This is a genomic window from Beggiatoa leptomitoformis (assembly GCF_001305575.3).
Classification (GTDB): Bacteria; Pseudomonadota; Gammaproteobacteria; order Beggiatoales; family Beggiatoaceae; genus Beggiatoa; species Beggiatoa leptomitoformis.
In genome coordinates this window covers 3,806,320-3,863,990 of record NZ_CP012373.2, presented here as the reverse complement: position 1 = coordinate 3,863,990, position 57,671 = coordinate 3,806,320, and the positions used below count along the sequence as shown (strand labels likewise).

The following is a 57,671-nucleotide window of genomic DNA, read 5'->3' as shown; positions in this document are numbered from 1 at the left end:
TCTATCCTCACATCGTGCAATAACCAGATAACAAACGAGGGGATTAACCACATGAACATGGAAAAATTAACGACCCGCTTTCAACAAGCCTTATCACAAGCCCAAAGCCTCGCACTTGGACGCAACCACCGCTTTATTGAACCTGCACATGTTTTACTCGCCTTATTAGACCAAAGCGATAGCAGCGTCAGCTATTTATTAATGCGGGTTGGTGCGAATATCAATCAGCTACGTTCTGGATTAACAGAAATCCTCGACCGCTTGTCCACCGTTAGCGGACATGAGGGCGAAATTCATATTTCTAATGACACTAATCGCTTATTAAACTTAACGGACAAACTTGCGCAAAAACGACGTGACCAATTTATTTCTAGCGAACTATTTTTACTCGCCGCGCTTGATGAACAAGGCACAATCGGGGAATTATTAAGGAAAACAGGGGTTGATAAAACCCTACTAGAAAAAGCCATTGAACAAATGCGTGGTGGAGAGCAGGTTAATGACCCTAATGCAGAAGAACAACGCCAAGCCTTAGAAAAATATACAATAGATTTAACCCAACGCGCTATTCAAGGAAAACTAGACCCTGTTATCGGACGTGATGATGAAATCCGTCGTACTATCCAAGTATTACAACGACGGACTAAAAATAATCCTGTTTTAATTGGTGAGCCGGGTGTCGGGAAAACGGCGATTGTTGAAGGCTTAGCACAACGGATTATTAATGGTGAAGTCCCTGAAGGGTTAAAAGGTAAACGGGTTTTATCGTTAGACATGGGTGCATTAATCGCGGGAGCAAAATTTCGCGGCGAATTTGAAGAACGTTTAAAAGCCGTTTTAAGCGATTTAGCCAAGCAAGAAGGACAAGTTATTCTCTTTATAGATGAATTACATACAATGGTTGGCGCAGGCAAAGCCGAAGGCTCTATGGATGCAGGCAATATGTTAAAACCTGCTTTAGCACGGGGCGAATTGCATTGTGTGGGTGCGACAACTTTAGACGAGTATCGCAAATATATCGAGAAAGATGCGGCGTTAGAACGGCGTTTCCAAAAAGTCTTAGTTGATGAACCCAATGTTGAGGACACCATCGCCATTTTGCGGGGTTTAAAAGAACGTTACGAAGTGCATCACGGCGTTGATATTACCGACCCCGCCATTGTCGCGGCAGCAACCTTATCACATCGTTACATTACTGACCGTCAATTACCTGATAAAGCGATTGATTTAATTGATGAAGCGGCAAGTCGAATTCGCATGGAAATTGATTCCAAGCCCGAGCGAATGGATAAATTAGATAGACGACTGATTCAGTTAAAAATTGAGCGCGAAGCGATGAAAAAAGAGAGTGATGAGGCTTCGAAAAAACGCTTAGAAAAACTCAACGAAGATATTCAACGGGCTGAACGTGAATTGTCTGATTTAAATGAAGTGTGGAACAGTGAAAAAGCCGCTGTTCAAGGCTCACAACACATTAAAGAAGAGTTAGAACAAACGAAACTTGCCCTTGAAACCGCTCGCCGCGCGGGAGATTTAGCCCGCATGTCAGAACTGCAATATGGACGCATTCCTGAGCTGGAAAAACGCTTATCTGATGCAGGCAAGGTTGAAACACAGGAAATGCAGTTGCTACGCAACAAAGTGACCGATGAAGAAATTGCCGAAGTGGTGTCTAAATGGACGGGGATTCCTGTCAACAAAATGCTGGAAGGGGAACGCGATAAACTGTTACGTATGGAAGACGCTTTACACAAGCGCGTTGTCGGACAAACTGAAGCCGTAAAACTGGTTTCTAATGCGATTCGTCGTTCTCGTGCAGGACTTGCAGACCCTAATCGCCCTAACGGTTCATTTTTATTCTTAGGGCCAACAGGCGTTGGGAAAACTGAGCTTTGCAAAGCCTTAGCAGGGTTTTTGTTTGATACCGAAGAGGCCATGATTCGTATTGATATGTCTGAATTTATGGAAAAACATACCGTTGCTCGCTTAATTGGCGCACCGCCCGGCTATGTTGGTTATGAAGAAGGGGGCTATTTAACGGAAGCCGTTAGACGCAAACCGTATTCCGTGATTTTATTGGATGAAGTGGAAAAGGCACACCCTGAAGTGTTTAACGTTTTACTGCAAGTTTTAGATGATGGACGCTTGACCGATGGACAAGGTCGCACGGTGGATTTTCGTAATACGGTTATTGTGATGACTTCTAATTTAGGCTCACAAATTATTCAGGAAATGGCGGGTGAGGATAATTATGAAGCCATGAAAGCCGCTGTTATGGAAATTGTTAGTCAACAATTCCGCCCTGAATTTATTAATCGTATCGATGATGTGGTGGTATTCCATCCGCTGGGAAGAACGCAAATCCGCTCTATTGCAGGCATTCAAATTGGCTTACTGCGTAAACGCTTAAATGCAATGGATATTGATTTAGACATCAGCGATGCCGCATTAGATTTACTCGGCGAAGTGGGTTTTGACCCTGTATATGGTGCAAGACCTTTAAAACGGGCGATTCAAAACGCGCTTGAAAATCCGTTAGCCCAAGCAATTTTACAAGGTAAATTTGTGGCGGATGATACAGTGATGGTGGCGGTGGTTGATAACGTGTTGCAATTTACTCGTGCATCACGGTTGGTTGCATAACCGCGCTCAAACGGCTATCTGCAATCAATTAAGTTTGTGACCACAGGATAAAAACGGATAACATCGTTTGCGGTGGTATCCGTTGCCTTTACAAGTGGTTTGCTATATTGCCTTAAAATCTGTCTTGCTAGCATTACAAAGTGGACAAAACCAATCTGTTGGCACGTCTTCCCAAAGTGTTCCCGCAGGAATCCCCGCATCAGGTAACCCTTTCTGTTCTGCATAGAGAAAACCACACATTTTGCAACGATAGGTTTTATAATTACTTTCTGTCATCGGTGCGGGTGCTGCAACCGGTTGGCAATATTGCTGCGTTGTTGATGCTTCTACCGCGACACCCCATTGTAATTCCTCATCTTGGTTATACCGTTTACCCAATTGCCACGCAATCTGTGCGCGCGCGGTTTCTACCCCCAGATAAAAAGCATGTGAGCCATCTGTTGTTACATTCAACTGCGGAAATAAATCAAATGGGTTTTGAGCGGTATGCAGTCCGTCGCGGTTATAAATATGAATTCCTTGTTCACTGATTTGAATGCGAAAACTGGGGTCACGCACTGCTTGGGCTAATTGGGTGATTTCTTCCAAACTATCAGGGAAAGGTTTTTTTTCATGTAGGCTTACCAGCCCACGATGAACCCCTTTAGGAAGGCTTTGATGTGTTTTTGCGAAATACATTAAACGTCGTGCAAAATCGGCTTCACGAATCGCACGGCGGGCGTGTTGGCTCACTTCGGTTGCTAAGACCGCATTGATGTTCAATTCATTGATAATTCCCATTAATAAGGCATTCATTCCTGCTGTGTCTGCATCGGTTAATTCGGTAATATTGCCTATACCCATCATGATGGGAACATCGGGTAACTTGCGCCGTAGGCTGTGATAACGGACTAAAGAATCGGTAAATCCAAAAGGAATAGGGTCTAAAATGGGGTCAACAAAAAAAGCCCGTTGTCGTTGTTGCATACTGGCAATAGCACGATACAGCGAGTCCATATCGTCGGGTTGTTCGGGAATTAGAACGGGTGTTGCCGCGACTTCATCGGCAATCCATAGGGTGCTTTCTTTCAAACTCAGGAGATAATCCGCGCCCGCCTTACCTGCACGAAGTAATTCCTCTGTCTGCATAGAGTCGACGCTGACTTTAAAGCCTTGAGCATGTAATGCTTCAATGCAGTCTGTTAAATGGGGAAATGGTGTATCGGGTAAACAGCCTAAATCAATGACATTTGCCCCCATTTGTCGGTAATAATCTGCCCGTTTTAGCACCGCATCAATACTGCGTTGTGAGGCATCAACAATTTCGGCAAAAATCAAAACATCATATTGACTTAAATCAGGTTTAACCCGTCCTTTACCAAAAAACTCGGGCAAGTCTTTTAAATCATCTGTTCCCCGTTCTATGGGAATACCTAAATCTTGACTTAATAGGCTTAAATCACCCCGACAGCGACCGGGAACAATAATACGGGTTGCCTGTTTGGTATCCGTTAAGCGGCGTTTTATCATTTCAGCGGTCATTAAACCCGCAACGCTAATACCTAGTTGATGTACTTCGTAAGTAAACGGGAGAGGTTCTATTGCGGTTAATACTCGACGCAAGTTTGCTTCAGCAAGTTTCCCTGTTAAAAATAAAATATGTTCTGCCATCCTGTTATGTTGGGTAACGATTCCCCGCTCCTTTGATAAGTTTTTTTATTAGACTGCTTACAAAAGCATTTATTATAGCGTGTGTTAGCGTTACATATAGTAACCGTATTTTAAAAAGGGAATAAGAAATGACCTATTCAACAGATTTCCGTAAAAAAGTATTGCTCGTTACCAAGTTTCACTTGGTAATGCCTATTCGCCAAGCTCTGCTTGGCGGGTACTTGCTTGAACGCTCCACGCTTAAGTCCGCTTGTACTCGGCAAGCGGAGCTTGGTAACGAGCAAATTGTTCTATTGATAAGCTCTTTTTACGGATATTCTATTTAATCTTTTTATAGTACTGTCGCTATAATGCACCCTACACGGATAACGCTTTTAGTCTTATTATTTTTGATTCTCATCATTATATAGACAAAAAAACCCAGCCAGTTTTTAAAACTGGCTGGGTCTTAATGAACGGGATAAGGACTTAAATTAAAATAAATCGTTATATCGTTTTAAACGGCAACGCTTAAAGGTTTTCTAATAGAAGGTGCATCAATGCCTATTTCAGCGAGTAAATCTTTAACTTCTGCATTGATAACTTCAAACCCTAATTTTTTACAGAAACGAATTTCTTTATCATTTGCATCAGGAATGACTGCCCAGCCCGCAGGTTTAGCCGCGTCGTAAATGATGTCGGATAAAATCATCCGTTCCGTATCACGATTTAATGGTAAACCAAGCAATAGATATTGTTTGTTACGGCGATATTGTTTCAAATAGGCAGGCATTCCAAAGCCTCCCATTAATTCAGTAATATAATCAACGTAATCTGCATCTGAGGCGATGAAGTTCGCGGCGGGGCGAGGTGTTCCTAGGGGTTTGAAGAGAACGGGTAAGCTGGTATCTACCGCTTCTAATGTTGTTTCTTTATAGCTAGAACCTTCAGCACCATCAAAATGATAGAGGTGAAAACGGTAGTCTGTGCCACCAAGCCGCGCAGTACCAACGACAAGAGTATGGGGACGACTGGCATAGGCATCTTGTAAATGTGTATCACGGTTCGTATCAATCAAATAGGGCAGGTTTAAACTAGCTAACCATGTGTGTAATGGAGCAGGTGTCCATTGGGTTTCGCCATAAAGTTTGGTTAAGAATTTGTTGACGTAAGAGCGTCCTTTTTTTAATTCTTGGTTCATGGCAGCACGTGGGAATTCATACATTAACTTGGGTGCCATCGGTTGCCCGTTATTCATTGCCAAAATTAAGCTATTGCTATCAGCGGGGATGGGTTCGCCTGTTAATTTGTTGGTAGAACCAACTAGGGCGTGCGCCCCTAAATAAGGGATAACGCTACCGTTTTGTAAGCCTGTAATAATATCTTTAAACATGGAAACACTCCTAAAAATTTACAATGGCTGACTGGTGTGAGTAAGCAATACACGGTCAGGCGGGTTATTCTTCGCTACCAAAACATTTTTGATAATCGGCACAGACTTCACAGGAGGGGGCGCGACAAATATAAATCCCTTCTTGCAGACAAAGCTGTTTGTAGAAAAATTTTTTCCATTTCATATCGCGGTCGTTCTTTGCCGCTAAGCTTGGAAAATTATGTTTCATGAGGGTGGTTAAATCTTTGCGCGACCATAACCCCAAATCTTGCCATAGATGGTCACTCCCCATACAGCCTGTAATTAGGATGTCGGCTAGGCATTGTTTATCATGGGTGATTGTGTCGCAGTGGGAAAAAAATAGGGTACGTAATTCGTCACATTCGGGTAAACGTAATACATCTATCGTGTCAGATGGTAATAGACGTTGCGGAAAAATATAATGAGGGAAATGGTTGTTAAGTAAGTTATTCCATGATGTTTCACTGAGACCAAAACGGGTAGGCATATTGCCTTGTCCTACTAACCAACTGGCAATCATGCAAGCAAGAAGATGATTATTCGGCGTATTGTGCGCGTGTGCCATTAGGGTTGCATAATGAACATCACGGGAAGCTGTTTGAGTAATCGATGCGTGTACCACTTCTGTGTGCATGATGTTATCCTCTTAATTCTATATCAATTCTCGTTTCTGTATGGTTTACCAATGCAGAAACGAGATACAACTGGCTTAGTACTCGACTAAAATATCTTCATCCCGCACAATAAATTGGCAAGCTAAACGCCATTGTGGGGGGATATCAGAGACTCCCGCTTTTTCTATATCTTCAGCGGTTAATTTACCAACTTGTTTTAATACCAGCTTTTCTTTGTCAGTTAAGAAACTGCTCATGCGTCCTTTTTCATCAAGGCTTGTTACCTTGATAACGCAAGTACCACATTCACCATCACCACAGTTAAATTCTATTGGAACTTTGTATTCACGGGCAATGGATAAAATGGTTTCTGTGTGGCTACCTGCGACGGCATAAACGGTTTTATCCCGATAGCTGGGGTTGCTAAATGTAATATTAGCCATAATTCTTCACTCCTAACTTTAAAATCAACACTATTAAGCGGGTTTAACGGTGACAGAACCACCTAGAACTTGTGCTTGGCACGCTAAACGACTGTGTCTGCCTACGTTATGTTCACGCAGAATACGTTCTTCTAATACCGTTGGTTGAGATAAATTATCCCAGCCATCTACTACCACCATAATACAGGTACCACAATCACCTTCACGGCAACCGTAAACCAAGCCTGCACCAATCTTTTCAGATACTTCAATGACACGTGTACCTGCTGCAACTGTGACAGTTTTGCCGATATCCGCAAAGGTGAGTTCTGCTTTTGCCATAAAATCCTCTTTTTACAAGTGTTGTTAATAAAAATCCAACTAATGCCGACCTAATCCAGTCCATTCATTAAGTTGGTGCTACTGTGACATCGCCGAGAATTTGTGCTTGGCAAGCCAAACGAAAATTCTTACCAGCCATGTTTTCCTTCAAAATCTTATCTTCGAGCATAGATGGTGCAGATAAGTTTTCCATACCTTTGATTACGTGCATTAAACAAGTGCCACAATCACCTTCACGACAGCCATACATAATGCCTGAACCAACGCGTTCAGAAATGTCAATCACCCGCACGCCCGCAGGGACGTTGACGGTAATACCAATATCTTCAAATGTTAATTTTGCCTTCATAGTGCATACCCGTTACAGTAAATCTGCCATATCAATTTCTTTTGGCTGGTATTTGCCGACCATCACTTCTGCTATTTGTTGTCCTAGTTGAAAACAGTCTTCCAACTCTTCCGTCGTAGGGCGTAATTTAACGCGTAGTCCTTTGATAGGAACACGGAATTTTAGCCCTCTAATCCGGTCTTCTAACATGGTGACAGCCTCGCCAGACCAGCCATAAGAGCCAAACACTGCGCCTACTTTGCCCTGTAGGTTGATGACGGTTAGCGAGGAAAGCAAATCCCACATGGGTTTAGTGGCATCTCCGTTGATGGTGGGTGAGCCGAGAATAACACCATCAGCTTCTTCAATTAAATCAACGAATGGCTCAACTTCTCCCCCTTCTAAATCAAAAATGGAAACACGCACTCCTTCAACCGCGCTTGCCCCGCTATACACAGCCTCTGCCATTTTAGCGGTATTACCATAAGAACTGATATAAAAAACCAGCAGGGTTTTGTCTTTTGTATCTTTTTGTAAGCGCGGGTTAGCTAATTCACGAAACCGTTTAACATAATTTTGGGGGTTATCCCGCAAAACGGGGCCATGTGTGGGGGCAAGAATTTTAAGCGGTAGGGGTTCTATCAGGGCTAGCGCGTTGAGAACATGCGTTTTAAACGGACGCATGATATGCGCATAGTAATACTCAAATGAAAAGCGGAAATCTCCAACTAAATCATTAAATAATCTTGGGTCACAGAAATGGCAACCAAATGCATCGCCTGAAAAAAGAATTTGTTCTTCTTCTAGGTAAGTGCATTGTGTATCTGGCCAATGTAAATAAGGAGTATGCAAAAAACGGAGGGTTAAATCGCCTAAACTAACGGTGTGATTCGTATTAACAGGCGTGAAACACAGTTCCCCATCCCCTTTTAATACGGCCTTCAACATGGTTTGTGCTTTATAAGAGATGTACAAACGGGCTTGAGGGGCACGTTTGAGTAACTCAGGCAATGCACCACTGTGGTCTGGCTCTAAGTGATTTAAAACAATAACGGTAATTTCATCATAACGGGCAACCGATTCTAAACGCGCAAAAAACTCATCAGCATAATTTTCTTTAACTGTATCGATAACCGCGACCCCTTCGCTCCCTCGGACTAAATAGGCGTTATAGGTCGTACCATTTGCAGTTTTTAAAATAATATCAAACGTTCTTAAGGTAGGGTCTAATGCCCCTATCCAAAAAACACGCTCCGATAGTGGATAAGCTGTACGGGTTTGCGCGACATTGACGCTACTATTTGGCAAAGTAGTTGCTAACACATTCATAATCTAAACTCGTGTCGAGCGCGACTGGGTGCGACACTGTCGCACCCAAGAAAGTAGGCAATTTAACAGACTTATTAATAGGTGGATAAGCGTTTACCCACCTGATTTAAGGTTCTGCACAGGGATTATGCGTGTGTTGGCGTGGACAGGATTCTAGGTCTGTTCCAGTTTCCACAGGCGTTAATCCAATCCATTGGGCTACCATTTCGGGGTCAAAGCCTATACGGCGGTCATCGCCTACTTGCATTAAAGGACGACGCAATAACAACGGTTCAGCAAGAATTAGTTGTAAAGCCTCTTCTGCCGTGACTGCCTCAGGGTTGACTTCACCAGATTTAACACGAGGAGCAGCGCGATTAAACCAGTCTGTAACAGGATAAGGCTTTAAAAAAGCAAGCAGTTTTTCAATTGTCCATGTTTCAGTGAGTAGGTTTTTCGCAAGCACATGATGCCCTGCCTCAGCCAACAAATTCTTTTGCTTGGTGTTATTGCCACACCCCGGTTTTTCGTAAAAAACGATTTCCGCCATAATCTTAGTGCGCCCGTAACTCAGCCATTGCCGCTTGCATTTTTTCAGGCGGAATACCTGTCAATGAACCGGGGGGATTACAGGGAATGCCTGCACTGGTTAGAATTGCACCTTCGATAGGACAGATACTGGCACATTGCGGGTCGCTAAAATCGCCATCGCATTCGGTGCATTTTTTCGTGTCGATTAAAAAATGGGGCTTTGCTTCAAAAATAGCTTTGCTAGGACAGACAGGTTCACACGCCCAGCAGTTTACGCATGAATCAATGATTTTAAGTGCCATGATTAGCGTTCCTTATCAATAATGTATCTTAGTCAATAGCGGGTTTATCAACGTCTTTAATAGGCGAGTGAGGATTCTTGTCCTAACTTACCTGTCATTAACATAGTTTGATAAACCGACCGTAAAGCGTCTTCAACGCGCTCTAATGGATGTTTGTTATTTGCTTGAATTTTTGCACTTTCTAATGCAACGCGGGCTTTATGACCAATAGCAGTACATAAAACAACTTCGCATCCCTCTAGTGCATTGATAACTTCGTCAACCGCTTGTTCTTCATTTGTACAATTTTCGCAGGACTTGACACAACACCGCCCAACGAATTTGACTTCATGACAAGTTGTTTCATAAATTAAAAAGGCTTGGCTTTGTTCAAATTGCTGATTAATCAGCTCGCCATGGCTTGCAACCGCCATTAAAACAGAACGATAGGGCTGTTTATTCCGCAAACAATAAAGGGGAATAAACTGTTCTCGTTTCGCCTCGCTTAATGTTTGATAGCAAGGTTTACAAGTTTCAGTTGCAAATGAACGGTCACAACTTTTAACTTTTGGCATGTTCATCAGCGTAACTCCATTATCTCTATTGTAAGGGACTGTCAGCACAGCCCCTAAACCCATATCTAGGCAATCGCTTGACGATTTACCGTTTCTGCAACGTCGTCTAATTTGCCGTTTTCAATCATTTCTTGATAAACCGCCATCAAGGCTTCTTCAATGGCTTCCATCGCATGTTCGCCATTGGGTTGAATCCCCGCCGTTTCTAACATAGACCAAGGTTCATAACCAATTTTTGAACATAGTACGACTTCACAACCATCTAAGGCACGAATCGTTTTTTGTAACGTGGTTTCGGCTTCGCCACAAGTATCATCGCCACTGCAATATAAATCGGTTTTGGCGTGTCCTACCATTTTTGCGCCACTTTCGGTTACTTCATAGCGTAAAAATTCCTTAGCGTGTCCAAAGTGTTGGTTAATCAAACCACCGCCTTGTGTTGCAACAGCCATAAGGACAGGACGATAAGTTTTGCGGGGTTTGCCACCTAAACCTTCTAATTGAATCAATTGTGGTTTGTTTTGCTTGGCTTTTTTCTCGGCTAACTCAGCTTCAATTTTGGCATGAACCTCAGCACGCATAATCATTGCTTCGGGATAATTGATTTCCATTTCTTCAATTTTATCAACAGAAAACTCAGAGCCTCTGTCTTCACCCAATAAGCCTACAGCATCTGCACGACATTGACGGCAATGGCGCATCATGTTCATGTCGCCTTCGCATTGGTCTTGTAATTCTTTTAATTCTGAAGGTTCAGGGCCACGTTGTCCCATCACACCGTAGAATGTGCCGTGTTCAGCTTCGGCAATGAGGGGCATCACATTATGTAAAAACGCGCCTTTGGCTTTCACTACCTTGCTAACTTCGGCTAAATGTTTGTCATTAACACCGGGAATCATCACAGAATTAACTTTGACCAAAATGCCCCGTGCGGTGAGCATTTCTAAGCCTTTCTGTTGTTGTTCAATCAGAATTTCCGCGCCTTTGATACCTTTAATACGGCGATTTTTCCAGAAAATCCAAGGATAAATTTTCGCCCCAATTTCAGGGTCAACACAGTTAATGGTGATTGTGACATGGTCAATATTGTGTTTTGCCAACTCATCAACTGATTCGGGTAAAGCTAAACCGTTGGTGGACACACACAGCTTAATATCAGGGGCTTGCTCTGATAAAGCGCGGAAAGTTGCAAAGGTCTTTTCAGGATTTGCCAATGGGTCACCGGGTCCTGCAATGCCTAATACGGTCATTTGAGGAATGGTTGCCGCAACGGCTAGTGTCTTTTTAATCGCTTGGTCTGGCGTTAGTAATTCGGAAACAACGCCAGGACGAGATTCGTTAGCGCAATCATATTTACGATTGCAGTAATGGCATTGAATATTACAGGCAGGCGCGACGGCAACGTGCATACGTGCGTAGTAGTGATGCGCTTCTTCTGAATAGCAGGGGTGATTGTGAACTTTTTCGCGGATATTTTCTGGCAGATGACCTAATTGGTCATCGGTACTCCCACAGGAGCTTGAAGAACATCCGCCTTTTGCCACAGGCTCCTGCCCTAACACGGTTAATTCCATCATCGCACTATCCTCTTTAACAGTTTTAGGCATTGTGTCTGGTTTCGTAAACTGGGTTAAGGCAAACACCATGCCTAAAATCTATCATAATGATTTTATTAACTATAAACTTGCGCTAAATGGCTATTTGTAGTAAATGCGACAGCCATTACAGTATGGTTTGTGATTAAGGCTACATGGTGAAAAACATTAGTTATTTTGTGGGAATAGTAGGATATTGTCCAGCATTCATTTGTTTCACTACGTGCTTATATACATAAGTTTTAATTTACTTTTAATCACCTAGTGATTTAAGTAATTTGCTAATGTCAGCTAAGATTACACACTATATTTTCAACTCTTCATTTAACACCTTGAATCATGAATCAAACTTATAATCCTATCACATCACCTTTAGAATTACCCGTTCAAACACTGAAAATTCAATGTGTTGCTCAACAACCTTTGCGATGGGTACATCAGGAGGGAAGTACGCCTAGCACAACTTTGGCAGGCGGTTTTGGGCGGGCAGTATGGCAATTGTGTGCGTTAGGTGAGTCTGCTTGTGAAATAAACGCAAAAGGTGAGCCTGTTTGTCAACAGCCTGAGCCGTGTTTAGTTCATTGTTTATACAAACCTTACTCTATGGTACATCGTCGTGATTTTGCGCGACCTGTGTTTTTATTTTCGCCTACTTTTGAACAGCAAGATAAAGATGGTGCTTGTAGACTGTCGGGGTTGCAGCCTTACGCGCCAATGCAGGCGATTGAAACTTGAACTGCGCGCTACTTGCGTACATTTCACTCAAAATAAAAACCCCGCATAATGCGGGTTATTAAAAAACAAAATAAACTATTCTTTATAATCGTTTTATTTGCACATCTGTCTCTTCTATCCTAACCACGTCTTTACTAGCAGAAAAAGCTGTCGCCACGATGGTTTTAATTTTCCCCTCAACATATTCACCGCAAGAATTATTCAAGTCAACCGTCCGATTTATCGCCTTTAATACGGCTTCAGATGTATCTCGGTTTATGGCTTGTTGCGCACTTGCGTTTTGATGATTGCCCCCTTTATCCTTCATTAGATAAGCAAACTTAACGCTAACTGAACAAGTTACTGTCTTCGCGTAAACAGTCGTTTGATAAAACGCTTCTGCCGCTACTAATTTTTCTGCTTGTGCTGTAGGTAATAAAACAATAAGTATTAGTCCCACGAAAATAAGTTTTTTCATACGTATATACCTCAATTCCAGTCTTTACTTGTTTAGTGCTACTGTAATAACAAATTATTTATAATTAATACTGTATTATGCTGTCAAAAAGACTTTAATTTTCAAAAATATTAAGGTCTTTTTGTTTTATACGCTTCTGTAGAATAGGTATTTAAACGGCAAATATATATCATCTTGTTTGGTTTTTTGACTTGCTAAAATGGATAAGCAGAATTCCACCACTAATCAGGATGTTTTCGCCATTTATCTATTGAATAGGTGACAGCGAGCTTGATTTTTATTACATATATCATTGAAGACTTTAAAAAGAATTGGGAAAGTTGGTTGTAGAAGATGATAATTAGCAGCGCAGCCATTAATCAGGGAAACTTCGCCCTTCATCATAGCGTCATCTCCCATTCACTTTTATGTATGTTAAAGGTTTATACATTATGAAAACACAAACTGGTTTTACACTGATTGAGTTGATGGTCGCCGTTACGGTTTTGGGCGTGCTGATTGTTGTCGCTGTGCCTGAAATGCGTTATACCATCATGAATAATCGTGTAACAACAAAAACGAATGAGTTTGTTAATACGGTTTCTTATGCACGCAATTCTTATGTTGCCTATGGTGCAACTTGTACTGCAACAAGTGGCGTTTGTGTGCAAATACAGGCGTTGAACAATGACTGGACACAAGGTTGGAAAATTTGGACGGATACAAATGCAGACAAAACAGAAAATGAGGCATCAGGTGATATTGTCCGTACCGTTAGTTACACCGATGGCTCTATTATTATTACCCCAAGTAAGACACTAAATTTAATCACATTTAGTGGGCGTGGTGTGGTTAATGATGCACCTGTAACCTTTAATGTTTGCATTAAAAATCATAAAACCAATGACCCTCCCGGTCGTCAGTTAAGACTCGATGCGTTTGGTCGTTTGACCCTAATTAATCGAGAGTTGAAATGTGTCACAAACGGCAATGGTAGTTAAGACTATGAACATGCAACAACATAAATCAGCGGGTTTTACTTTAATAGAAATGATGATTGCACTCCTTGTGCTTTCCATTGGTTTATTAGGGGTCGCCGCACTGCAAACCACAGGGCAACAGTTTAACTATCGTGCCTATATTCGAACCCAAGCTACTTTTTTAGCATACGACTTAATGGATAGGATTCGGACTAATCCGCTTGAGGCCTCTCAGGGTAATTATGGTGTTGGTTCTAATATTGTGGAATCAACTACCGATTGTGCGAAAAATGCGTGTACAACGACTCAGTTAAAAAACTACGATATTTCTGAGTGGGGAAAATCTGTAGGGGTGATAACAGTGACAGGACAATTATCGATTTTACCCTCACCAGAAGCCAACATTGCGTACGACGCGGCAACTAGCACCTATACCGTTACATTACGTTGGCAAGAAGAGCGTAATAGCACCACAAAAGTCGAACAACAATGGATAATGGTACTATGAACATGAAACGCAAACAAAAAGGCTTCAGCTTAATAGAAATTATGGTTGCCTTAGTTATCAGTCTGGTGTTGATGGCAGGTGTATTAACCATTTTTGTTAGCAGCAAAAGAACCTATTCCTTACAAGCCGAGCTTGCAACGCTACAAGATAATGCCCGTTTCGTCATGGATGATATGACTTATGGATTACGTATGGCGGGATATTATGGTTGTTCTACGGCACTCCCTGCAAATGCGGCTGCAATCAATTTAGATAAGCCACGTATCGAAGTGCAAAACAATGTGTTGATTAAAAATGCCAATGATGGTGTTTTAGGTAAAAATAGCACGAGTAGCGTTGCTAAATCGGATATTTTAACCATTCGTTATTATGCTAATCGTTTGATTTTAAACCCAGCACCAACCGACTTATTACAGGCAGAGAGTGTAGCTGAACTGACGACACTCAGAGCAGATTTATTAGCCGAACAATTGGCCATTAATGCCGTATTTGATGACCCAAACGACAATGTGTTTCCGTTAGATGTAAACAGTATTAAGCCCGCAGTCAATAGCAATATTACCATCAGCGATTGCGGTGGAAGTGTTGCTTATAAGGTAACGAAAGTAGATGGCAATGACATTTCTGTAGCAAGGATTATTGCTGGTAGCACTGGTGTTATAGCTAAGTTTGGTAGAACTTATGCGTGGCCTGTAGAAGTGTTTGCAAATGTTACGGAAACAAAATATGAAGTAAAGGGCATTGATACCAATAATGATGGTGTTTTTAATAGTGCCATAGACGGTTACGCACTCTATAAAACTGACCCAAACTGCACAGCGACAACTAACTGTAACATGATCCCTTTTATTGAAGGCGTAGAAAACATGCAAATACGTCTAGGCGTAGATACAGATAGTGATGGCGCGCCTAATCAATATCTTGAACTGCCCGCTACTGCTAACAGTGTCATTGTTGCCATAAAAATTACCTTACTCATGCGGACAAACAATAAGCGTAATGACTTAATTGATGCTACGGCAACGGAGTTCGCATTAGACCCAGCGGTAACAACGTACAACCCTAGTAAGATAGCAAACTTTGACTACGAAGTGGGTTATCGTCATCGTCTGTTTACAACTGTTATCCGCATCAGAAATAACTAAGGATGAGTCATCATGAAAACCGCAACTTTACACAGACAACCTGCGTTATTTTTGCGTTGTAAAGTGTCAAAGAAACAAGAACAAGGTGCTGTTTTGATTGTTGCACTTTTATTATTAGTTGTTTTAACCATGCTAGGGATTAGTGCATTAGACGCAACCAAACTACAAACCCGTATGGCCGCAAACACAGCAGAATTTAATCGGGCTTTTCAAATTTCAGAATTAGGTCTTTCCTTACCTGCTAGAGAATATGGTGATGTGACCAATGCGGCAGGTTTAGCAATCATGGATCGTATTTCTGCACCGTTTGATGCCGCCGCAGAAGTAACTGACTTTCCTGACAGTGTTTGTAGTGATAAAAAACCCGGTCCTTGCTGGAGAGCAAGGGATGATTTACAACGCAATACCACTGACAAGTATTCTTTAGAGTTTGTTACGGTTCGCGCACCCAGTACCTTTCCTAACCTAAAGGGCGGAAGTGGTACAGACAATTTTAGAGTGGCTTATTTTCTTAATGTGAGTAGAGGCGCGAGCAAGAGTCAGACAGGCTCGACTAAACCAGACATAACCGCACCACGTGTGAATTTAAAAGGAGGAATGACACGACTAGTCCCTGCTAGTAAAGGTTCTTTACCCTTTGGTGATAATCCAAGCTAAGGAAAATAATGTCACGCTTTAATGTTGTGTAAACAATGCGTCTTTAATAAAAAATTAAAGACCTATTTTAAGTAAGATGGGAAAAATTTTTGTTTATCTATAGGAAGACAGATATGAAATGCTTTAAGTCTGTTATAACGGCGGTTCTTATCAGTCTGTGTGCTGGGTTTGTTAGCTCCAGCTATGCGGATGATACGGAACTCTACTTAAAACAGGTATCTACTGGGTCATCTTCAACTTTCCCCAATATCCTACTGGTGTTGGATAAGTCGGGTAGTATGAACTACTACGACTATAATGCAGATGGTTCACTGGTAGATAACCCTGTTGGTTCGGGCGTTGCGATTAAACGTATCGACATGTTAAAAGAGGCACTTTATCAATTATTGGATGAAGTCACCAACGTTAATATTGGATTAATGTCCTTTACTTCTGGCAGCGGTGCAATTCCCGTGGTTTTCCCTATCGCTGATGTTAATCAACCAATTAGCGAAATACCCGGAGAAAATTCAGGTGTCGCAACGGCACTGACTTATGTTACCAGTGCAAACGATGATGCTGAGGAACGCTTAGGAACTGCAAGCGATACAAATGCAGGAGCAGTCTCATTAAACGATGGAATCTTAGACATTACCCGTTTTGCAAACGGTTCATCTACTGATGTTCCCCCAAGAACATACGTTGGGTGTTTTGTTGAGCAAGCCAATATTACTGTAACAAATCGTGATTTATCTGCCAGCACATTAATCACGGATGCCAGTACATTAACCTTAGATTCTTGTTCATTAAGCTGCCAAAACCAAGGCTATCGTTTTATGGGCTTGGAAAATGGTAAATACTGCTCGTGCGGTGATACTTATGGTTCGTTATTAACCAGTGCTACATGCACAAGCTCCTCTGTCACATGTAGTGGCGATTCTACCCAACAATGTGGTGCGAGTGCTGCCAATGCCATTTGGGATTTGAGACCCGTTGTAGTTAGTCCACACAATATTAAGTACAACAATAGTACCACAGGGACTGCAACAGGTATTTCAGGTGATACCACAAAAACAGATAATGTATCTGGTATTACTTATGTTGGTACATCAGGTGTTGCGACCGACCCTGTTTATGGAACGGGTAAGGTAAACACACAAGCCTTGTCTTTTGATGGCTTAGGCGCGCATGTCAGAATTAATGATGCTTATAGCCTTTTACCTGTGACTGAAGCCCCCGTATTAGATACGCCCATGTTAAACCAAGGGTCTATTGCTTTTTGGTTTAAGCCTACTGTCGTAACAAGTGGTGCAGGGCTTATCCACAAAGGTGATAAAAAAGATGTCAGTGACGAGGTAGTTTCCATTAATATCACTGGAACTAACTTATATGCCAAAGTGGGCGGTAACAATGTCACAACATCAGGTATTACAATCACCGCAGGTAATTGGTATCACGTTGTTGTTACATGGAATAAGACAGGGACAACAACATCTGCACCCACTATTGGTACAAGTGCTAGTGCTATATCTGCTAGTGCGGCGACTCAAGGGTTACGTTTTTATATTAATGGTGTGTTACGCGGAACCAGCACATCGTCCACCAGTTTTACTGATAATCAAGCGGGTTGGAATATTGGAGCAAAATATGACGAATTAGCAGATACAACTAACTTAAACCGTCCTTTTAACGGGTTAATGGATGAAATTGTGTTTAGCCCCATTAACTGGACACCTTCCAAAGTTGCGTCCGTTTATAATAGTGGTTCTGGCTTAAAACTGCCTGTTCCTGCAACAACAACGACAACCACGACAACGACAACTGCTGCTGTTGGGTATGACCAAAAAATTGGTGTTCGTTTTCAAAACGTGCGTGTTCCCCAAGGCGCAATTATTAAGAGTGCAAAAATCATCTTTACAACAGATGAAAACTCTTTCACGCCAAACAGTCAAGTCAGTGTTAAGGTTGAAGATGTAGATAACTCAGCCGAATTTACGACCGCTAAAAACAATATTTCTAGCCGTAGTTTATGGTCAACACAGGTTCTCTGGACATTAAGCGCGTGGACACTTCCCACCGTTGACCCAGATAATCCAGACCTGCCACTAGTTTCTTCTTATGACACGGGCAGCATTACCAACCTCGTACAACAAGTTGTCAGTCGCTCAGGCTGGTGCGGTGGTAACGCGATGACATTTGTCCTTAGCGCGCCTACAGGATATAACCCCCTGCGTCGTGCTTTGTCTTATGACGATTCACCCAGCTATGCACCACAATTAGAAATCACATTTGATGCGTTTAATTATAATTCTGGCGCAAATAAATGCGTACAACAAACGGTTTCTAGCCGTATTACCAACAGTGGTGATGATGCGGAAGAACAATTAACAGATCATTCCGTCTTCTTAACCAGTCCTGTGTTAGAAATGACAACCACAGGGACGGGTTCAGATACGACCAGTCGTTTGGTTGGTTTACGTTTCCCCGCTGTTGCTTTAGAAAAAGGGGCATCTATCAGAAAAGCGACGTTAATTTTTACCTCTTCGCCTGATGGCAGTACACCAGATGCCTCAAATGCAAAACTGTCAATTTCTGGGGAAAAAGGTGTTTCAGCAGCTTTTAAATCCGATGTCGTTAGCGATTTGAGCAATCGAACGAAAACAAATGCAAAAGCAACATGGAATATTACAGATACTTGGTCAAAAGGTCAGGCATATACCAGCCCTGATATAACCAATGTTGTGACAGAAATAATCAGTGATACAAATTGGAAGTCAGGAAGTTACATGACATTTTTTGTTTCTGGGACAGGTTTACGTCAAGTGGGTTCTGTGGATGGCGAACGAACAGATGCGACCTTAGTTGCACCCCGCTTGAAAATTGAAGTTGACCAAACAGGAACTGACTTTTCACCGCTTGTAAAAGAACGGCTTGCCGATTTAATTAAACAGCATACACCCACTGGCGGTACACCCATTGTTGATACGCTATATGAAGCCTATTTGTATTATGTAGGAGGGGCTGTTATTAATGGGCAAAATTCTAGTGGTGTGTCAACCAGTCATGTAGCCGCTACAACGGTAAAAGGTGGTAAGAATTACTATGTTGCCCCTACATCAAACGTTTGTTCAGAAAACCATGTTGTATTACTGACTGACGGTGCGGCTAATGGTAATTCAGCACAATCATTGGTTAAGAGCCTAACGAAAAAGAGTGCTTGTCAAGCCACGTTTACACCATTCAACGCGCGTACAGACATCACACTTTCTACGCTGAAAGCCTATAACACTAAGTTTACAGGTTCAGAATTATGCGGTGCTGACATGGCTGAATATATGAACACGAATGATGTCGATCCCAACATTGATGGCTCAAACCTGACCTTACATACGATTGGTTTGCGCTTGAAAGACCCGTTCTATAATAAATCCGACGGCAATAATGGTGCTTTTGGGATGATGTCAAATGGGTTTGGCTATGTCAGTATTGGTGGATACAGTCGAAGTGCTGATTATCAAAACTCAAATTGTAGTAGCATGTCCTCTTACTATTGTGGTAGTAACGGAACGAGTGCTATTTCTTACTACTACCAAGAATGGACGGGGATGTCTTCTCGTGACCAAGCATTTGAAACAGCCCGTAAAAAACAGTGGGATACAAATACTGAAGTAAAAGTTATCAAAGAGATGACTTTCAAAAATACGGTCAGTGGCGTTCAGGTAACGGAAAACTTCTATCGTACAACAGGAAACCGTTGGGTAAAACAATCTAATGGCTCTTATACGTTTCAAAGTACAGACGTAAAAATTCACTATGCCCTGTATCAAGATATCCGCGAATCAGGTCTTAGCACAATGGCGTTAGCGTATCTCTCCGAGTTGGCGCAAAAAGGCGGCGGTGGTTTTTACTTTACTGACAGCGTGGAGTCTCTACTCAATGCTTTCCGTACCATTGTTGCAGGGGCTGTTACTGAAAGCGCAACCTTTGCTGCACCCAGTATTTCTGTAAGTGCATTTAACCGTTTGTATCATCGTAATGAAATCTACTTTGCATCCTTTAAACCTGAGCGGACATACCGCTGGGCGGGGAATGTGAAAAAATATCTGATTTGCGAAAGCTCGAGCAATGGATGTACTCCCGGTGAATTACTAGATGCGACAAACCAACGGGCCGCATGTAGTAGTGCGCATGAAGCAGATGACAAAGCAGATCCAAATTGCATTCGCTATGAAGAGTTTGCACCGGGTAATGTAAAAAGTACGGCAAGCAGTTTCTGGGGTAAAGAATCTTGCACATTGGGCGATTGCACAAAAGGTGATGGTAATGTCGTTACTAAGGGTGGTTCAGGAGTCATGATTCCTAGCTACACAACACGCAATATCGTGACCTGCTTATCTGACAGTTGTGCTAGCTTTAAATCCTTTTCTGATGCTGATGTAAAAGCGAAATTGGCAACAGACAATGAATTAACTGATACTACAACCATTGATCTGCTAGCTGATTGGATTCGTGGCAAAGATGTGCGTGATGAAGACAAAGACACGATTGTCGATGAAAATCGTTGGGCATTTGCCGACCCCTTACATAGCAGTCCGACTTCCGTTACTTTTGGAACAGCAACCAAGTCTTACACCAAATTATTCGTGGGTACAAATGACGGTCTGATTCGCATGATTAATGCGGAAACTGGTACAGAAGAATGGGCATTCTTACCGAAGGAATTATTCGGTATTCAAAATTCGTTGATGATCAACAAAGAAAGTTTGAGCCGTATTTACGGTGTTGATGGGACAGCGCAATTCTGGATAAACGACAAAAATCAAAATGGCGTGATTGAAACAGCCAGCGGTGATTTTGTTAGAATGTACATAGGGATGCGTCGTGGTGGTAAAAATATCTACGCATTTGATTTAACCTACGGCAGTAACGGCGCGGTAACTCCCAAACTGATTTGGACGATTAAGGGGGGGACAGGCGATTTTGCTGAATTGGCCTACACATGGTCTGCCCCTAAGGTCACTGCAGTCAACTTTGGTGATCAAATTCTCGTAACGCTGATTTTTGGAGGTGGCTTCCCCGGTGATGTTGAAGGACAAAGCAATTCTGGTGGTAATGCTCTCTTTATCGTTAACGCGAAAACAGGTGCATTAATCTGGAAAGGCGGTTCTGACATAACAACCACAGCCTACACTAACTACAAAACGAAGAGTAGTTTGAAAATCAGTAAGATGACTTATGGTGTTCCTTCAGAAATTGCCTTTATGGACAGCACGGGTGACAACACCACCGACCGTCTATATGTTGGTGATATCGGTGGACAAGTCTGGCGGATTGATTTGAGCGGGTTTAGTGATTCTACCGTTGGCAATCCAATTGTAGGCTTGTTAGCAAATGTTGGAGATAGTTCGAGTGAACTGAATGGACGTAAGTTCTTTTACGCCCCTGAAATTGCACGAGTTCCAACACCCGATATACGCTTTGCTGATGCCGCTTATGATGCAGTTGCCATTGGCTCTGGCAATCGTCCCAACCCATTAGGGCGTGTGATTCAAGATGAATTCTTCGTTTTCCAAGATAAGGCTGTTACATACGATGATATGAAGGCTGCACGGGAATCTGATGGTTCATTCAAGAATTGTGCAGGTACACCAACAACTGCAAGTGCCACTGATAAGAAGTTCTGCACCATTTCACAAACCAATATGTATGATGCAACAACGGATGTTATTGGAACTAATAATGACTCAGGTAATAACAACGCTGTGGAGTCTCAACTGAAATATTTACAAAACAGTAGAGGCTGGTACATAGACTTTAGCTATAGCGATGGTGAAAAGAACTTGGCTTCGCCTATTATTTTAGAAAACAAGGTATTCTTTACAACTTACCTGCCACCATTTGACCCCAACAGCGACCCCGGTGCTGGTAAAATGGTTATTTGTCATTACCCCCCAGGTAATCCAACTAATATGAATACCATCACGATTAGTGAGTCTGCATGGTCGGCTCATGAGGCACATGGGGATACAAAAGGACCTTGTTCAAACTCAATATGCCAATCGAGCGGTGATGGTAGCAGTAAACTTTACGCAGTCAGTCTCTATACCGCTGTGTCTGCCTATGGTGATGAACGTTCACGCGATATTAAAGAAGGGATTACCTCTGATGTTTCCGCGATGTTCTTATCCAATGGTGATATCCGTATTGTCTCTAATGACCCTGATACAGCAAGCTCGGGGTTGAGCCAAAACGGCGCGGCCAATGATGCGCTAGGGACTCCATTAGCTGTTCAGCCAGTCAATGCGGGGTCAATTGATCAAATAACCTTGACCCCCACATTCTGGATGCAGGAATAACTGCTTGTACTGAGGTTGACCTACTCCCTTGTTTATATAAGAGGGAGTAGCCTCAAACAGTAAAAATGCTTTTTGGAGAAAACGATGAAATATAAGACCGTCAATGGTTTTACCCTTGTTGAATTGATGTCCGTTGTTGCGGTCATTGCGATTTTATCAGCGATTGCAATCCCTTCTTATTTGTCTTACGCGGAAAAGACTCGTCGTTCTGATGCCAAGGTTTCTTTAGTGGAATTATCACAGCTACAAGAATCCTACTACTCGGATAACAACCGCTACGCAAAAACAATGGCAGAGCTTTTTCCGACCATTAAGATTGCTGATACTGATGTTGATACTAAAACAGGAAAAGGGTTTGGTTCTAAAACCAAAGTACCTTGTACAGTAACATCAACAACTGCTTGTTCTAAAGAAGGTTATTATGAAATCCGCCTAACAACAGGAACAGCAACCAACTATGTATTAGAAGCTAAACCGCCAACCACTGGCGCACAAGCGAAAGATACTAAATGTACCTCGTTTACCCTTAATGCAACAGGCACAAAAGGCGCGACAGGAACATTAGGGACGGAATGCTGGTAACATAACAAATTGATTTTATTTTATATGGACACTGCTTCGTTAATACGACAGTGTCCATTTTTTTGCTGAGGGTTTTTAATGCAAAAACAATTATTTATTGGCATTATCTCGGGTACAAGTGCAGATGCAATCGATGTTGCATTAGTCGATTTTTCCACGCCATTCCCCCGTTTATGTGCAGTACATAGTCATCCATGGGAAACAGGGTTACGACAACACATTTTACAAGTAAGTCAGGAAAGTAGAGAACAAACTTCATTAGCAGAGATTATTCAACTAGATGTAACAATCGCGCACACTTTTGCCGATGCAATCCTGACGTTACTGACCAATAATAGCGTCAATACGACAGACATTATCGCCATTGGTAGTCATGGACAAACGATTTATCATCAATTGCAGACTAATCCACCTTATACTTGTCAGCTAGGTGACCCCAATATAATTGCCGAAAAAACAAAAATCCCCGTTGTTGCCGATTTTCGCCGTCGGGATGTTGCTGCGGGCGGGCAAGGCGCACCACTTGTTCCTGCCTTTCATCAAGCTGTTTTTCAACGAGCACACGAATGCCGCATTGTGGTAAACATTGGCGGTATCGCCAATATTACGGTTTTACCCTCTGATTCGACAGCTCCTATTTTGGGTTTTGATACAGGAACAGGGAATGCACTTTCAGACGCATGGTCAAACCACCATCGACAAATTCCCTTTGATCAAAATGGTGCATGGGCGCAACAAGGGACGGTACAACCTATATTGTTGCAACAATTGTTAGCCGACCCTTATTTTGCTAAAAATCCGCCTAAAAGTACGGGGCGCGATTATTTCAATCTAACATGGTTAGCCCATTACCTTGAAGCACATCAATTTTCTGCCGTTGATGTTCAAGCGACACTTAGTTATTTAACGATTATAAGCCTTGTTAATGCCGTGCAACCTTATCACCCTGACCGTTTATTAATCTGCGGCGGTGGTGTTCATAATGATTTTATTATAAATGGGTTACGCGAACAATTAACCTGCCCTGTGGAATCAACGGTTGTTTATGGTGTAGAACCTGATTGGGTAGAAGCGATGTGTTTTGCATGGCTAGCGAAACGACGTTTAGCGTTACAAACGGGCAATGTGCCTAGCGTAACGGGTGCGCGTACCGCTTGTATTTTGGGCGGGGTATATTATTAAAATTTAAGATTAAAAATGAGAAACGCAGGATGTGATGAAACAGATTTTCTACTCATCCTACGTTAATGATAAGCTTTACGCGTTAAATAGCATCGTCATCTTGTTCGCCTGTCCGAATCCGAATAATTTTATCAACAGACGTGACAAATATTTTTCCATCCCCTATTTTACCTGTGCGTGCGGCTTGAATAATCGCATCTACACATGTTTCGACTTTATCACTTGCAACAATCAGTTCTAATTTTACTTTAGGTAAAAAGTCCACCACATATTCCGCACCCCGATATAGCTCAGTATGCCCTTTTTGCCGTCCAAAACCTTTAACCTCGGTCACAGTCATACCTGTTATGCCGATATTGGACAGTGCTTCGCGGACATCATCTAAGCGAAACGGTTTAATAATGGCTTCTATCTTCTTCACGAGATAACTCCCTATAAAATTCGGAAAAGATGAACAGCTAACAATTTGTCAAAAAATTGAGCCTTTATGCAGTTTATCACAACTGATGATAAACAACAGAAAGGCTCAATACTATCTTTTAATGGATAGCTAACAATAAGATAATTATCGTATTGTTATTTTAGACGCTTTAACATTTCCGCGCCTAATTCGGTTGGGGATTTCACCACGCTTGCGCCAGCGGCTTCTAATGCCGCAAACTTCGCTTGTGCAGTCCCTTTACCACCCGCAATGATTGCACCTGCGTGACCCATCCGTTTTCCGGGGGGAGCAGTGACACCTGCGATATAAGACACAACAGGTTTGGTAACGTTTTTCTTGATGAAGTCAGCGGCTTCTTCTTCGGCTGTTCCACCAATTTCACCCACCATGATAATACCTTCGGTTTGTGGGTCTTTTTCGAACAGGGCTAAACAATCAATAAAGCTCATTCCATTGATGGGGTCACCACCAATACCGACGCAGGTGCTTTGTCCTAAACCGTTTAATGTGGTTTGATTGACAGATTCATACGTCAATGTACCAGAACGGGAAACAATCCCAATACGACCGGGTTTGTGAATATAGCCCGGCATAATCCCAATTTTGCACGCACCGGGGGTGATTAAACCGGGGCAGTTAGGGCCAATTAAACGCACATGCGGATAATTAGCGATTAAAGTGGCTTTTACTTTTAACATATCGAGAACAGGAATGCCCTCGGTAATACAAGCAATAACTCTAATCCCTGCATCAGCCGCTTCTAAAATTGCATCAGCCGCAAAAGCCGCTGGAACATAAATCATTGTGGCATCAGCCCCTGTACTTTTTACGGCAGAACTAACCGTATCAAAGACAGGTAAGCCTAAATGTTTATCACCACCACGACCGGGGGTAACACCACCAACTAATTTAGTACCATAAGCAAGGGCTTGTTCAGAATGGAATGTACCTTGTTTGCCAGTAAAACCTTGGCAAATCACTCTTGTGTTGGCATCAACTAGAATACTCATTCTGCTTACGCTCCCTTGACTAAGCTAACCGCTTTTTTCGCGGCATCAGTTAAATCATCAGCGGCAGTGACGGATAAACCGCTTTCTCTTAATAACGTTTTACCTGCTTCGACGTTTGTCCCTTCTAAACGGACGATAACAGGTAGTTTTGTTCCCGTTTCTTTCATCGCATGGATAACGCCTTCTGCAATCATATCGCAACGGACAATACCGCCGAAGATATTAACCAGAATGGCTTTAACTTTGGTGTCAGAGAGAATGATTTTGAATGCTTCAGTCACTTTGGCTGTGTTAGTACCACCGCCTACGTCTAAGAAGTTTGCAGGGTTGCCACCATGTAATTTAATTACGTCCATGGTTGCCATTGCTAAACCCGCACCGTTCACCATACAAGCGATATCGCCATCTAATGCTACGTAGTTTAAATCAAATTGGCGGGCGCGATGTTCTTTCTCATCTTCTTGAGAAGCATCATAAAATGCAGCTAAATCGGTATGACGGTATAGCGCGTTGTCATCCAGATTAATCTTACCATCTAACGCTAATAAATCGCCTTTATCAGTCGTGATTAATGGATTGATTTCTAACAGGCTTAAATCTTTATCTTTGAATAAACGGTATAAGCTGGGAAGAATATAAAGTAATTGTTTACGTTGGGTTGCATCTAAACCTAGGGCAAACGCGACTTCATTACATTGATAGGCTTGAATACCGACAACAGGGTCAACCATCAATGTGGTAATTTTTTCAGGGGTATGGGCAGCAACTTCTTCAATATCCATCCCACCAGCCGCAGAAGCAATAATAGCAATGCGCTTGCTACCACGGTCGACTAATAAGCTGAGGTATAACTCGCTATTAATCGCACTGGGGGTTTCTATTAACACGCAACCAACAGGCTGACCTTCAGCCCCTGTTTGATGTGTTACTAAGCGTTTACCTAATAAACTTTCGGTGATTTGTGCAACTTCTTCCAAACTATTGGCTTTTTTCACACCACCCGCTTTACCCCGTCCGCCAGCATGAACTTGGGCTTTAACCATCCAACTAGAACCCCCTAGGGCTTGAGCGCGTTGTTTGGCTTCTTCGGGACTAAAAGCGGGATACCCATTAGGCACTGGCACACCATAGTCGGTGAACAGTTTTTTTGATTGATACTCGTGTATATTCATTGAGTTATCCTTAAGTCTCTATCGTTCTTGTGAGAGTACAGATGAGCATGAGTACCCTGCCAATGACGGACAGGGTGGGTTGTTTATGGATTAACTTTTTTTATAGAATCCATTAAGCGTTTTATTTTATCAAAAGACACAGGGGAGTAGGGATTTTATTTTTTGTTTAGGTGATTCGCAAGGGGGAAACGATATAAGTTCGCATTAATACCGTGTCAAAACAGGTAGGGTAACTTTAGAAGTCATGGAGTAATTTTTTCGTTATGTTTTTGTCGATACGATAACCATAACGCTAATTGCCCAAAGAGAAAAATCCCTAAGTAATCTGAAAATAAATCGCCCATATCAAAATGGCGGTTGGGAAAAAAATATTGTGATATCTCTTCTAGTGTTACAAAGGTAACAACAAAGACACTCCCTTTTAGTAACTTTATATTTTTCCAGCTAAATTGCGCACAATTTAAGCCCATATTGATAACGAAAGCAAGCAAGCCCATCAGAATAAAATGTCCCACTTTGTCGCCATAAGGAATCGCATGAACTTGTTTTAATACGTAATTATAATGACCTTGGTCAGCAACAATTATCAGACAAATAATAAACAGGCTGTACAAAATAGCAATACGTTTCATATAGTTGCTTCTTCAGGCGGTGTCCAAAAAGCAGCGCGAACCAAACTACTCAGGGCGATGATATTTAAAATTCCCCAAAAACTATTTAATATCAATGCACCACTAGAGTATGCGGTGTGCGGCGCAAAGTGGCTAAACCATGCATACGCTAAGCTGCCTAATGTTAAGCCAATTAATAAGCATTGTGACCAAACAAGATGTAAAAAATTACCTGTTTGACGGTCTTTGGGGGTCACAGGAAAAGCGATTTTTTTACCGCGTAATACTGTCCAGAGTGCTTTGATATTAAATGAGTAAAAAGCCAAATAAGATGTTTTACTCTGCCAATTATTTGTTCCCCATGTGCCTACCATAAAGGCAAGTTCCATACTGATAATAAAGGGTAGAAAATGCAATACAAAAGAATCCGAAAAGGCTTGCATGGGTTTGATTGCGGTTAAAAAATAAATAATGGGTGCGAGTAAGAAAATTAAATTCCAAATTCCACCTAAATAAGACCAAATGGTTTGCCCATACATCAGTCGTTGTGCCCAACTTAAGCCGTTGCGCTTTGTAAATAATTTATTTTTAAAGAGAATATCTTTCGCAATATCTAGCGTTCCCCCTGCATATTTAAAGCGTTGTACAACCCAACTTTGCAAATCTTGAGGCGATAGCATTTTTGATTCAACTATTGGGTGTAAAACGGATTTCCATTTTGCCCGTTGTTCGCTACCGTCGGGTGCAGTGCGGCGGACGGAGTGTAAAACAATTGAGGTAAAAATATCTTCAGAGACATGAAATTTAAAAAGTTTATCATCAAAATGGGTTTCATGAATTAGTTGATAACGTAATTGTTTAACAATCAAAGGGTCTAAACTGTTTTTTTCACCCGTTAGTTTTTGAATAGCGGTTAAATGGGTTTCTAATGATTGACTAACACTATCTGCATAACCAATGAGTTGGGCTTCGCGCACGGCTTCGCGACGATAAATAGAACCTGCACCACAGCAAAAAGAGGCATTTGCCCAATTTCGCCGCCGTAAAATGATGTCATAAAAAATTTTAGGGTCATTCACAAAAGGGTCGTAACCAATCGCAACAGTACCGTAGATTTTTTCGATTTGTTCGCCTAGCCATTTGCCCGCTTTACCAATATAGGTTTGTAAATAAAGGGGCAAAGATTGTCCTTCGGGAATATCAAAAAACCATTGTGGGGTTTGTACCCAAGCAACTTGTGGGTCCGTAAAATAACCTAGCGTGTGTTCTAAAAAAGTCGGAAAAGGTCGTGTATCGGCATCGCAGATAATAAAAAAATCTCCGCTTGTGACATCCATGGCATTGGCAAGATTGCCTGCTTTAAAACCTATATTATTATTTCGTGTGATGTAATTTACGGCTTCCTCTTTGGCAACTTGTTGCATAGCGGGTCGCTTGCCGTCATCTAAAACATGTACTTTGAGGATGATGGTATGTGGGTAGGTTATTTTTTTTGCATCTCTGATACTTAAGCGGACTAGTTCAGTATCTTCATTGTAAGTTGCAATAAAAACATCAACTTGAATGGGGCGATTTGGACAGTGGGGGTCTTGTGTGAGGTCTATACAATCACGGATGGAATGTGGTGGCGATTTTTGTGGTGTATCACGTACTTGCCATAGATTAATCGTGTATAAAATCAGCCCAATGTATGCCATCGTTTCTGCGATGACAAGGGGAAGAGAGAACCAAAGTGCATCATAGTTTAAAGAATTCGTCCATCGCCAGTGTAAGTACCACACACCAATAACAATAGTAATAACGGCTAAGAATTGCCAGAGTAATTCACGGTATGGCGAGAAAGGTAGAGGAGAAGGGGGGATTCGATCTTCAAATTTTTTAAAATAGGTATCCATAATGAGCCGGGTATTGTGGCGTTTAGCCCTGTTATTTTAATTTGAGATTGAATAGCAAGAAAAGAATAGTGAAATTGATTGTGTCTAGCCTTCATAACACGACTTCTCTTGAACTATTGCCATTATCAGTTTGAAAGTGTTTTTTCATCCATAGCGTGTGTTTATACCCTGTGGAATAGTAAACAACTTCATCCATAGTTTGTTTAATAATTGCCAGACCAAAACCACCTTCGGGCAAATTAGCAATGTCGTCTGGGTTAATCATGGGCATTTCTGCGGTATTGAGTAAATAAGATTGCATACCACAACCATTATCCGTTACAGAAATCAATAAACTGTTTTTACTTAGGGTAATTTCTACAATAATTAATTGAACCGTAGAATATATATAGCTATGTTCAATAACATTATTAACCCATTCGACAATAGCAATCTGTAGTGCATCAACAACTTCTGTCGACAAGGGAGTCAAGCTACAAATTCCCTTGATAGAAGTTCCAATTAATGCAACATTCTCTAATTGGCTTTGAATTTGTAAACACAGTTGTGGCATGAAAAATATCACGCAGCGTTAGCAATAGCGTCTGTCACTGTTGGGTAAATAGAAAATATGTTATCCATACGTGTCAATTTAAATAAAGAAATAACAGCTCCTTGTACACCACAAAGGATAAGGTCACCTTCACCCTTAAGTAACTTTAAGGTCGATACAATCGCGCCTAAACCACTACTATCTAAAAAATCTGTTTGGCTCAAGTCTAAAATAATATATTGTTGTCCATTGGCAATTAAGGCTTTCATTTCATCTTTAAAATCAGGTGCGATAGACGCATCTAAACGTTTTTCTAAGACGTGGACAATGAGAAATTTATCTTTTTGTTCGGTTTTTAGCATAAAAAATTCCGTTAGTCTAATTGGTCGTGTTAAAGTTTTTTTATAACGTTATTTAAACGATAGTGGCGCATGATATTCAATTGCTAATAATGTCATGTCATCTTCAAACTGCCCATTTCCTTGCCAATCAAAGAGTTCATCACATAACGATTGTAGTGTTTGTTCTAGTGTTTGGTCTGCCGTATTTTGTAATAAACTCAATAAACGTTGTTCAGAATAGCTTTGTTGTACGGCATTCAAACACTCTGTAATTCCATCCGAATAAATAAATAATCTATCGCCTTCTACCATTTGCAAGCTAAGTCTTTCGTAGTCAGAGTTAGGAAACAGAGCAACAGGAAAGCCACTTCCCCCACAAAAATTGGCTTGATGTTGTGTTGTTGTTAAATGGATAGGGCAAGGATGCCCTGCTTGTGTAAATTGCACAACGCCCGTTGCTTTATGTAAATACCCATAAACCATCGTAAAATATAAATCGCCTGAGTCAGTAAAGCGTTGATTAAGCGCGGAAACAACTTGTTCTGGTGGCACAGGCTGATAAACACCCTCAGCGTCTTTGTAACGCAACACACTAGATTGTCCACCTTTATTATTGATGTAATGATGTAAGGTGAATGATAATAATGCAGAGCGTACCCCATGCCCAGATACATCCAGATGATAAAAGGCTAGATATTCATCCGTGAGTTCAAAATAATTAAATATATCACCTGCAATAAAATGGCTAGGATAAAAAAGCCAATCAAATACAATATTATCTACATGACCTTTAGCAGGAAGAAGGTTTTTCTGCATCACAGAAGCAAGGAGTAAATCCTGCCGTATTTGCTCATAGGTGTGATACAACTTTCGATTACGTTCTGCTAAGGTTTGTTCTAAACCCAAAATCCGAAACGCCATTTGTAAGCGAATTCGTAGTTTATTTGGGTCTATCGGCTTAAAAAGAAAATCATCCGCTCCCGCATTAAGCCCTTGTACTAAAGAACTTTCACGCTCATCTTTTCCTGTTAAAACAATCACATAAACATAATGAGGTAATTCTGCTTGGCGTATCAGTTGGCACAATTGCAACCCGTCAATATTGGGCATAATCCAATCTGTCAACACCAAATTAATATCAGGATTTTCTCGAAAAATGCTTAGAGCCTGTCATCAAATAAGAAGGGTTAAAGGTTCAAGCTAAAAGAATCAAGGTAGAAGCCAAATAAACCCCACTTAAGAAATTCCTAGCGCGTTTATCATATCGTGTAGCTATTGCACGATATTGCTTTAATTTACCAAAGAAATGCTCGATTAAATAACGTGCCTTATAAAGAGCTTTATCATAATCAGGTGGATTTAAACGATTTTTCCTGAACGGAATCACAGGTTCTATGCCTTGCTGTTTTAAAACATCTCTAACCCGTTCATCTGCATCATAAGCCTTATCAGCCAATAAAGCGTTTGCCTTTATCTGAGGAATAAGAGCATCAGCCCCTTCAAGGTCGCTTGCCTGTCCCGCAGTCAAAAAAAAAGGGTCGGATTGCCCAGTGCGTCAACAACGGAGTTAATCTTGGTACTTAAACCCCCTGCGCTACGTCCAATGGCTTCATCTGCGCCACCACCACTACTATGTTGATGCGCTCTAACTATTGTGCTGTCTATCATGGCATATTCATTATCGGCATCGGCACTTAGTATCTTGAAAACACGTTCCCAGACACCTTTCTTAGACCAACGACTGAAGCGGGTATGGACGACACGGAAATCACCAAAGCGTTCGGGGAGGTCGCGCCAAGGAATGCCACTGCGATAACGGAATAGAACAGCATCAATAAACAAGCGGTTATCTTTAGCCGTCATCCCGACATGTCCTTTACGCCCAGGGAGTAGCGGTTCTAGTTTTGACCATTGTTCATCGGTTAAGGCATAGCGACGACTCATTGTTTTATCCTTGGCGATATCTGGGTATATGATTATAATATAACATTTTTTACTATTTGATGACACGCCCTAAAGCTTCTTGTCCATCGGTTGCTATCAATATTTCATCACAATAGTTTTTCAACCAATGTTGCAACACTAAACGCATAGAGCTACAGTCCTCGACCAGTAGCAATTTAGTTTTTGTGTACGTCATCGTTTTTCACTCAATAAGTTACCATGCTAAAGACCACGATAATCCAATGCTTCCATCTTTTACATCCGCAGCATCACGCTGGTCACGCCATGGATAACGATTTCCTGAATAATTGCTGTACTGTAAAGCTAAATTGCCAGGTAGTGAACTAGAAAACGTTAGGTTATAGGTGTAATCAGGATCCCAAGGTTGTTGTTGGTCCGCTTGTGGATACCAAAATAAAGTAAAATTAAATAACCAGTCTTCAATAATCGGATAGTGACAACCCATTGTTACCGTTTGCTTATGCGGTAAACGGCTTTCTGTTACAAAATCTACATAACGGGGAGTTAGATTAAAACCCATCTGACAGTTTATGGTTTTATTTGGGTCTATGAGTAAAGGCTCTGCAAGCATCTGTGTTAACGGAAATTTCCAACCTAAACGATAAGTTCCTTCTAAAAACCGCGTGTGTCGCTCCCCTAACGCACGGTTTGGATGAAAACGATTACCATCGTAATTAGCATAGACCAAACTCAATGTGTAAGGATGCCAATCGTCATAGCCAAAACGATAGGTGAAGTCAGAATCCCAAGGAGCTTGCAATTTTTTATCCAAATAGAGCAAGGCATTCACATTAGCAAACCAATAGCTCAATGGATTATAACGAAGGGAAATCGGAAAAGTGACGCTATAACGCCCTTGTTGACCTTGCGAGTTTAACCCGTTATACGGCTTTGTCTTTCTTAAAGGAATATCAATGCCAATATTCCCCGAAAACTCATCCCATAAATTCAACCATTCGGATTCATGTTTTTTCTTAAATAAATCCTCAAATGGTAAAGAAAAAGAACTTAAAATACCGTCCACAACGGCATCTTTTTCCCCTTTTTCGGGCGATTCTTCTGCCCAAACAGGGCAAGCAAACAACATCACAAACCACCAATAATGTTTGGCAAGTGCAAGTAAACAATGTCTTCCAATCCCCCTATAAACGCGGCGCATCAATTTTTTCTAACAAGCCTAATAAGACATTGTCCGCGTCTAAGCCCTCAATTTCTAACTCTGGCGCAAGGGTAATCCGATGGCGTAATACGGCTAAGGCAATATTTTTGACATCATCAGGAATAACAAAATTACGTTCAGCTAATAAGGCCATCGCCCGTGCCGCCCGTATCAACGAAATCCCACCACGAGGACCCGCACCAACACTGATACCCGTATAGGTTCGGGTTGCACGAATGATTTGATTAACATAAGTATAAATTCGTTCATCTACTTTTACGGTTGCGGTTAATTTTTGTAAGGTAATAATCGTTTCTGCTTTAACCACTTTCGCAACCGTACTGACATCTAAACGCTCGCCTACTTTAGCAGCAGTAACTTGTTTTAAAAGCTGAATTTCTTCTTGTTCACTGGGATAATTTAACCGAATTTTAAGTAAAAAACGGTCTAACTGCGCTTCAGGTAAAGGATATGTTCCCTCTTGTTCAATCGGATTTTGCGTTGCTAAGGTCATAAAAGGTAAAGGGACAGGAAAAGATTTTCCCTCAATCGTCACTTGCAACTCCTGCATCACTTCCAACAAAGCCGCTTGGGTTTTTGCAGGGGCGCGATTAATTTCATCCGCCAACAATAAATGGGTAAAAATCGCGCCTTTACGGATTTTAAATTCTTCACTTTTTAAATCATATAACGCATGTCCCGTGACATCGCTGGGCATTAAATCAGGGGTAAACTGAATACGTGCAAATTTACCCTCAAATGTTTTTGCTAATGCTTGAACCAATAAAGTTTTTCCCAAACCGGGAACACCTTCTAATAACACATGTCCCGCCGCAAGCAAGGCAACCATCACTTGGTCAATCACCTCCGTTTGCCCAACAACCGCATGGCTAATTTCTTGGCGAATAGCTTGCACAATCTCTATAGCACGCGCCATCCCATTTTTAACAGACGGAGCAACACCAGCGTCAACGGGGGGGAGCATGTCATTCATAAGGCTTTCCTTATTTTGCTAAGTGTTTGAATAGCAGTTGTAAATGTGGCAGGCGTTTTAGCTAACGGCGCGTGTAATGCCTGTTGGACATCCTTAACCGTTACAGCAGAAATTTGTGAAATATTATCATACAGTTGAGGTGGTTTTAAATGTAACCAGTCAGGATGTACGCTTTCTAAGCGTTGCAGTACCGCTTGGCGTGTTCGTTCTAACAGTATATCACTTTGTTTATGTTGCCATAAGTAATAAGCGCTGGCTTCAATATGTTCTAACAACCGTCGACGCGCTAAACTGGGTTCAGGTAAAACACTCCCAAAACGTCGACTGATTGCCCATAGCCAGAGGATTAAAAAAACAGTTGCACTAACAAATACCATCCACCCGTAGGTTTTCAGCAAGGCGAACAAAGAAAATCCTTCTCCAATCGGTTGCCACAACCATACCTTAGTAGCTGTGTGGGATAAATGAACTAATTTCCATAAAAATGCGGCGTGGTCATAATGATTAATTTCTTCATTTTCAATACAAAATAAATCAGTCACGACGGTAATATATCCCTTTCCATATTGATGGGATAACAGATAAGTACCTTGTTCCGTTGTCAATTCTATACTGGGTTTTTGTGCCGTTTCTAACGTCAAATCAGTATCTATCATTAATGTTAAGGGCAAATTATTTAAAGTAACTAACGTTGTTTTCTTGTACGGGTCGTCATTTGATTTCTTTTTTTCAATTACTTTTGTTTGTGTAATTTCTAGAAAATGTTCGTGCGAATTATATTTATTTTTCTGTGATGAATTATTGCTTGGCAGGCGATGCGTTACGATTAAAGAACCCCCGTTATTCACCCATTCCAGTAAAAAATCAACCTGATATCTATCAATATACGACCAATGTGTTGCTAAAATGACCGTATCTTTTACACTTAATGGCTGTTTTAACTGAGAAAATGCGGTAACTGTCTCGGCTGCTGTACCCATTTTTTCAATAAATCGTTGTGCTGCAAGTAAGTCGTTATATCTTGCCTCTCCTTGAAATCCTATCTCACGTTGTTTTAAAACCAACTGGTAGTTTGTTAGAAACCACGCGCCCCACACAACTAAACTGACAATCACTATAATTGACCAAATCCATTCGTTTGACAGTTTTTTCACATGGCCTCCAAAAATAAGGGCGAACTATGTCGCCCTAATCAATACCGTTATGGATTATATTTAAGCTGTTGACTCGTCGTAAATCGTGCGCCTGTTGAATCTAGTACTTCTGCGGTTAATGTACCACTGGTCGCGCCCGTCGGACGTACATAAAACCGAAAACTGGGGTCTGTACTGATGGAAATATCCGTTTCTGCGGACATTATTAACGTGTCATTAAAACGTACCTTAATTTCCTTAACGAAATGCGCAGGCACATATAAACGACTGACTTGATCCATTTGCAATCCTGAATTATTAGGATGACTAATCATTAATTGTGCAAGTAGTGGTTGCTTTGCTGATGCCTCATCGACAATCTTTAAGCGCATTTTGCCTAATCTAGCCTGTGCTGCTGCTTGGTCTTTCTCCACAGGTGCAGAACAACCGCCGCTGGCTTTTACATAACGACTATCCATAAATAATTGCCCATCATTTAACTCAGCAATCACACGCATAGGTGTATAACTATCAACCCGCACACGGGTTGAAATATCTGCTAAACCACTGTCGGGCGTTAAGATAAATTTTGCCGCTAATGGCACAGGATTATTATCAATAAATAAATAAATTTGTTGAATATAATGTGCTGAATTTTGTGGAATACCCGATTTAATTGTAATTGGCACAATGGCCGCGTCTTCCGCACGATACGGCGCGTCCAACTTAATTAAATCTTGCGTTGTTTCAATAGGACGACTTCCGAATAATACAGTACGCGCATGACTCCATGCTACTGTTTCTAATGAATCTGTTGTCTCTGGCGCGATTGCCTCTTGTGCCGTAACCAATGGTTGCAAACCACAGATAAAACACCATACGCCCCACTGCCAAACGTTAAAAATCCGCATAAAAATCTCCTTTGGGTTTGTCCGAACAACTTATATTTAAACTGCCTGAATCAGGATTTACAGCATTTTCATCATTAATTTAAGCGAAAAATTGAGAAACTGATATTTTTTAATTCTGTTAATCCTACAAATTCTGGTTCAGACAAAAAAGTACATCTCCCAGTAAGCATAAAGCCATCTTCACAATTTATTCATAGTTTCCTCAAAAAATCCTTACAATTAAGTCTTAAACTGCATTCAAACATTTTTAAAACAAACACCTATAAAAATAAGTGTATTAATGCTTTCTTAATTTTAGGTGAATACAGTGGTATCAAACGAACTACCAATAACCAGATACCCCAAGGAAATTATCATGTCTGTTTCTTTTCGTAAGCTATTAATTGCCCTCAGTATAAGCACTGTATTATATGCAAATATTGCTTACTCTAATGGTTTAACCGTTGCCAATGCCTCTCTTGCACAAAATGATACCCTCGTTCTCAGTGCTGTTTTTGATACACCCGTACAAGGCGATTTGTATTTAGCAACGCTATTGCCCAATACCACTAGCCTACTGTTTATTACCGAATCTGTTGGAATAACCACAGAAGCCATTCCTTATCGGACAAATACTTTATTTTCAGGTAATTACTCTCTACTCTCTATACCTGTTTTGGGTTTAACAGCGGGAAACTATCCCTTATACGAATTAACTGTTAAAACAGGGACATCACCTTATGATGTAAATAATTGGTTAGAAGGGATTGATGGATTACATGTAACAACGGTTGTTGTTTTATCAACTAGCAGTAGTACAACAACCACGACCACAGACGATATAGCCGCTGGTAAAACACTGTATGTAGATAACTGTCAAAGCTGTCATGGCACGCGATATTCCGATGCCAGCTCTGCGTCAAAAACCCGTCGCGCCATTAATGCAAATGATGGTGGCATGAAATACCTCAGTTTTCTAACCGATGCAGAATTAACGTCCATTGCCAACTACATGACCAGTGTTATTTCAGGTAGCCGCTAGTTTTACCTCCATAAAAACAACTGCTTCAGATACCTACCTTAATTTTATTTTATAGAGTCCAATAATTCCCCGACTTTTCTGTTGGACTCTCTTTTCTACTCAATGAGTGACAGGAAATTTATGTTTCGCGCACTTCTTGGTTTTGTTTCATTAGTACTGAGTTTTCCAATAGTTGCAACAGAGGCTACATTAGAAAGTCCTGCGGTTGTATTATTTCAAGCAGAACAACCCTTACAAGCTGTTTTAGTGCTACCTGCACCCTTGCAAGGCGACTTGTATCTAGCCACTATTTTATCCGACCAACAACTCTACTTTTTTACCCCTGAACTAGGCTTGCAAACAACCCCTATTCCCTATGCACAAAATCAAACCTATACAAATCAACAAATTTTATTAAATATCCCCATCAGTTTTATAACAACAGGGATTTATCCACTTTATCAAGTTATTACCGCCAGTAACCAATCCCCCTTTGACAGCAACGCATGGCTAATGCCCGTACAAAGCCTACAATTTAGCGTCGGCTTGCCACCGCATATTAGTCATGATGAAAATCGGGACGGTATCGCGGATAGCGACTGTAATGCCAACGGTATTGCGGATGATGCTGTTGATTGTGAAAAACAAATCTTGAGTGAAACCAGCCTTGCGACATTTCAAAGCAAGGGTGCAACCCTGTATCAACAATATTGTAGTGCTTGTCATGAGGATGGATTTTTAGCCGCACAATTTCCTGAATTAGTTAAAAACTCTGTCAACTTTGTGCCTGCTAAAAAAAGCATTGTGAGTCGCTTAACGGATGATGACCTTGCACAAATCGCAAGCTATATCAGCAACGCAACCAGTCAATCTTGTCGTCAAGTCAGCATTCCGTAGGAGAATTAAGCACAATGAAACCCGCCAAGATAGCACTAGAAAGTTACTATGACGTGATGAAACGTCAAGGCATTACGCGCCGTAGTTTTTTAAAATTCTGCGCATTGATGACAACCTCATTAGGCTTATCACCTGACTACATCAGCAAAGTTGTTTATGCAATGGAAACTGAAGTACGTCAACCCGTCTTATGGTTGCACGGCTTGGAATGTACTTGCTGTTCAGAATCTTTTATTCGGGCTGCCCAGCCATTAGCAAAAGACGTTATTTTATCAATGATTTCCCTAGACTATGACCCGACTTTAATGGCGGCTGCAGGCAAGCAAGCAGAAGATTGTCTAGCGCAAATCATGGAAACATATAAGGGTAATTATATATTAGCCGTAGAAGGTAACGCGCCTATCGCACAAGAAGGGATGTCCTGTATTGTTGGCGGAAAACCCTTTTCTGAACAACTTAACCGTGCAATTCCAGATGCAAAATTGATTATTGCATGGGGGAGTTGCGCCTCTAACGGTTGTGTACAAGCCGCTTACCCTAATCCAACCCAAGCAACCCCTGTACACAAACTAGTTACCGCTGATATACCCATTATAAAAGTACCGGGTTGTCCACCCATTGCTGAAGTTATGGTTGGTATTTTGGTTTACTTATTAACATTTAAAGAATTACCCGAACTAGATACACAACTACGCCCAACCCTGTTTTACAGTAAACGAATTCATGATAAATGCTATAGACGCGCCCATTTTGACGCAGGGCGTTTTGTAGAAAGTTGGGATGATGAAGGGGCGAAACAGGGATATTGTCTCTATAAAATGGGTTGTAAAGGGCCAACAACTTACAACGCCTGTGCAACAACAGGCTGGAATGGTGGCACTTCTTACCCTATCAATTCAGGACATGGTTGTTTAGGCTGTTCAGAAGAAGGTTTTTGGGATAAAGGCTCTTTTTACCATCGCCTCACCTTTACTAAAAACCCTGTTTGTCGTTAAAAATCAAAGTGCCGTAGGCTATGTTAATTAGAAAAAAACCTTATCGTTTTTGCAAACAATCTAGCCTAATGCACGTAACGCCTCGCGCATACCAGAATTTCGCTGAATTCGCGTTTGTACTGCTTGCGAAAAAACGGCTTCATTTCCCCAAATACTCACCGCTTTTTTAGCCCGTGTAATCCCCGTGTATAACAATTCACGGGTTAAAATGGGTGATTCTTGCTCAGGCAATAACATCAAAATTTTATCAAATTCAGACCCCTGACTTTTATGTATCGTCATCGCATATACCGTTTCATGCTCAGGCAAACGATTCAGCCAAAAAGCACGCGGTTCGCCCCCGTCCGTTGCAGGAAAATAGGCTTGTAATTCATTGCGCACTTCCCGACTCCACAAAACAACGCCAATATCACCATTATATAAATGGGTTGTGTAATCATTGCGTGTAATCAAAATCGGACGACCGACATACCAAGGATAATAAGACTTTATTAAACCTGCTGTTTTTAAAATTTGTTCCACCACACGGTTGACCGATTCCACACCATATAGCCCTCTCCGTAAAGCACAAAGAATCCGAAATTCATCAAATGCTTGTAATACCGCTTGAGGGTCTTTATTGACTACTGATAAATAACGCGAAAATCCTTCAACCACACTGTCATGTAACGCATTTTGTAAACTACTATGCACAGGTAAATCATGCCAACGTACATTAGAACCTGCTGTTTTTAAAGCTGTTAGTGCACCTTTACCATCACCCGCCTTAACCGCGTGTGCAACTTTACCAATTCCGCTATTATCATCAAAACGATAGCTTTTACGCAGTAAGACTATATTTTCACTGAGTTTGCTTAGTGTATTTTCTATCGTGACATCTTCTAACACCGTACATAAATCACCTAATACTGTTCCCGCTTCTACGGAAGTGAGTTGGTCTTTATCACCTAATAAAATCCATCTCGCATCGGCTTGAATAGCTTGTGCTAATTTTGCCATCAATGCTAAATCCACCATAGACGCTTCATCAACTACAACGACATCATAAGGCAATGAATTTTTTGCATTACTACGAAAATAGGGCGAGTTAGGAATGCTCCCTAATAGGCGATGAATTGTGGATGTTTCTTGCGGAATTTTACTTTTAATATCTGTAGGACATGCTAAACGATGTTTATTCTGTGTAATCGCCTCTTGTAAACGCGCAGCGGCTTTGCCCGTAGGTGCGACTAATGCAATGCGCAATTCGGGCTGTTGTGCGAGTAGCAACGCAAGAATTTTAACCACGGTCGTTGTTTTACCTGTACCGGGTCCACCAGAAATAATGCAAAAATGATTTAAAACTGCTTGTAACGCGGCGGTTTTTTGCCAATCTGTTTCGGTGGTTTTATTTTCAAATAAGTTATTTATATCAATGCTTAATTGTTGTTTATCTATGGCGGGGCTTGCACGGTATAAACGTTGATGAATTTGTTGTGCTAATAGTTGTTCATAATCCCAATAACGATATAAATAGAGCCGATTATTTTCTAAAATTAATGGTTTATATTCACCAAGATGACCAACAACATGGCTTTGTTGCAAACTGGTTTTCCATTGTTCTAAGGTTGGCAATTGTAAATAATTGTCATCAGATAACTCTGTTTCCGTTGTGTTAGGAAAAAGGCTATTTGCATATAGGTTTAAATCTAAACAAACATGTCCTTGCGCAACCATATAACTGGTTAATGCGGCACTTAACATGATGTTTTCATCCGTTGTTTGGGCTAACCGCGCAATAAAACGACCGAAATGCACATCTATTTCTGATAAAACCGCATGTTGTTGTAAAATCATCAGTCGTTGTAACATTGTTTTATTATCTCACTATCTAAATGAATTTATTTAAATATTTTTCAGCACCGCTTTTTTAAGTAGGTTTCTTGCAAAAGTAGATAAAACGCTGTTATCTGTACTACCTTTGCAAGTGTTCTATATTTCAAAAGGCACTGAACCAATATTTTTAAGGCATGAGAATGACACGAAAGCCATACGCATTATTAGAAGCACTAAATTGAGTTTGTCGATATGTAACCCGACAATAATCAGCACCGCTATACCATGAGCCACCGCGTGATACTTTGCGACGGTTGGGTTGTTGACTGCATTGCAAATGTGTGCTTGAGGTTTCATAAGCCTTTGCATCATAATCTGAGCAAGTCCATTCCCAAACGTTACCCACCGTGTCATATAACCCAAAAGCATTGGCTTTAAATGAACCAACAGATACTGTTTTATTATTGTCACTATCACAGTTTGCGCCTTTTGCACCTTTTGTTTGCATAGCATCTCCCCACCAATAGTTGGTTGTTGTGCCTGCTCGTGCAGCATATTCCCATTCTGCTTCAGTGGGTAAGCGGTATGTATGCCCTGTTTTACTGCTCAACCATGTTGCATAAGCGGTGGCATCACTCCAACTGACATTAATCACAGGTCTGTTACCACGTCCCCAATTCCCATCACTGGGCAATGGTCGTCCTGTTGTTTTTGCAAAATAATCATATTCTTCAAAGGTGATTTCATAGATACCCATCGCAAAACGGTTGGTTAGTTTAACCTTATGTACTGGTTGTTCATCCGAAGTGCCTGTATCGCTACCCATCATAAAACTGCCTGTTGGTATCCACACCATTTGTGGGCAGAAATCGCAAGGGCTACCATCGGCTAAGGTGTCGCGGAAAACTTTTCCATCAGATAAATCTGTAACAGAAGGAGCTACCAGTTTTAATTCTCCTATTACAGTCGCGCCTGCTGTCAATTTAATACTGGTTTTTGCTGTTTTATCACCTTGTTTTGCTTTGACTTCATACGTTCCTGCGGGAACTTCAATAATAAGGGGTGAAGTATCCGCTTTGAATTCACCATTTACAAAAATATCGGCTTTTGCGGGGTCGGTTTTAATCACTAACACGGCTGTTTGTTCGGCAAAAACCAGTAACGGTAATAAAAGCAAACTGATAGAAAGCCATTTCATGGGATACTTTCCTTATGAGTTAAATAGATAATCAACAACAGTAGCAGTAACATCAGGTGCAATGGCTCTGATACTGCCTTCTACAGCCCTTTTCATGGTAGTCAGTGAAGCACCTGTTAATTTTGCAATGGGTTTTGCAATCTTGCCAAAAGGGACAGCACCTAAGACACTATCTACAAATTGTTCTTGTTGGAGTGAATTTATTTCCTGACTAACTTTATTTACATTTTCATTAACCTGCGTTAAATGTTGGTCAACCGCTTGAACATTTTTATCGATTTTTTCCAGTTGTTGATTTGTTTCCTGTACATTTTCATCAACCCGTGTTAAATGTTGGTCAATCTGTTCTAACTGATGATTAACCTGTACAAATTGTTGTGCCATAAAATCGTGATGAACTTTAATGACTGCTTTTAATTCTTGCCCTTGTTGTTGAATAGTATTCGTTAATTGCTGGTTTCCCGTTTGAATGGTTGTTTTTAGTTCTTGCCCTTGTTGTTGAATCAAACCTGTTAATTGCTTGTGTTCTGCAATAATGAGTGCAATAACTGACTGTTTCATTTCATCAACTTTTTGGTTGTTTTCATCAAGTTGGTTTTTTATATCTTCTAACAGTTTTGTAACAATTTTATGGGCTTGTGCATTACTGCTGGTAGTTGTGTATTGAAATAAATCCTCTTTTAATAAAAGATATTCACGATTTCGAATATGCGTTGCCAATTCATCTTTCAACATTTTATTAAATAAGCCATTTGCCAAACGGTCGCACAGTGGGTCAAATTCCTCCAAAGTACATTTTTTATCCGCTAACTTGCCTAAAATCTGTTTTTTCTCCGCCTCAAAGGCTAGATTAATTGCCTCTGGCACTTGCACCGCATCAGGAAAGGTTAAAATAAACGCATCATAATATTCTGGTGTATCTTTCTCTCGCGCTTTTGCATAGGCTAATTCGTGAATACGTAATAGCGCATCAACTGCTTGCGGTGTATCAGGAAAATCTGTCATAAATGTGCGATAAGCAGAGATTTTATCCTGCTGTTTTGCAAGCAAATAAATGGCATGAATGGCATTTAGATTAAACCGTGAGTTAGGTTTAATCTGCATAAAGTTTTTATACGTATCAACCTGTTGTTGTTGCTGGGCTTGTTGCCATGTTTTTAAATAAGCAACAAATCCATACTGTTGGTCTAATTCAGGATTTTTGACAGCAACCGCCTTCCATTTCTCGTAATTATTCGTTTGTTGCGCTTGTTCCATCGCTAACCAAAACGCGCATAAGGTCGCGCTTTCAGTTTCCCCCGCCACATTTAATAAACGAATAATTTTTTCTTTATCAGAAACTTGACAAGGATTTACTACTGCCATAGCCGATGCAGTGCATAACAGGCTATAAGCAATAAAACTACAGTAGAGTAATTTGTGCATGATTTTGCTCAGTTGTGTCAAAATGACATTGCTATGATAAATGATTTTTATTAAATATATAGATGATTTACACGCTAAAGTGTCGGCTATTTGGCGGAGAGTTTTTGTAAAATTAATTATTTCAATAAATTTTATTTATCGTTAGTTTTTTATATTCAGCAAAAAATACTCTCAATAGTGTTAAAAAAATTACAGTATTTTTTCTTTTTTGTGCATTTATTAGCACATAAATACAAAAAATTATGCTATATAAATCATTTTTATAGTTGCCTATAACTTATATTCATATTATTTTTCCGAAAAATTGTTGCAACCGCATATATTCACCCTATATGATACGTACCCCCCCTATTGGTGAATAGGAAAGGTTGTTTAATTTTTTGATTGAAAGAACAAATTATTAAACCTCAACGTGTTATTGGAGGCGAGTAAACATGCCCATTAATGTGGCAGTACCAACAGAACTTGCGCCAGAAGAACGGCGTGTAGCACTTGTGCCAGACGTAGCAGGACGCTTAATTAAATTAGGGGCGACTGTTTTAATTGAAAAAGAGATGGGTCAGCGGGCATATTTTGCTGATGCAGCATATAAAGATGTGCAGATTGTTGATACTGCCATCCAGTTGTACGCGCAAGCAGATGTTGTTTTAAAAGTGAGTCCGCCCACAGAAGCTGAAATCGAGCAGATGAAAGCAGGAACTATTGTCATCGGTTTTATGTCACCACATCGTTATCCTGAACGTGTCACAAAAATGCGTGATAAGCAAATCACCAGTTTAGCGATGGAGTTAGTCCCGCGTATTTCTCGGGCGCAGTCTATGGATGCGTTGTCTTCACAAGCGGCGGTTGCTGGGTATAAAGCTGTATTGCAAGCGGCTGATTTATCCAATGTATTCTTTCCTATGTTGACAACAGCGGCAGGTACAATTCGTCCTGCAAAAGTGTTGGTGATTGGTGCAGGTGTTGCGGGTTTACAGGCCATTGCGACAGCTCGGCGATTAGGCGCGATTGTCGAGGGGTATGATGTGCGTTCTGCAACAAAAGAGCAGGTGCAGTCATTGGGCGCAAAGTTTGTTGATACGGGGTTAAAAGCTGAGGGAACTGGTGGTTATGCCCGTGAGTTGACTACTGAGGAAAAACAGCAACAACAAGATGTGTTAGCAAAGCATATTGCTGCTGCGAATGTGGTGATTACAACAGCCGCTATTCCCGGTCGTCCTTCACCCAAAATCATTACAACAGCGATGGTGGAAGGAATGGCAGCGGGCGCGGTTGTTGTGGATTTAGCCGCTGAAGGAGGCGGAAATTGTGAGTTATGCCAACCGGGAAAAACGATTGTACATAACGGGGTTACGATTCACGCACCGTTAAATGTCCCCAGTCAAATGCCGACTCATGCAAGCGAGATGTATGCAAAGAATTTGTTTAATTTGTTATCGCTATTTGTAAAGAATGGTCAGTTAGAGATTAATTGGCAAGATGAAGTTATTGCTGGCTGTACACTGACACATGCGGGAGAAATTAAACACGCGCCGACACGGGCTTTAGTTGAGGGAGTAAAGTCATGATTGAGGGATTCACCGCTTTATATATTTTTATGTTGGCCGCGTTTACGGGGTATGAGGTCATTTCTCGTGTTCCTGTGATTTTGCATACGCCATTGATGTCTGGTTCTAACTTTGTGCATGGTATTGTGTTGGTTGGGGCGATGATTGCATTGGGTCATGCTGAAAGCACAGTGGAACAACTTGTTGGATTTGTTGGGGTCATTCTTGCTGCGGGTAATGCTGTGGGCGGGTATGTGGTTACTGAACGGATGTTGGATATGTTCAAGAGTAGCAAGGGAGGTGCGAAGTGACTGCACAACTAACCGATATTCAAAAAACCCTACAAGAACAAAAAGAGGGTTTAGCACATTTAGAGCAGTTAATCGGACAAGGCAACACGACAGGCGTGTCTGCGCCACAAAGTGGTTGGGCAATGCCTGTTATTGAAGCGGTTTATTTTGCCGCTGCATTATTGTTTATTTTGGGCTTGCGTAAAATGAGTTCCCCCGTTACAGCCCGTGGGGGGATTGTCTGGGCTGGTGTTGGGATGGTGATTGCGACATTAGTCACTTTCTTAACTCCCAATATGCATAATTTTGTGTTGATTATTTTGGCTATTGCCATTGGTTCAACCCTTGCGTGGGTTACTGCAAAACGGGTTGCAATGACAGATATGCCACAAATGATTGCGTTATATAATGGCATGGGTGGCGGTGCAGCGGCGGCGATTGCAGCAGTCGAGCTGAGTAAAATTAGTCAGGGAACGATTTCGGTAGATTTAATCGTACAAATTTTGGCCATTGTGGGTGCATTAATTGGAAGCGTGGCTTTCTCTGGTTCGTTTATTGCGTTTGCCAAGTTGCAGGGTTGGATGAAGAAAACCTTGCGCTATCCAAATCAGCAATTGATTAATCTGGTGTTGTTTGTTGTTTTGGTGTTATTAGGATTGGTTAATTTAGTGATTCCTAATCCTTATTTAGTCATTATTTTCTTTGTGTTAGCCATTGTGTTCGGTGTATTAATGACCTTACCCATTGGTGGCGCAGATATGCCCGTTGTGATTTCATTATTTAACGCATTAACAGGTTTAGCCGTTGGTTTTGAAGGTTTTGTAATTGGGAACGCCGCGATGATTATCGCTGGTACTGTCGTGGGCGCGTCAGGTACATTACTCACACAGTTAATGGCAAAAGCCATGAATCGTTCTTTAACCAATGTGTTATTTAAATCTTTTGGTGATACGGGTACTACAAGCGGAGCTGAAGAATCAGTAACAGGGAGTTTAAAACCGATAGAAGCAAGCGATGCCGCCGTCATGATGGCGTATGCAGAGCAAGTGGTTATTATTCCTGGTTATGGACTAGCCGTTGCCCAAGCGCAACATAAAATTTGGGAGTTAGCAAAACTCTTAGATGAGCGTGGTGTGCGGGTTAAATTTGCAATTCACCCCGTTGCAGGACGAATGCCCGGACACATGAATGTGCTACTTGCCGAAGCGGGCGTACCATACGATATGATTTTTGATTTAGAAGAAATTAATGAAGAGTTTGAGCGGACCGATGTAGCATTAGTGATTGGTGCAAATGATGTTGTTAATCCAACTGCACGAACAAATCCTGAAAGCCCCATCTATGGAATGCCCATTCTAAATGCAGACAAAGCCAGAAATGTGATTGTTATCAAGCGTGGACAGGGAACGGGATTCTCTGGTGTAGAAAACCACCTGTTTTATGCGGATAACACACGGATGCTTTACGGCGATGGTCAAGCAATGGCATCTGGACTAATTCAAGGTATTAAAGCCATTTAAATCAATATATCAGCACTAGATTTATAACAAGCATTCTCGCGTAGGTGGAGAGTGCTTGTTATATCCTTACAAAAAATCCAGAATAATGCTATACATTCTTGTAGATTTGGTTTACCATTCTTAAGCATATTGTTCATTCGTTTAAGTGTAGCTGTCAGCAGTGTTGTTACATACAGTTGTATCCTCTCCATCTGTTATTTGTTGCAGGGTCACACCAAAGACTTATGAGCAACAGGATATTGTTTCACGTTGTTTTATTCTTTTATTTGAGAAAATTTATTTGTTTAGTCGTAATACTCTCCCTTTTCGTCAGTATCTCCCGCAGTTTTTTTTACCCACGAAAAAAAGCCACCTTAGTTTGATTCAATTCCAAACAAACCGTATATCTATCTCTTTTGCTGATTACAACTTCTTGTTATCTCAGGTTTATCATTTGTGTTCCTTATCGCTCCGCGTTTATCATAAAATTTTCAACTATACCCTCGTCAAATACAAAAAATCTATACAAAATTCTAATAGCAGAAATCCCATATATTCTCGTGAATGCCTCGAAAAATATCCAATTTTGTACTATCATCAGTATAGAGAAGATATTGTTCATAGTGGGTAAACTTTAAGTTTTTACATATATAATCAATTTTAAAAAAATAGCTGTTGCATTGCAGTATAAATAAGGGCTTGCTGATATCAACAAAATATATTATCTTACTAGCCGTGATGTTTAATAAAATTATATATCATACTGATTGAGTTTGTTTTTTGTTCGATAGCTGGCATTTTTAACCAAAATTGAATAAAGTGGTTTTTAACTAATAAATTTGATTTTTCTTAATGTGGCGCAAAATAAAAATAATTAAGATGTTTTTTCTTTCAGAAAAAATGAGATAATGCGCAACAGTATCAAATTAATTAGTGTAGTATTAGAAATAATCTGATGTAGTCTGAACAGTCAATCTGTGTATATCAAACGAAAAACAATCTCAATAGAGATACCGCAGGTTATGCGGGTGTTGATGTACGAGACCCGAGCAGTTGCTTGGAGTAAGTCGTGAGCGTTACCGTGATAAACCTGGCGTTTTTATACAGTACAATGACAGGAGTTAGGTATGCAGACGGGAACCATTAAATGGTTTGACAAGACCAGAGGATATGGCTTTATAGCACCAGAGGATGGCAGTCGGGATGTGCTTATACACTACTCGTCTATTAGAGAAGAAGGCTTTCAATCCCTCAATGAAGGGCAAAAAGTTGAGTTTGAGTCACAACTAGGTCCAAAAGGACCGCAAGCTACTGTTTGTGTGCCATACTCGTAAACATAACAGTTTTCATAATAACAACAGAAAATAACTTGTTTAGAACAAACGCTATACAAGTGATTATTAACAGATGTGGCTAATTTTTTGTGTCACATCATTCATTAAAGTTGAGAAGAGACGATTAATAAAACATACAATAACGCTGTTTCTAATCAGTGCTGTCTCAACTGAAGTAATACCATTATCCAAAATAGTGGTAGTAAGTATTAAACAAGTAAATTTGAGGTTTTTTTTTCATGCAAACAGGCACTGTAAAGTGGTTTAACGAATCTAAGGGTTTTGGTTTCCTTGCCCCGAATGATGGCGGTAAGGATGTGTTTATCCACTTCTCTACTATTCAAAAAGATGGTTTCAAAACCCTACGTGAAGGGCAAGATGTTCAATTTGAAACCAAAGCGGGTCCTAAAGGCTTGCAGACATCCGTTTGCATTCCACTTTAAGTGACTGAGAAGCGAGGCTATATTCCATGCAAACAGGCACTGTAAAGTGGTTTAACGAATCAAAGGGTTTTGGTTTCCTTGCGCCTGATGACGGCAGCAAAGATGTGTTTGTCCATTTCTCTACAATCCAATCCGGCGGTTTTAAGACTTTAAAAGAAGGTCAAGCCGTTCAATTTGAAGCCCAAATGGGCCCTAAAGGCTTGCAAACATCTGTTTGCATTCCTCTTTAATTATTCAGCACTGAGGATTTTTTCATGCAAACAGGTACAGTTAAGTGGTTTAACGAGTCTAAAGGTTTTGGTTTTCTCGCGCCTGATGACGGTGGTAAAGATGTATTCGTCCATTTTTCTACAATCCAATCTGGCGGTTTCAAGACTTTAAAAGAAGGTCAAGCCGTTCAATTTGAAGCCCAAATGGGTCCTAAAGGCTTGCAAACATCTGTTTGCATTCCTCTTTAATTATTCAGCACTGAGGATTTTTTCATGCAAACAGGTACAGTTAAGTGGTTTAATGAGTCTAAAGGTTTTGGTTTTCTCGCGCCTGATGACGGTGGTAAAGATGTATTCGTACATTTTTCTACAATCCAATCTGGCGGTTTCAAGACTTTAAAAGAAGGTCAAGCCGTTCAATTCGAAGCCCAAATGGGCCCTAAAGGCTTGCAAACATCTGTTTGCATTCCTCTTTAATTATTCAGCACTGAGGATTTTTTCATGCAAACAGGTACAGTTAAGTGGTTTAATGAGTCTAAAGGTTTTGGTTTTCTCGCGCCTGATGACGGTGGTAAAGATGTATTCGTACATTTTTCTACAATCCAATCTGGTGGTTTCAAGACTTTAAAAGAAGGTCAAGCCGTTCAATTCGAAGCCCAAATGGGTCCTAAAGGCTTGCAAACATCTGTTTGCATTCCTCTTTAATTATTCAGCACTGAGGATTTTTTCATGCAAACAGGTACAGTTAAGTGGTTTAATGAGTCTAAAGGTTTTGGTTTTTTAGCAGCAGATGATGGTGGCAAGGACGTATTCGTCCATTTCTCTACCATTCAATCTAGCGGTTTCAAGACTTTAAAAGAAGGTCAAGCCGTTCAATTTGAAGCCCAAATGGGCCCTAAAGGCTTGCAAACCTCCGTTTGTATCCCTTTATAAGCAATAACATTTGTTATTAGCCTTATAAAAATTTAAAAAAGAGCCGTTATCTTTAAAAAGATAACGGCTTTTTTGTTGATTATCAGTATTATATCTCCATCCTCTTTAATCTGTATTTGATATAAGAGAGACCAACAAAATTTATTCCCATTAGCATGGTGTGTAAAATAGCAAAGTCAAACACGCATCTGCTTAATCCTATTTATGTACGCACACACTCATTATGTCTTGTTATTAGCATAACCTTTGTAAATTGATAACGGCATAAGTCCTGAAATTTAATGTTGTATTACTTGTAGGTTGACACCGCTATCATGAATTTGTTGACCACTTATCAAAACTTATCGCTTTTATATGAAAGTGCAACGTCCTTAGTTTATCGTGGCACGCGTCTTGTTGACCAACAGGCAATTATTCTAAAAGTCTTAAAAGAAGAATATCCATCACCCGATGAACTAACTCGCTATCGCCAAGAATATGAAATAACTAATTTTTTAAAAAGCGAAGGTGTTATTAAAGCTTATCATCTAGCAAAGTATCAACATTCTTTAGTTATAGAATTAGAAGATTTTGGCGGAGAATCGCTAAAAATCCTTCTAACACAACAAACATTTAGCATAGAAACACTGCTTAAAATCGCAGTTCGTATAGCAGGTACTTTGGCAGAAATTCATAGCGCAAATGTTATTCATAAAGACATAAATCCCAGCAATATTGTTTTTAATCCACAGACACAGCAACTAAAGCTCATCGATTTTGGGATTTCCAGCCAATTACCCCGTGAAACCCCCATCCTAAAAAATCCTTACCAATTAGAAGGTACACTGGCCTATATCTCGCCTGAACAAACAGGACGTATGAATCGTATTATTGATTATCGGACAGATTTTTACGCCTTTGGAGCGACGCTATACGAACTATTCACAAGACAATTACCATTTACCGAAGAAGACCCCTTAGCATTGGTCTATTGTCATCTGGCTAAAACACCCATTCCACCGCATCAACTGAATACCAATATTCCTGAAGTATTATCCGATATTATCCTAAAACTAATGGAAAAAATGGCAGAGAATCGCTATCAAAACGCATGGGGATTACAACAGGATTTAGCCCGCTGTGTGCAAGACTGGCAAGAAAATAAAACGATTAAAAAATTTATTATTGGACAACAAGATATAACTGATAAATTTCACATTCCACAAAAGTTATACGGTCGGAATAAAGAAATCACGCAACTACAGAACACTTTTGCACATGTTTGTGAGGGAAAAACCGAGTTATTGCTGGTCAGTGGTTTCTCAGGTGTGGGTAAGTCGTTTCTAATTAATGAAGTTTATAAACCACTGACTGAAAAACAAGGTTACTTCATTAGCGGAAAATATGACCAATATCAGCGTAATATTCCCTATTTTGCACTAACACAGGCATTTAATGAATTTTGTAATTATTTACTGACAGAAAATAGTGAAAAATTAGCCTATTGGAAACAACAAATTTTAACCGCTGTTAAAAATAATGGACAAGTTTTAATTGAAATTATTCCCCGCTTAGAATTAGTCATTGGGTCGCAACCTGCTGTTTCGGCAGTTGGGGCGCAAGAAGCACAATATCGATTTAATCTGGTTTTTCAAGAGTTTTTCCGCATTATTAGTCAAGCAAATCATCCGCTAGTGTTATTCATTGATGACTTACAATGGGCAGATTCTGCCTCGTTACAATTATTAAAAACTATGATGAATGATAACACTCGTTATTATTCTTTAATAATTGGGGCTTATCGTGAAAATGAGGTAAATAAAACACATCCATTCATAATGATGCTGACGGATATTAAACAAACAACAATTACACATCTTTCTTTAGCTAATTTAACTTATGTAGATATTAATGATTTTATTGTAGATGCCCTATTATGCGATATGCAGGATACGCATCCATTAACCGAGCTGGTTTATCAAAAAACGCAAGGTAATGCGTTTTTTACAACGGCTTTTTTAAAAACATTACATGATGAGAAATTAATCAGTTTTAATACAAAACAACGTTATTGGGAGTGGAATTTATCACAAATTCAGGCAAAAAATTTAACTGATAATGTCCTGATTTTAATGGCAAGTAAAATTTCAAAATTTCCACTACTCACTCAATTAGTTTTACAACTCGCTGCATGTATTGGCAATCAATTTGATTTATATACCTTATCGCTAATAAATGACCTTTCTGCTTTTTCAACCTTAAAACAATTATGGGTTGCGATTTGTGAAGGATTAATTATTCCATTAGACACAAACTATAAATTAGTGCAAGACATTAGCGATGTAACGGCTAATAATCTTATTGCAAGCAATACACACTTTAAATTTCAACATGATAAAGTTCAACAAGCCGCCTATTCACTCATTCCCTCAGCCGACGGTATGGCTATTCATTTACGCATAGGGCGTTTACTCTTTGCCAATACGACACCCAAAGAACAAGACGATAAATTATTTGATATTGTTAATCAATGGAATGCAGGAAAAACCCTTATTACCGAACCTGCCGAACAAATACAATTAGCCGAGTTGAACTGTTTAGCGGGCGAAAAAGCTAAAGCTTCTGCCGCTTATTTACCCGCGCTTTCTTATTTTCAAACAGGACTCACACTATTAGGCGAACAGTGTTGGCAAACACACTACAGCCTGACCTTGCGCTTGAGCGAACAAGCGGCTGAATCAGCTTATTTAAATACTGATTTTGTTCAACTACAGATACTTACCGAACAAGTATTAAAACAAGTAACCACATTACTAGATAAAGTTAAAATTTATCATGTGATGATTCAAGCCTATATCGCTAAAAACCAACCATATCAAGCAGTAGAAACTGCACTGACTATTTTGCAATTACTAGATGTACATTTTCCTGTAAAACCAAAGGCTTGGCATATTAAAGCCAGCTTATGGCATACCCGTTGGCTATTACGTGGACGTGCAGTAGAAACGTTTACACATCATTTTCAGATGACTGACCCAAGACATCTCGCTATCATGCGAATTTTGTCTAGTGTCAGTTTTGCAAGCTATTACATAAAACCTGATTTATTTGTGCTTATTTCATTAAAACTAGTACAACTCTCTATAAAATATGGTAATACAGCTTCTTCTGCCATTGCTTATGCCAGTTGTGGCTTGGTCTTATGCTACGTCACGGGGGAAATTGAATTAGGCTATCAATTCGGTAAGTTAGCGTTAAAAATCTTAGATCAGTTTCCACAGAATGAATTTAAAGCCAAAACACTTTTTATGTTTAATAATTTCATTCGCTTCTGGAAAGAACATATTAAAGAAACATTAGTACCTTTCCAAGAAACCTACCATCTGGGGCTAGAATTAGGTGATTTAGAATCAGGCGCATTATCTGTTTTTTTATACGTTTGCCATGCGTATTGTTCAGGTGGACGGGAATTAAATCATTTAGAAAAAGAAAGTGCTGAATACGCAAAGATTATACAACAATTAAAACAAGATATTACACTACATCGCCATGCCATTTATCATCAAGCAATTTTAAATTTATTAGGTCGCACGGCTGACCCTTGTCTATTAAGCGGTGATAGCTTTGATGAGGCAACCGCATTACCATTACATCAATTAAATAACAATAAAACTATCTTATTCCGTTTTTATTCGACCAAACTCATGTTGTGTTATTGGTTTGAAAATTATACAGAAGCCTTACACTGTGCGACGCTAACGACACAGTACTTAGAAGCAGGAAAAGCTTTATTTATTGTACCTATTTTTATTTTCTACGATTCATTAACACAATTACAATATTTTGCTAATTCATCCCCCATTAATAAGCAAGTTATTTTACGTAATATAAGGTTAAATCAGAAAAAACTTAAACATTGGGCAACACATGCACCGATGAACTATTTACATAAATGGTGGTTAGTTGAGGCAGAACGTTGGCGGGTGTTGGGGCATGATAAAGAGTGTCGAGCTGCTTATGAGCAAGCAATTAGCCTTGCACAAACACATGAATATTGGCATGAAGAAGCCTTAGCGCATGAGTTAGCAGGTAAATTTTATTTAGCCCGCGAGAATATTCAACTTGCTCGTTTTTATCTACACGGTGCGCATTATGGCTGGATGCGGTGGGGCGCGCTTGCCAAAGTACGACATTTAGAAAACCGTTACCCACAGTTTTTATCTGCTAAACAACATAATACATCTAATAATATCTTATTTACCAACATCACCAGTAACAGTGAAGTCAGCAACACCAACTCGCAAAAACTAGATTTGCTCAGTGTATTAAAAGCCTCGCAAGCGATGGCAACGGAAATTGTTTTACCCCATTTACTCACGCATTTAATGAAAATCGTGTTAGAAAATGCAGGGGCGCAACGGGGTGTATTGATATTAGACAAACAAGGGCAATGGTTTATTGAAGCAGAGGGAAAAATAAATCCTTTGAAAATAAATGTATTACAGTCAACCCCTTTAGTGTTAAATCATAATACGGAATTACCTATTTCAATTATTCATTATGTCTTACGCACACAGGAAACCGTGGATTTACAAAATGCGGCGTATGAAGGACAATTTACAACCGATACCTATGTTACCGCACATAAAGCCAAATCTATTTTGTGCTTACCCTTAATTAATAAAGGAAAATTAGGTGGACTTTTATATTTAGAAAATCAATTAACCGCAGGCGTTTTTACACTAGAACGGTCACAAGTTTTAAGTTTATTAACTGCACAACTACTTATTTCTATTGATAATGCCAGACTGTATCAATCACTACGTGAAAGTGAAGAACGGTTTCGAGTAATTGCAGAAACAACACCGATTGCTTTTTTACTGACGCGCCCTGTGGATGGCTTTATTTTATACGCCAACCCACAAGCCAGTTTAACTTTTGGTATTCCTAATGAAGATTTTGTCCATTCATATACAACAATGTTATATAGCAATCCCAGCGAAAGAACACATATTCTCTCGCAATTTAGCCAAATGGGTTCAGTACGGGATTATGAAGTACGTATGAAGCGGGGTGATGGGCAACTTATTTGGGTATCCCTGTTTGTTGCACCTATTTTATTTGAACAACAACAAGTATTACTTAGCACTTATTATGATATTACCGACCGCAAACGTATGGAACAAGAACGTTTATTATTGGTGCAAGAACGCGAAGCAAAAAACACAGCCTTACGCTTAAATAAAGAAATTCAAGCGCAAAAAGAGGAGCTTTCTAGCACTCTCGCCCGTTTACAAGCGACACAATGCCAGTTAATAGAAGCTGAAAAAATGGCAGCATTAGGGAATTTGGTTGCAGGTGTTGCCCATGAAATAAATACCCCTGTTGGTATTAGTATTACAGCAGCATCACAATTAGAATTAAATACTGAAGAATTACAACAACAATGCGAACAAAATAAATTAAAACGTGCGGATTTAAATAATTATTTAGACAATACAGTACAAATTAGCCAGCTATTACTCGTTAATCTTCATCGTACTGCGGAATTGGTAAATCGGTTTAAACAAATTGCGGTTGAACAATCTAGCGAACAACAACATACATTTTATCTAAAAGCACATTTGAATAACATTTTAACCAGTTTGCAGCCTTATTTTCATCATACCGCTCATCAGGTACATATTCATTGCGATGATAAGCTACGTATTGTCAGTTATTCTGGCATTCTGACCCAAGTTTTTACGCATTTAATTACAAACTCTTTAACGCATGGTTTTCATGATATAACGGAAGGTACTATCGACATTACTGCCCAACTAGACGCGACACATCTCACTATTCTTTATAAAGATAATGGTAATGGCATTCCAATGGTGGTACAAACACATTTATTTGAACCTTTTGTCACAACTGACCGTCAACATGGTAAAAGTGGATTAGGATTACATATTGTTTACAATCTTGTTGTTCATCATTTGAAAGGACAAATTCGTTATTTACACACAACAGAACAAGGCACACAATTTTCTTTAGTCATCCCTTGCTTAGCTGATAATTTTTAGTCTGCTTAAATAGAAAATTTGGTAGTGCTAAAGAGAAAGTGATATTAAAATAAGAAAACAGAAGAAAGAGAAGAGTCCCTAAAATGCTAACCTGCCCAAGCTGTAAAGCGACACACATCGTGAAATACGGAAAAACCCGCACAGGGACACAAAACTACAAATGTCGCGAATGCGGACGGAGATTTGTAGAACAACCCACCAAGAAATACATAAGCCAAGAGACGTGGGCACAGGTGGACAAGCTATTAAAAGAAAAACTCTCGTTAAGAGGAATAGCCCGTGTTACGGGAATCTCAGGCACATGGCTACAACATTATGTCAATGGTTTGTATGCGCAACAAAGACTAGAACAAGCGGTTAAAAAAAAGGACAGTTGCGCTTAGAATGCGATGAGATGTGGTCATTTGTTGGGCAGCGTCGCCAGAAAGTGTGGGTATGGTTAGCGTTAGATAGAGACTCACGAGAGGTTGTCGGGATTGCCTTTGGAAAGCGAGATGCGGAGGGAGCGCAAGCACTCTGGGACTCACTCCCAGCGGTATATCGGCAATGTGCAGTCTGTTACACCGACTTCTGGGAAGCGTACCAGAAAGTTCTACCGAGTAAACGGCATAAAGCGGTAGGGAAGGAGACGGGGCTGACCAATCATATAGAGCGATTTAATAATACGTTAAGACAGCGTGTCAGTCGTTTAGTGAGGAAAACCTTATCTTTCTCCAAGAAGATAGAAAATCACATCGGGGCTACTATTTTTTTCATTAATGATTATAACAAATCACTGCTTCTTTAGCACTACCGAAAATTTTTTATTTTTTATAAATTATCTGAATACTATGAACCCCCTATATTTTCACGATATATTGTTGCTTATAAAAACGCTTATAATAATTTAACCAACTTAATATTCGAGTAACGCCACTATGTTATGGTGTGCCTAAACAAGAGAACTAACACGTTACGCACGCTTACTGCTTATCCTTGCTTGTTTAGCATTGCTAATAAAAAGTTCTATATCCTGCATAAACAATATTTTCCAATCCCTTTATAAAAATGGTATTCGATAATTATTTTAAAAAACAATAAAGAGACCAGCATCTTAAATTGATGTTATCCGTTATTCATCTTTCTTATACATTTGTGCAAGAATTCTAATAAACGTTAAATGAGAAACAAAATGAATGAATCCGCACTTTTTCTAAATAAACTCACACAAAAAACGCTTGCCTTAATCTTAGCGGGAGGACGTGGTTCACGCTTGCATGAGTTGACTGATTGGCGCGCAAAACCTGCCGTGCCATTTGGTGGAAAATTTCGGATTATTGATTTTCCACTCTCTAATTGTATGAATTCAAAAATTCGACGGATTGGTGTTATTACACAATATAAATCGCATTCACTTATACGGCATATTCAAAAAGGCTGGGGATTTTTACGTGGAGAATTCGGGGAATTTGTAGAACTTTTACCTGCGCAACAACGGTTACAAGAATCTTGGTACTCAGGTACTGCTAACGCGGTTTATCAAAATTTAGACATTATTCGCAATCATAAACCTGATTATGTTTTGATTTTAGCAGGCGACCATATTTATAAGATGGATTATAGCTATATGTTAGCGGAGCATGTAAAGCGTAAAGC

Annotated in this window: 54 protein-coding genes (1 of these 54 running past the window's edge); 26 read left to right on the top strand and 28 right to left on the bottom strand. The window is 40.3% G+C overall.

Annotated elements, in window-relative coordinates:
- Positions 1 to 51: 51 nt before the first annotated feature.
- Positions 52 to 2,643, top strand: coding sequence for an ATP-dependent chaperone ClpB (gene clpB, locus AL038_RS16485; RefSeq protein WP_201800103.1), 2,592 nt, complete (start codon positions 52 to 54; stop codon positions 2,641 to 2,643).
- A gap of 102 nt (positions 2,644 to 2,745) precedes the next feature.
- Here the strand turns inward: clpB and AL038_RS18900 are convergent, their stop codons facing one another.
- Positions 2,746 to 4,293 (bottom strand): DUF6513 domain-containing protein, encoded by a 1,548-nt coding sequence (locus AL038_RS18900; protein WP_062154684.1) that lies wholly within the window; start codon positions 4,291 to 4,293, stop codon positions 2,746 to 2,748.
- A gap of 128 nt (positions 4,294 to 4,421) precedes the next feature.
- On the opposite strand from AL038_RS18900, the gene AL038_RS16475 reads away from it, so the two are divergent.
- Complete coding sequence (locus tag AL038_RS16475) at positions 4,422 to 4,619, top strand: hypothetical protein (protein WP_145917123.1); 198 nt, start codon at positions 4,422 to 4,424, stop codon at positions 4,617 to 4,619.
- A 170-nt stretch (positions 4,620 to 4,789) separates the two neighbouring features.
- On the opposite strand, the gene AL038_RS16470 is transcribed toward AL038_RS16475, so the two are convergent.
- The 10 genes from AL038_RS16470 to nifB all read right to left on the bottom strand — a co-directional run bounded on the left by AL038_RS16470 (position 4,790) and on the right by nifB (position 11,694).
- Positions 4,790 to 5,665, bottom strand: a complete 876-nt coding sequence (locus AL038_RS16470; protein WP_062154682.1) for an SIR2 family protein — start codon at positions 5,663 to 5,665, stop codon at positions 4,790 to 4,792.
- 64 nt (positions 5,666 to 5,729) lie between these two features.
- Positions 5,730 to 6,320, bottom strand: coding sequence for a nitrogen fixation protein NifQ (locus AL038_RS16465; protein WP_066246157.1), 591 nt, complete (start codon positions 6,318 to 6,320; stop codon positions 5,730 to 5,732).
- Between the two features lie 75 nt (positions 6,321 to 6,395).
- Positions 6,396 to 6,743 carry a 2Fe-2S iron-sulfur cluster-binding protein gene (locus AL038_RS16460; RefSeq protein ID WP_062154681.1) on the bottom strand — a complete coding sequence of 116 codons (348 nt, stop codon included), beginning with the start codon at positions 6,741 to 6,743 and terminating at the stop codon, positions 6,396 to 6,398.
- A 33-nt stretch (positions 6,744 to 6,776) separates the two neighbouring features.
- Positions 6,777 to 7,064 carry a 2Fe-2S iron-sulfur cluster-binding protein gene (locus AL038_RS16455; protein WP_062154679.1) on the bottom strand — a complete coding sequence of 96 codons (288 nt, stop codon included), beginning with the start codon at positions 7,062 to 7,064 and terminating at the stop codon, positions 6,777 to 6,779.
- Between the two features lie 67 nt (positions 7,065 to 7,131).
- Positions 7,132 to 7,413: a 2Fe-2S iron-sulfur cluster-binding protein gene (locus tag AL038_RS16450; protein WP_062154677.1), complete on the bottom strand. Its 282-nt coding sequence runs from the start codon at positions 7,411 to 7,413 to the stop codon at positions 7,132 to 7,134.
- A gap of 12 nt (positions 7,414 to 7,425) precedes the next feature.
- The gene (locus AL038_RS16445) at positions 7,426 to 8,721 is read right to left on the bottom strand and encodes an FprA family A-type flavoprotein (protein ID WP_062154675.1); all 1,296 of its coding nucleotides are present in this window, start codon (positions 8,719 to 8,721) and stop codon (positions 7,426 to 7,428) included.
- Positions 8,722 to 8,827: 106 nt separating this feature from the next.
- Positions 8,828 to 9,250: an ArsC/Spx/MgsR family protein gene (locus tag AL038_RS16440; protein WP_062154673.1), complete on the bottom strand. Its 423-nt coding sequence runs from the start codon at positions 9,248 to 9,250 to the stop codon at positions 8,828 to 8,830.
- Between the two features lie 4 nt (positions 9,251 to 9,254).
- Positions 9,255 to 9,533 (bottom strand): 4Fe-4S binding protein, encoded by a 279-nt coding sequence (locus AL038_RS16435; protein ID WP_062154671.1) that lies wholly within the window; start codon positions 9,531 to 9,533, stop codon positions 9,255 to 9,257.
- A gap of 56 nt (positions 9,534 to 9,589) precedes the next feature.
- Positions 9,590 to 10,093 (bottom strand): NifB/NifX family molybdenum-iron cluster-binding protein, encoded by a 504-nt coding sequence (locus tag AL038_RS16430; RefSeq protein ID WP_161575474.1) that lies wholly within the window; start codon positions 10,091 to 10,093, stop codon positions 9,590 to 9,592.
- Positions 10,094 to 10,152: 59 nt separating this feature from the next.
- Positions 10,153 to 11,694 (bottom strand): nitrogenase cofactor biosynthesis protein NifB, encoded by a 1,542-nt coding sequence (gene nifB, locus AL038_RS16425; protein ID WP_236839413.1) that lies wholly within the window; start codon positions 11,692 to 11,694, stop codon positions 10,153 to 10,155.
- Positions 11,695 to 12,021: 327 nt separating this feature from the next.
- Here nifB and AL038_RS16420 point away from each other — a divergent pair, with 327 nt between their 5' ends.
- The gene (locus AL038_RS16420) at positions 12,022 to 12,417 is read left to right on the top strand and encodes a hypothetical protein (RefSeq protein WP_062154667.1); all 396 of its coding nucleotides are present in this window, start codon (positions 12,022 to 12,024) and stop codon (positions 12,415 to 12,417) included.
- 82 nt (positions 12,418 to 12,499) lie between these two features.
- On the opposite strand, the gene AL038_RS16415 is transcribed toward AL038_RS16420, so the two are convergent.
- Positions 12,500 to 12,874 carry a hypothetical protein gene (locus AL038_RS16415; RefSeq protein WP_062154666.1) on the bottom strand — a complete coding sequence of 125 codons (375 nt, stop codon included), beginning with the start codon at positions 12,872 to 12,874 and terminating at the stop codon, positions 12,500 to 12,502.
- A gap of 431 nt (positions 12,875 to 13,305) precedes the next feature.
- Here AL038_RS16415 and AL038_RS16410 point away from each other — a divergent pair, with 431 nt between their 5' ends.
- The 7 genes from AL038_RS16410 (at position 13,306) to AL038_RS16380 (ending at position 24,242) form a co-directional block, all read left to right on the top strand.
- Positions 13,306 to 13,854 carry a GspH/FimT family pseudopilin gene (locus AL038_RS16410; protein WP_062154664.1) on the top strand — a complete coding sequence of 183 codons (549 nt, stop codon included), beginning with the start codon at positions 13,306 to 13,308 and terminating at the stop codon, positions 13,852 to 13,854.
- Between the two features lie 10 nt (positions 13,855 to 13,864).
- Entirely contained in the window at positions 13,865 to 14,341 is a 477-nt protein-coding gene (pilV, locus tag AL038_RS16405) for a type IV pilus modification protein PilV (RefSeq protein ID WP_062154662.1), read from the top strand.
- A 2-nt stretch (positions 14,342 to 14,343) separates the two neighbouring features.
- Positions 14,344 to 15,486 (top strand): PilW family protein, encoded by a 1,143-nt coding sequence (locus AL038_RS16400; RefSeq protein WP_161575473.1) that lies wholly within the window; start codon positions 14,344 to 14,346, stop codon positions 15,484 to 15,486.
- A 12-nt stretch (positions 15,487 to 15,498) separates the two neighbouring features.
- Entirely contained in the window at positions 15,499 to 16,143 is a 645-nt protein-coding gene (locus AL038_RS16395; protein WP_062154658.1) for a PilX N-terminal domain-containing pilus assembly protein, read from the top strand.
- Positions 16,144 to 16,256: 113 nt separating this feature from the next.
- Complete coding sequence (locus AL038_RS16390; RefSeq protein WP_083991559.1) at positions 16,257 to 22,478, top strand: LamG-like jellyroll fold domain-containing protein; 6,222 nt, start codon at positions 16,257 to 16,259, stop codon at positions 22,476 to 22,478.
- Positions 22,479 to 22,562: 84 nt separating this feature from the next.
- Positions 22,563 to 23,060 (top strand): type IV pilin protein, encoded by a 498-nt coding sequence (locus AL038_RS16385; RefSeq protein ID WP_062154654.1) that lies wholly within the window; start codon positions 22,563 to 22,565, stop codon positions 23,058 to 23,060.
- Between the two features lie 78 nt (positions 23,061 to 23,138).
- Positions 23,139 to 24,242: an anhydro-N-acetylmuramic acid kinase gene (locus AL038_RS16380; protein WP_062154651.1), complete on the top strand. Its 1,104-nt coding sequence runs from the start codon at positions 23,139 to 23,141 to the stop codon at positions 24,240 to 24,242.
- A gap of 82 nt (positions 24,243 to 24,324) precedes the next feature.
- Here AL038_RS16380 and glnB read toward each other — a convergent pair whose 3' ends face one another.
- The 13 genes from glnB to AL038_RS16315 form a co-directional block, all read right to left on the bottom strand.
- Positions 24,325 to 24,663, bottom strand: a complete 339-nt coding sequence (glnB, locus tag AL038_RS16375) for a nitrogen regulatory protein P-II (protein WP_062154649.1) — start codon at positions 24,661 to 24,663, stop codon at positions 24,325 to 24,327.
- Positions 24,664 to 24,818: 155 nt separating this feature from the next.
- Positions 24,819 to 25,694, bottom strand: a complete 876-nt coding sequence (sucD, locus tag AL038_RS16370; protein WP_062154647.1) for a succinate--CoA ligase subunit alpha — start codon at positions 25,692 to 25,694, stop codon at positions 24,819 to 24,821.
- A gap of 5 nt (positions 25,695 to 25,699) precedes the next feature.
- Positions 25,700 to 26,866, bottom strand: a complete 1,167-nt coding sequence (gene sucC / locus AL038_RS16365) for an ADP-forming succinate--CoA ligase subunit beta (RefSeq protein ID WP_062154645.1) — start codon at positions 26,864 to 26,866, stop codon at positions 25,700 to 25,702.
- Between the two features lie 242 nt (positions 26,867 to 27,108).
- Positions 27,109 to 27,498: a VanZ family protein gene (locus tag AL038_RS16360; RefSeq protein ID WP_062154643.1), complete on the bottom strand. Its 390-nt coding sequence runs from the start codon at positions 27,496 to 27,498 to the stop codon at positions 27,109 to 27,111.
- Complete coding sequence (locus tag AL038_RS16355; protein WP_062154641.1) at positions 27,495 to 29,372, bottom strand: glycosyltransferase family 2 protein; 1,878 nt, start codon at positions 29,370 to 29,372, stop codon at positions 27,495 to 27,497. The genes AL038_RS16360 and AL038_RS16355 overlap by 4 nt, the downstream gene beginning before the upstream one ends.
- Before the next feature lie 91 nt (positions 29,373 to 29,463).
- Positions 29,464 to 29,925, bottom strand: a complete 462-nt coding sequence (locus AL038_RS16350; protein WP_062154639.1) for an ATP-binding protein — start codon at positions 29,923 to 29,925, stop codon at positions 29,464 to 29,466.
- Positions 29,926 to 29,933: 8 nt separating this feature from the next.
- The gene (locus AL038_RS16345; RefSeq protein WP_062154637.1) at positions 29,934 to 30,266 is read right to left on the bottom strand and encodes an STAS domain-containing protein; all 333 of its coding nucleotides are present in this window, start codon (positions 30,264 to 30,266) and stop codon (positions 29,934 to 29,936) included.
- Between the two features lie 48 nt (positions 30,267 to 30,314).
- Positions 30,315 to 31,403 carry a PP2C family protein-serine/threonine phosphatase gene (locus tag AL038_RS16340; protein WP_336603618.1) on the bottom strand — a complete coding sequence of 363 codons (1,089 nt, stop codon included), beginning with the start codon at positions 31,401 to 31,403 and terminating at the stop codon, positions 30,315 to 30,317.
- Between the two features lie 37 nt (positions 31,404 to 31,440).
- Positions 31,441 to 32,189 (bottom strand): IS5 family transposase gene (locus AL038_RS16335; protein ID WP_201800089.1). Its coding sequence is split into 2 segments (ribosomal slippage): positions 31,441 to 31,775 and positions 31,775 to 32,189, totalling 750 coding nucleotides; the frame shifts between segments, so codons are not numbered across the junction.
- A gap of 214 nt (positions 32,190 to 32,403) precedes the next feature.
- Positions 32,404 to 33,369, bottom strand: a complete 966-nt coding sequence (locus AL038_RS16330; protein WP_062154633.1) for a hypothetical protein — start codon at positions 33,367 to 33,369, stop codon at positions 32,404 to 32,406.
- Positions 33,353 to 34,363, bottom strand: a complete 1,011-nt coding sequence (locus tag AL038_RS16325) for an AAA family ATPase (protein ID WP_062154631.1) — start codon at positions 34,361 to 34,363, stop codon at positions 33,353 to 33,355. Before AL038_RS16325 ends, AL038_RS16330 begins: the two co-directional genes overlap by 17 nt.
- Positions 34,360 to 35,517, bottom strand: coding sequence for a DUF4350 domain-containing protein (locus tag AL038_RS16320; protein ID WP_062154625.1), 1,158 nt, complete (start codon positions 35,515 to 35,517; stop codon positions 34,360 to 34,362). The genes AL038_RS16325 and AL038_RS16320 overlap by 4 nt, the downstream gene beginning before the upstream one ends.
- Before the next feature lie 47 nt (positions 35,518 to 35,564).
- The gene (locus AL038_RS16315; RefSeq protein WP_062154623.1) at positions 35,565 to 36,407 is read right to left on the bottom strand and encodes a quinoprotein dehydrogenase-associated SoxYZ-like carrier; all 843 of its coding nucleotides are present in this window, start codon (positions 36,405 to 36,407) and stop codon (positions 35,565 to 35,567) included.
- Positions 36,408 to 36,762: 355 nt separating this feature from the next.
- Between AL038_RS16315 and AL038_RS16310 the strand changes: the two genes are divergently transcribed.
- The 3 genes from AL038_RS16310 to AL038_RS16300 all read left to right on the top strand — a co-directional run bounded on the left by AL038_RS16310 (position 36,763) and on the right by AL038_RS16300 (position 39,299).
- The gene (locus AL038_RS16310; RefSeq protein ID WP_062154621.1) at positions 36,763 to 37,428 is read left to right on the top strand and encodes a c-type cytochrome; all 666 of its coding nucleotides are present in this window, start codon (positions 36,763 to 36,765) and stop codon (positions 37,426 to 37,428) included.
- A 120-nt stretch (positions 37,429 to 37,548) separates the two neighbouring features.
- Positions 37,549 to 38,304 carry a c-type cytochrome gene (locus AL038_RS16305; protein WP_062154619.1) on the top strand — a complete coding sequence of 252 codons (756 nt, stop codon included), beginning with the start codon at positions 37,549 to 37,551 and terminating at the stop codon, positions 38,302 to 38,304.
- Positions 38,305 to 38,318: 14 nt separating this feature from the next.
- Positions 38,319 to 39,299, top strand: a complete 981-nt coding sequence (locus AL038_RS16300; protein WP_083991558.1) for a hydrogenase small subunit — start codon at positions 38,319 to 38,321, stop codon at positions 39,297 to 39,299.
- 60 nt (positions 39,300 to 39,359) lie between these two features.
- On the opposite strand, the gene recD is transcribed toward AL038_RS16300, so the two are convergent.
- The 3 genes from recD to AL038_RS16285 form a co-directional block, all read right to left on the bottom strand.
- Positions 39,360 to 41,150 (bottom strand): exodeoxyribonuclease V subunit alpha, encoded by a 1,791-nt coding sequence (gene recD / locus AL038_RS16295; protein WP_062154617.1) that lies wholly within the window; start codon positions 41,148 to 41,150, stop codon positions 39,360 to 39,362.
- Between the two features lie 151 nt (positions 41,151 to 41,301).
- On the bottom strand, positions 41,302 to 42,312 hold the full coding sequence (locus tag AL038_RS16290; protein WP_062154615.1) for an SUMF1/EgtB/PvdO family nonheme iron enzyme: 1,011 nt from the start codon (positions 42,310 to 42,312) through the stop codon (positions 41,302 to 41,304).
- Between the two features lie 12 nt (positions 42,313 to 42,324).
- Positions 42,325 to 43,737 (bottom strand): outer membrane protein assembly factor BamD, encoded by a 1,413-nt coding sequence (locus AL038_RS16285; protein WP_062154610.1) that lies wholly within the window; start codon positions 43,735 to 43,737, stop codon positions 42,325 to 42,327.
- A gap of 434 nt (positions 43,738 to 44,171) precedes the next feature.
- Here AL038_RS16285 and AL038_RS16280 point away from each other — a divergent pair, with 434 nt between their 5' ends.
- From AL038_RS16280 to glgC, 13 genes are all read left to right on the top strand, one after another.
- Positions 44,172 to 45,305: a Re/Si-specific NAD(P)(+) transhydrogenase subunit alpha gene (locus tag AL038_RS16280; protein ID WP_062154608.1), complete on the top strand. Its 1,134-nt coding sequence runs from the start codon at positions 44,172 to 44,174 to the stop codon at positions 45,303 to 45,305.
- Positions 45,302 to 45,595 carry an NAD(P) transhydrogenase subunit alpha part 2 gene (locus tag AL038_RS16275; RefSeq protein ID WP_062154606.1) on the top strand — a complete coding sequence of 98 codons (294 nt, stop codon included), beginning with the start codon at positions 45,302 to 45,304 and terminating at the stop codon, positions 45,593 to 45,595. Before AL038_RS16280 ends, AL038_RS16275 begins: the two co-directional genes overlap by 4 nt.
- Complete coding sequence (locus AL038_RS16270) at positions 45,592 to 47,094, top strand: NAD(P)(+) transhydrogenase (Re/Si-specific) subunit beta (RefSeq protein WP_201800102.1); 1,503 nt, start codon at positions 45,592 to 45,594, stop codon at positions 47,092 to 47,094. The genes AL038_RS16275 and AL038_RS16270 overlap by 4 nt, the downstream gene beginning before the upstream one ends.
- A gap of 1,106 nt (positions 47,095 to 48,200) precedes the next feature.
- Positions 48,201 to 48,407, top strand: coding sequence for a cold-shock protein (locus tag AL038_RS16265; protein ID WP_062154602.1), 207 nt, complete (start codon positions 48,201 to 48,203; stop codon positions 48,405 to 48,407).
- A gap of 239 nt (positions 48,408 to 48,646) precedes the next feature.
- Positions 48,647 to 48,850: a cold-shock protein gene (locus AL038_RS16260; RefSeq protein WP_062154600.1), complete on the top strand. Its 204-nt coding sequence runs from the start codon at positions 48,647 to 48,649 to the stop codon at positions 48,848 to 48,850.
- A gap of 26 nt (positions 48,851 to 48,876) precedes the next feature.
- Complete coding sequence (locus tag AL038_RS16255; RefSeq protein ID WP_062154598.1) at positions 48,877 to 49,080, top strand: cold-shock protein; 204 nt, start codon at positions 48,877 to 48,879, stop codon at positions 49,078 to 49,080.
- A 24-nt stretch (positions 49,081 to 49,104) separates the two neighbouring features.
- A complete protein-coding gene (locus tag AL038_RS16250) occupies positions 49,105 to 49,308 on the top strand; it encodes a cold-shock protein (protein ID WP_002692162.1) in 204 nt (67 codons plus the stop codon).
- A 24-nt stretch (positions 49,309 to 49,332) separates the two neighbouring features.
- Positions 49,333 to 49,536 carry a cold-shock protein gene (locus AL038_RS16245; RefSeq protein WP_002692162.1) on the top strand — a complete coding sequence of 68 codons (204 nt, stop codon included), beginning with the start codon at positions 49,333 to 49,335 and terminating at the stop codon, positions 49,534 to 49,536.
- Between the two features lie 24 nt (positions 49,537 to 49,560).
- Positions 49,561 to 49,764, top strand: a complete 204-nt coding sequence (locus AL038_RS16240; RefSeq protein WP_002692162.1) for a cold-shock protein — start codon at positions 49,561 to 49,563, stop codon at positions 49,762 to 49,764.
- Positions 49,765 to 49,788: 24 nt separating this feature from the next.
- Positions 49,789 to 49,992 (top strand): cold-shock protein, encoded by a 204-nt coding sequence (locus AL038_RS16235; RefSeq protein ID WP_062154596.1) that lies wholly within the window; start codon positions 49,789 to 49,791, stop codon positions 49,990 to 49,992.
- A 314-nt stretch (positions 49,993 to 50,306) separates the two neighbouring features.
- The gene (locus AL038_RS16230; RefSeq protein WP_062154594.1) at positions 50,307 to 56,036 is read left to right on the top strand and encodes an AAA family ATPase; all 5,730 of its coding nucleotides are present in this window, start codon (positions 50,307 to 50,309) and stop codon (positions 56,034 to 56,036) included.
- Positions 56,037 to 56,119: 83 nt separating this feature from the next.
- Positions 56,120 to 56,823 (top strand): IS1 family transposase gene (locus AL038_RS16225; protein ID WP_414635091.1). Its coding sequence is split into 2 segments (ribosomal slippage): positions 56,120 to 56,399 and positions 56,399 to 56,823, totalling 705 coding nucleotides; the frame shifts between segments, so codons are not numbered across the junction.
- A 384-nt stretch (positions 56,824 to 57,207) separates the two neighbouring features.
- Positions 57,208 to 57,671: the start of a glucose-1-phosphate adenylyltransferase gene (glgC, locus tag AL038_RS16220; protein WP_201800101.1), read on the top strand. Its footprint extends 937 nt past the window's final position; only the first 464 of its 1,401 coding nucleotides appear in the window; it begins with the start codon at positions 57,208 to 57,210; its stop codon lies beyond the right edge, outside the window.

Excerpts from the sequence above, each read along its gene's own strand:
- AL038_RS16355 (WP_062154641.1), bottom strand. The coding sequence starts at position 29,372 with ATGGATACCTATTTTAAAAAATTTGAAGATCGAATCCCCCCTTCTCCT.
- AL038_RS16445 (WP_062154675.1), bottom strand. The coding sequence starts at position 8,721 with ATGAATGTGTTAGCAACTACTTTGCCAAATAGTAGCGTCAATGTCGCG.
- AL038_RS16290 (WP_062154615.1), bottom strand. The coding sequence starts at position 42,312 with ATGAAATGGCTTTCTATCAGTTTGCTTTTATTACCGTTACTGGTTTTT.
- AL038_RS16240 (WP_002692162.1), top strand. The coding sequence starts at position 49,561 with ATGCAAACAGGTACAGTTAAGTGGTTTAATGAGTCTAAAGGTTTTGGT.
- recD (WP_062154617.1), bottom strand. The coding sequence starts at position 41,150 with ATGTTACAACGACTGATGATTTTACAACAACATGCGGTTTTATCAGAA.
- AL038_RS16275 (WP_062154606.1), top strand. The coding sequence starts at position 45,302 with ATGATTGAGGGATTCACCGCTTTATATATTTTTATGTTGGCCGCGTTT.
- AL038_RS16475 (WP_145917123.1), top strand. The coding sequence starts at position 4,422 with ATGACCTATTCAACAGATTTCCGTAAAAAAGTATTGCTCGTTACCAAG.
- AL038_RS16305 (WP_062154619.1), top strand. The coding sequence starts at position 37,549 with ATGTTTCGCGCACTTCTTGGTTTTGTTTCATTAGTACTGAGTTTTCCA.
- AL038_RS16360 (WP_062154643.1), bottom strand. The coding sequence starts at position 27,498 with ATGAAACGTATTGCTATTTTGTACAGCCTGTTTATTATTTGTCTGATA.
- AL038_RS16280 (WP_062154608.1), top strand. The coding sequence starts at position 44,172 with ATGCCCATTAATGTGGCAGTACCAACAGAACTTGCGCCAGAAGAACGG.
- AL038_RS16300 (WP_083991558.1), top strand. The coding sequence starts at position 38,319 with ATGAAACCCGCCAAGATAGCACTAGAAAGTTACTATGACGTGATGAAA.
- AL038_RS16390 (WP_083991559.1), top strand. The coding sequence starts at position 16,257 with ATGAAATGCTTTAAGTCTGTTATAACGGCGGTTCTTATCAGTCTGTGT.
- AL038_RS16230 (WP_062154594.1), top strand. The coding sequence starts at position 50,307 with ATGAATTTGTTGACCACTTATCAAAACTTATCGCTTTTATATGAAAGT.
- pilV (WP_062154662.1), top strand. The coding sequence starts at position 13,865 with ATGCAACAACATAAATCAGCGGGTTTTACTTTAATAGAAATGATGATT.
- AL038_RS16235 (WP_062154596.1), top strand. The coding sequence starts at position 49,789 with ATGCAAACAGGTACAGTTAAGTGGTTTAATGAGTCTAAAGGTTTTGGT.
- nifB (WP_236839413.1), bottom strand. The coding sequence starts at position 11,694 with ATGCCTAAAACTGTTAAAGAGGATAGTGCGATGATGGAATTAACCGTG.
- AL038_RS16455 (WP_062154679.1), bottom strand. The coding sequence starts at position 7,064 with ATGGCAAAAGCAGAACTCACCTTTGCGGATATCGGCAAAACTGTCACA.
- AL038_RS16450 (WP_062154677.1), bottom strand. The coding sequence starts at position 7,413 with ATGAAGGCAAAATTAACATTTGAAGATATTGGTATTACCGTCAACGTC.
- AL038_RS16310 (WP_062154621.1), top strand. The coding sequence starts at position 36,763 with ATGTCTGTTTCTTTTCGTAAGCTATTAATTGCCCTCAGTATAAGCACT.
- AL038_RS16255 (WP_062154598.1), top strand. The coding sequence starts at position 48,877 with ATGCAAACAGGCACTGTAAAGTGGTTTAACGAATCAAAGGGTTTTGGT.
- AL038_RS16385 (WP_062154654.1), top strand. The coding sequence starts at position 22,563 with ATGAAATATAAGACCGTCAATGGTTTTACCCTTGTTGAATTGATGTCC.
- AL038_RS16420 (WP_062154667.1), top strand. The coding sequence starts at position 12,022 with ATGAATCAAACTTATAATCCTATCACATCACCTTTAGAATTACCCGTT.
- AL038_RS16315 (WP_062154623.1), bottom strand. The coding sequence starts at position 36,407 with ATGCGGATTTTTAACGTTTGGCAGTGGGGCGTATGGTGTTTTATCTGT.
- AL038_RS16470 (WP_062154682.1), bottom strand. The coding sequence starts at position 5,665 with ATGTTTAAAGATATTATTACAGGCTTACAAAACGGTAGCGTTATCCCT.
- AL038_RS16460 (WP_062154681.1), bottom strand. The coding sequence starts at position 6,743 with ATGGCTAATATTACATTTAGCAACCCCAGCTATCGGGATAAAACCGTT.
- AL038_RS16435 (WP_062154671.1), bottom strand. The coding sequence starts at position 9,533 with ATGGCACTTAAAATCATTGATTCATGCGTAAACTGCTGGGCGTGTGAA.
- AL038_RS16325 (WP_062154631.1), bottom strand. The coding sequence starts at position 34,363 with ATGAATGACATGCTCCCCCCCGTTGACGCTGGTGTTGCTCCGTCTGTT.
- AL038_RS16330 (WP_062154633.1), bottom strand. The coding sequence starts at position 33,369 with ATGCGCCGCGTTTATAGGGGGATTGGAAGACATTGTTTACTTGCACTT.
- AL038_RS16430 (WP_161575474.1), bottom strand. The coding sequence starts at position 10,093 with ATGAACATGCCAAAAGTTAAAAGTTGTGACCGTTCATTTGCAACTGAA.
- clpB (WP_201800103.1), top strand. The coding sequence starts at position 52 with ATGAACATGGAAAAATTAACGACCCGCTTTCAACAAGCCTTATCACAA.
- AL038_RS16410 (WP_062154664.1), top strand. The coding sequence starts at position 13,306 with ATGAAAACACAAACTGGTTTTACACTGATTGAGTTGATGGTCGCCGTT.
- AL038_RS16400 (WP_161575473.1), top strand. The coding sequence starts at position 14,344 with ATGAAACGCAAACAAAAAGGCTTCAGCTTAATAGAAATTATGGTTGCC.
- AL038_RS16465 (WP_066246157.1), bottom strand. The coding sequence starts at position 6,320 with ATGCACACAGAAGTGGTACACGCATCGATTACTCAAACAGCTTCCCGT.
- sucC (WP_062154645.1), bottom strand. The coding sequence starts at position 26,866 with ATGAATATACACGAGTATCAATCAAAAAAACTGTTCACCGACTATGGT.
- AL038_RS16380 (WP_062154651.1), top strand. The coding sequence starts at position 23,139 with ATGCAAAAACAATTATTTATTGGCATTATCTCGGGTACAAGTGCAGAT.
- AL038_RS16260 (WP_062154600.1), top strand. The coding sequence starts at position 48,647 with ATGCAAACAGGCACTGTAAAGTGGTTTAACGAATCTAAGGGTTTTGGT.
- AL038_RS16250 (WP_002692162.1), top strand. The coding sequence starts at position 49,105 with ATGCAAACAGGTACAGTTAAGTGGTTTAACGAGTCTAAAGGTTTTGGT.
- sucD (WP_062154647.1), bottom strand. The coding sequence starts at position 25,694 with ATGAGTATTCTAGTTGATGCCAACACAAGAGTGATTTGCCAAGGTTTT.
- AL038_RS16345 (WP_062154637.1), bottom strand. The coding sequence starts at position 30,266 with ATGCTAAAAACCGAACAAAAAGATAAATTTCTCATTGTCCACGTCTTA.
- AL038_RS16415 (WP_062154666.1), bottom strand. The coding sequence starts at position 12,874 with ATGAAAAAACTTATTTTCGTGGGACTAATACTTATTGTTTTATTACCT.
- AL038_RS16245 (WP_002692162.1), top strand. The coding sequence starts at position 49,333 with ATGCAAACAGGTACAGTTAAGTGGTTTAATGAGTCTAAAGGTTTTGGT.
- AL038_RS16285 (WP_062154610.1), bottom strand. The coding sequence starts at position 43,737 with ATGCACAAATTACTCTACTGTAGTTTTATTGCTTATAGCCTGTTATGC.
- AL038_RS16265 (WP_062154602.1), top strand. The coding sequence starts at position 48,201 with ATGCAGACGGGAACCATTAAATGGTTTGACAAGACCAGAGGATATGGC.
- AL038_RS18900 (WP_062154684.1), bottom strand. The coding sequence starts at position 4,293 with ATGGCAGAACATATTTTATTTTTAACAGGGAAACTTGCTGAAGCAAAC.
- AL038_RS16440 (WP_062154673.1), bottom strand. The coding sequence starts at position 9,250 with ATGGCGGAAATCGTTTTTTACGAAAAACCGGGGTGTGGCAATAACACC.
- AL038_RS16395 (WP_062154658.1), top strand. The coding sequence starts at position 15,499 with ATGAAAACCGCAACTTTACACAGACAACCTGCGTTATTTTTGCGTTGT.
- AL038_RS16350 (WP_062154639.1), bottom strand. The coding sequence starts at position 29,925 with ATGCCACAACTGTGTTTACAAATTCAAAGCCAATTAGAGAATGTTGCA.